The 47,153-nt window shown below is 66.6% G+C and carries 47 protein-coding genes; 21 read left to right on the forward strand and 26 right to left on the reverse strand.

The window, feature by feature from the left end:
• The first annotated feature begins 186 nt into the window (after positions 1–186).
• The 7 genes from BCY78_RS21010 to BCY78_RS21040 all read left to right on the forward strand — a co-directional run bounded on the left by BCY78_RS21010 (position 187) and on the right by BCY78_RS21040 (position 7,281).
• Positions 187–606, forward strand: a complete 420-nt coding sequence (locus BCY78_RS21010; protein WP_068305733.1) for a GNAT family N-acetyltransferase — start codon at positions 187–189, stop codon at positions 604–606.
• A gap of 170 nt (positions 607–776) precedes the next feature.
• A complete protein-coding gene (locus BCY78_RS21015) occupies positions 777–1,772 on the forward strand; it encodes a BMP family protein (RefSeq protein ID WP_068305735.1) in 996 nt (331 codons plus the stop codon).
• A 15-nt stretch (positions 1,773–1,787) separates the two neighbouring features.
• The gene (locus BCY78_RS21020; protein ID WP_068305737.1) at positions 1,788–3,374 is read left to right on the forward strand and encodes an ABC transporter ATP-binding protein; all 1,587 of its coding nucleotides are present in this window, start codon (positions 1,788–1,790) and stop codon (positions 3,372–3,374) included.
• Positions 3,371–4,468 carry an ABC transporter permease gene (locus BCY78_RS21025; protein WP_225297682.1) on the forward strand — a complete coding sequence of 366 codons (1,098 nt, stop codon included), beginning with the start codon at positions 3,371–3,373 and terminating at the stop codon, positions 4,466–4,468. Before BCY78_RS21020 ends, BCY78_RS21025 begins: the two co-directional genes overlap by 4 nt.
• Position 4,469: 1 nt before the next feature.
• Positions 4,470–5,435, forward strand: a complete 966-nt coding sequence (locus BCY78_RS21030; RefSeq protein ID WP_068305741.1) for an ABC transporter permease — start codon at positions 4,470–4,472, stop codon at positions 5,433–5,435.
• A gap of 120 nt (positions 5,436–5,555) precedes the next feature.
• Positions 5,556–6,476: a sulfite exporter TauE/SafE family protein gene (locus BCY78_RS21035; protein WP_068305743.1), complete on the forward strand. Its 921-nt coding sequence runs from the start codon at positions 5,556–5,558 to the stop codon at positions 6,474–6,476.
• A gap of 1 nt (position 6,477) precedes the next feature.
• Complete coding sequence (locus BCY78_RS21040) at positions 6,478–7,281, forward strand: TIGR02186 family protein (protein WP_068305744.1); 804 nt, start codon at positions 6,478–6,480, stop codon at positions 7,279–7,281.
• Between the two features lie 84 nt (positions 7,282–7,365).
• On the opposite strand, the gene BCY78_RS21045 is transcribed toward BCY78_RS21040, so the two are convergent.
• The 4 genes from BCY78_RS21045 to thpR all read right to left on the reverse strand — a co-directional run bounded on the left by BCY78_RS21045 (position 7,366) and on the right by thpR (position 9,148).
• Positions 7,366–7,509: an entericidin A/B family lipoprotein gene (locus tag BCY78_RS21045; protein ID WP_068305746.1), complete on the reverse strand. Its 144-nt coding sequence runs from the start codon at positions 7,507–7,509 to the stop codon at positions 7,366–7,368.
• A 67-nt stretch (positions 7,510–7,576) separates the two neighbouring features.
• A complete protein-coding gene (locus BCY78_RS21050; RefSeq protein WP_068305748.1) occupies positions 7,577–8,311 on the reverse strand; it encodes an SDR family oxidoreductase in 735 nt (244 codons plus the stop codon).
• Positions 8,312–8,313: 2 nt separating this feature from the next.
• Positions 8,314–8,550, reverse strand: a complete 237-nt coding sequence (locus tag BCY78_RS21055) for an Lrp/AsnC family transcriptional regulator (protein WP_068305750.1) — start codon at positions 8,548–8,550, stop codon at positions 8,314–8,316.
• A 55-nt stretch (positions 8,551–8,605) separates the two neighbouring features.
• Complete coding sequence (gene thpR, locus BCY78_RS21060) at positions 8,606–9,148, reverse strand: RNA 2',3'-cyclic phosphodiesterase (RefSeq protein WP_068305752.1); 543 nt, start codon at positions 9,146–9,148, stop codon at positions 8,606–8,608.
• Between the two features lie 111 nt (positions 9,149–9,259).
• Between thpR and BCY78_RS21065 the strand changes: the two genes are divergently transcribed.
• A complete protein-coding gene (locus BCY78_RS21065; protein WP_068305754.1) occupies positions 9,260–9,634 on the forward strand; it encodes a DUF6455 family protein in 375 nt (124 codons plus the stop codon).
• A 55-nt stretch (positions 9,635–9,689) separates the two neighbouring features.
• On the opposite strand, the gene BCY78_RS21070 is transcribed toward BCY78_RS21065, so the two are convergent.
• The 3 genes from BCY78_RS21070 to BCY78_RS21080 all read right to left on the reverse strand — a co-directional run bounded on the left by BCY78_RS21070 (position 9,690) and on the right by BCY78_RS21080 (position 13,525).
• A complete protein-coding gene (locus BCY78_RS21070; protein WP_068305755.1) occupies positions 9,690–11,324 on the reverse strand; it encodes a BCCT family transporter in 1,635 nt (544 codons plus the stop codon).
• A 49-nt stretch (positions 11,325–11,373) separates the two neighbouring features.
• Positions 11,374–11,790, reverse strand: a complete 417-nt coding sequence (locus BCY78_RS21075) for a universal stress protein (protein WP_068305757.1) — start codon at positions 11,788–11,790, stop codon at positions 11,374–11,376.
• Positions 11,791–11,983: 193 nt separating this feature from the next.
• Positions 11,984–13,525 (reverse strand): ATP-dependent RecD-like DNA helicase, encoded by a 1,542-nt coding sequence (locus BCY78_RS21080; protein WP_068305759.1) that lies wholly within the window; start codon positions 13,523–13,525, stop codon positions 11,984–11,986.
• A gap of 171 nt (positions 13,526–13,696) precedes the next feature.
• Here BCY78_RS21080 and BCY78_RS21085 point away from each other — a divergent pair, with 171 nt between their 5' ends.
• Together BCY78_RS21085 and BCY78_RS21090 are read left to right on the forward strand one after the other, a co-directional pair.
• Entirely contained in the window at positions 13,697–14,458 is a 762-nt protein-coding gene (locus BCY78_RS21085; protein ID WP_068305760.1) for a mannosyl-3-phosphoglycerate phosphatase, read from the forward strand.
• On the forward strand, positions 14,451–15,677 hold the full coding sequence (locus BCY78_RS21090) for a glycosyl transferase (RefSeq protein WP_068305762.1): 1,227 nt from the start codon (positions 14,451–14,453) through the stop codon (positions 15,675–15,677). Before BCY78_RS21085 ends, BCY78_RS21090 begins: the two co-directional genes overlap by 8 nt.
• On the opposite strand, the gene BCY78_RS21095 is transcribed toward BCY78_RS21090, so the two are convergent.
• The 7 genes from BCY78_RS21095 to argH all read right to left on the reverse strand — a co-directional run bounded on the left by BCY78_RS21095 (position 15,674) and on the right by argH (position 25,182).
• Entirely contained in the window at positions 15,674–17,383 is a 1,710-nt protein-coding gene (locus BCY78_RS21095) for a sugar phosphorylase (protein WP_233499459.1), read from the reverse strand. The genes BCY78_RS21090 and BCY78_RS21095 overlap by 4 nt on opposite strands.
• A gap of 433 nt (positions 17,384–17,816) precedes the next feature.
• Positions 17,817–19,007, reverse strand: a complete 1,191-nt coding sequence (locus BCY78_RS21100) for a UbiH/UbiF family hydroxylase (RefSeq protein WP_068305764.1) — start codon at positions 19,005–19,007, stop codon at positions 17,817–17,819.
• 86 nt (positions 19,008–19,093) lie between these two features.
• Entirely contained in the window at positions 19,094–19,348 is a 255-nt protein-coding gene (locus BCY78_RS21105; protein WP_068305766.1) for a hypothetical protein, read from the reverse strand.
• Positions 19,349–19,559: 211 nt separating this feature from the next.
• Positions 19,560–22,052 carry a DUF4175 domain-containing protein gene (locus tag BCY78_RS21110; RefSeq protein ID WP_068305768.1) on the reverse strand — a complete coding sequence of 831 codons (2,493 nt, stop codon included), beginning with the start codon at positions 22,050–22,052 and terminating at the stop codon, positions 19,560–19,562.
• Positions 22,053–22,064: 12 nt separating this feature from the next.
• Positions 22,065–23,330: a diaminopimelate decarboxylase gene (gene lysA, locus BCY78_RS21115; protein ID WP_068305770.1), complete on the reverse strand. Its 1,266-nt coding sequence runs from the start codon at positions 23,328–23,330 to the stop codon at positions 22,065–22,067.
• A gap of 36 nt (positions 23,331–23,366) precedes the next feature.
• Positions 23,367–23,678, reverse strand: coding sequence for a DUF2834 domain-containing protein (locus tag BCY78_RS21120; RefSeq protein ID WP_068305772.1), 312 nt, complete (start codon positions 23,676–23,678; stop codon positions 23,367–23,369).
• A 115-nt stretch (positions 23,679–23,793) separates the two neighbouring features.
• A complete protein-coding gene (gene argH / locus BCY78_RS21125) occupies positions 23,794–25,182 on the reverse strand; it encodes an argininosuccinate lyase (protein ID WP_068305774.1) in 1,389 nt (462 codons plus the stop codon).
• A gap of 199 nt (positions 25,183–25,381) precedes the next feature.
• On the opposite strand from argH, the gene BCY78_RS21130 reads away from it, so the two are divergent.
• The 4 genes from BCY78_RS21130 to BCY78_RS21145 all read left to right on the forward strand — a co-directional run bounded on the left by BCY78_RS21130 (position 25,382) and on the right by BCY78_RS21145 (position 29,472).
• Positions 25,382–26,215, forward strand: coding sequence for an EAL domain-containing protein (locus BCY78_RS21130; protein WP_225297707.1), 834 nt, complete (start codon positions 25,382–25,384; stop codon positions 26,213–26,215).
• 226 nt (positions 26,216–26,441) lie between these two features.
• The gene (locus BCY78_RS21135; protein ID WP_068305778.1) at positions 26,442–27,614 is read left to right on the forward strand and encodes an acetyl-CoA C-acetyltransferase; all 1,173 of its coding nucleotides are present in this window, start codon (positions 26,442–26,444) and stop codon (positions 27,612–27,614) included.
• Positions 27,615–27,718: 104 nt separating this feature from the next.
• The gene (gene phbB / locus BCY78_RS21140) at positions 27,719–28,441 is read left to right on the forward strand and encodes an acetoacetyl-CoA reductase (RefSeq protein WP_068305780.1); all 723 of its coding nucleotides are present in this window, start codon (positions 27,719–27,721) and stop codon (positions 28,439–28,441) included.
• A gap of 125 nt (positions 28,442–28,566) precedes the next feature.
• Positions 28,567–29,472 (forward strand): DMT family transporter, encoded by a 906-nt coding sequence (locus BCY78_RS21145; protein WP_068305782.1) that lies wholly within the window; start codon positions 28,567–28,569, stop codon positions 29,470–29,472.
• Here the strand turns inward: BCY78_RS21145 and BCY78_RS21150 are convergent.
• The 3 genes from BCY78_RS21150 to BCY78_RS21160 form a co-directional block, all read right to left on the reverse strand.
• Positions 29,450–29,617: a YdcH family protein gene (locus tag BCY78_RS21150; protein ID WP_068305783.1), complete on the reverse strand. Its 168-nt coding sequence runs from the start codon at positions 29,615–29,617 to the stop codon at positions 29,450–29,452. The genes BCY78_RS21145 and BCY78_RS21150 overlap by 23 nt on opposite strands.
• Before the next feature lie 126 nt (positions 29,618–29,743).
• Positions 29,744–30,490, reverse strand: a complete 747-nt coding sequence (locus tag BCY78_RS21155; protein ID WP_068305785.1) for a tRNA1(Val) (adenine(37)-N6)-methyltransferase — start codon at positions 30,488–30,490, stop codon at positions 29,744–29,746.
• Complete coding sequence (locus tag BCY78_RS21160; RefSeq protein ID WP_068305787.1) at positions 30,483–30,686, reverse strand: DUF2007 domain-containing protein; 204 nt, start codon at positions 30,684–30,686, stop codon at positions 30,483–30,485. The genes BCY78_RS21155 and BCY78_RS21160 overlap by 8 nt, the downstream gene beginning before the upstream one ends.
• A 53-nt stretch (positions 30,687–30,739) precedes the next feature.
• Here BCY78_RS21160 and BCY78_RS21165 point away from each other — a divergent pair, with 53 nt between their 5' ends.
• On the forward strand, positions 30,740–31,735 hold the full coding sequence (locus BCY78_RS21165) for a polyprenyl synthetase family protein (protein WP_068305789.1): 996 nt from the start codon (positions 30,740–30,742) through the stop codon (positions 31,733–31,735).
• A gap of 7 nt (positions 31,736–31,742) precedes the next feature.
• Here the strand turns inward: BCY78_RS21165 and BCY78_RS21170 are convergent, their stop codons facing one another.
• From BCY78_RS21170 to BCY78_RS21180, 3 genes are all read right to left on the reverse strand, one after another.
• The gene (locus BCY78_RS21170) at positions 31,743–32,594 is read right to left on the reverse strand and encodes a 4-(cytidine 5'-diphospho)-2-C-methyl-D-erythritol kinase (protein WP_233499460.1); all 852 of its coding nucleotides are present in this window, start codon (positions 32,592–32,594) and stop codon (positions 31,743–31,745) included.
• Positions 32,591–34,321 carry a tetratricopeptide repeat protein gene (locus BCY78_RS21175; RefSeq protein WP_083195211.1) on the reverse strand — a complete coding sequence of 577 codons (1,731 nt, stop codon included), beginning with the start codon at positions 34,319–34,321 and terminating at the stop codon, positions 32,591–32,593. The genes BCY78_RS21170 and BCY78_RS21175 overlap by 4 nt, the downstream gene beginning before the upstream one ends.
• Positions 34,322–34,439: 118 nt before the next feature.
• A complete protein-coding gene (locus BCY78_RS21180) occupies positions 34,440–36,083 on the reverse strand; it encodes an electron transfer flavoprotein-ubiquinone oxidoreductase (protein WP_068305791.1) in 1,644 nt (547 codons plus the stop codon).
• A 324-nt stretch (positions 36,084–36,407) separates the two neighbouring features.
• Between BCY78_RS21180 and greA the strand changes: the two genes are divergently transcribed.
• Genes greA through BCY78_RS21200 form a run of 4 tightly spaced genes read left to right on the forward strand, consistent with a single transcriptional unit; the run spans position 36,408 to position 39,013 of the window.
• Positions 36,408–36,878, forward strand: coding sequence for a transcription elongation factor GreA (gene greA, locus BCY78_RS21185; RefSeq protein WP_068305793.1), 471 nt, complete (start codon positions 36,408–36,410; stop codon positions 36,876–36,878).
• A gap of 9 nt (positions 36,879–36,887) precedes the next feature.
• The gene (locus BCY78_RS21190) at positions 36,888–37,946 is read left to right on the forward strand and encodes a hypothetical protein (protein ID WP_233499461.1); all 1,059 of its coding nucleotides are present in this window, start codon (positions 36,888–36,890) and stop codon (positions 37,944–37,946) included.
• Positions 37,947–37,958: 12 nt separating this feature from the next.
• On the forward strand, positions 37,959–38,684 hold the full coding sequence (locus BCY78_RS21195) for an AzlC family ABC transporter permease (protein WP_068305795.1): 726 nt from the start codon (positions 37,959–37,961) through the stop codon (positions 38,682–38,684).
• Positions 38,685–38,686: 2 nt separating this feature from the next.
• Positions 38,687–39,013, forward strand: a complete 327-nt coding sequence (locus BCY78_RS21200; RefSeq protein WP_199523186.1) for an AzlD domain-containing protein — start codon at positions 38,687–38,689, stop codon at positions 39,011–39,013.
• A gap of 46 nt (positions 39,014–39,059) precedes the next feature.
• On the opposite strand, the gene BCY78_RS21205 is transcribed toward BCY78_RS21200, so the two are convergent.
• The 5 genes from BCY78_RS21205 to BCY78_RS21220 form a co-directional block, all read right to left on the reverse strand.
• The gene (locus BCY78_RS21205) at positions 39,060–39,662 is read right to left on the reverse strand and encodes a hypothetical protein (protein WP_068305799.1); all 603 of its coding nucleotides are present in this window, start codon (positions 39,660–39,662) and stop codon (positions 39,060–39,062) included.
• Between the two features lie 127 nt (positions 39,663–39,789).
• Positions 39,790–39,921, reverse strand: coding sequence for an aa3-type cytochrome c oxidase subunit IV (locus BCY78_RS24860; RefSeq protein ID WP_083195212.1), 132 nt, complete (start codon positions 39,919–39,921; stop codon positions 39,790–39,792).
• 57 nt (positions 39,922–39,978) lie between these two features.
• On the reverse strand, positions 39,979–40,590 hold the full coding sequence (locus BCY78_RS21210; protein ID WP_068305800.1) for a hypothetical protein: 612 nt from the start codon (positions 40,588–40,590) through the stop codon (positions 39,979–39,981).
• Positions 40,566–41,624, reverse strand: coding sequence for an MBL fold metallo-hydrolase (locus tag BCY78_RS21215; protein ID WP_068305802.1), 1,059 nt, complete (start codon positions 41,622–41,624; stop codon positions 40,566–40,568). The genes BCY78_RS21210 and BCY78_RS21215 overlap by 25 nt, the downstream gene beginning before the upstream one ends.
• A complete protein-coding gene (locus tag BCY78_RS21220) occupies positions 41,621–43,330 on the reverse strand; it encodes an acyl-CoA dehydrogenase (RefSeq protein ID WP_068305804.1) in 1,710 nt (569 codons plus the stop codon). Before BCY78_RS21220 ends, BCY78_RS21215 begins: the two co-directional genes overlap by 4 nt.
• A 127-nt stretch (positions 43,331–43,457) precedes the next feature.
• Between BCY78_RS21220 and BCY78_RS21225 the strand changes: the two genes are divergently transcribed.
• Together BCY78_RS21225 and BCY78_RS21230 are read left to right on the forward strand one after the other, a co-directional pair.
• Positions 43,458–44,399 carry an L-threonylcarbamoyladenylate synthase gene (locus BCY78_RS21225; protein WP_068305805.1) on the forward strand — a complete coding sequence of 314 codons (942 nt, stop codon included), beginning with the start codon at positions 43,458–43,460 and terminating at the stop codon, positions 44,397–44,399.
• 204 nt (positions 44,400–44,603) lie between these two features.
• Entirely contained in the window at positions 44,604–46,115 is a 1,512-nt protein-coding gene (locus BCY78_RS21230; protein ID WP_068305807.1) for a malonyl-CoA synthase, read from the forward strand.
• Between the two features lie 134 nt (positions 46,116–46,249).
• Here the strand turns inward: BCY78_RS21230 and pyrF are convergent, their stop codons facing one another.
• Positions 46,250–46,954, reverse strand: coding sequence for an orotidine-5'-phosphate decarboxylase (gene pyrF / locus BCY78_RS21235; RefSeq protein WP_068305809.1), 705 nt, complete (start codon positions 46,952–46,954; stop codon positions 46,250–46,252).
• Positions 46,955–47,153: the final 199 nt, after the last annotated feature.

A 47,153-nucleotide genomic window follows, 5' to 3' on the forward strand; every position in this document is an offset into this window, starting at 1 on the left:
CTCCCGCCCTCCTCGACTGACCCCGCAATCTTCGTTCCGAAAATATCCCGGGGGTGAGCCCGCAGGGCGAGGGGGCAGAGCCCCCTTCTTGTCGGTCGCCCGAGGCCTGCATGCCGCAGGCATGCCGGACGAGGGAGAAACCCCTCCCCTCTTTACCGCCGACGCGCCGGACGCTACGCCCCTCCCATGACCCCCGACGCGCTGTCCGCCCTGCATCACCGCTGCTTCGTCACACCCCCGCCTTGGGGCGCGGACAGCTTCGCGGATCTGCTCGCCTCACCTTTCACCTTCCTCGAAGCCGACGCGCAGGGCCGCGCCTTCGCTCTCGGGCGGGTCATTGCAGGCGAGGCGGAACTCCTCACCCTCGCCACCGCCCCGGACCTTCGCAGGCAAGGCCTCGCGCGCCAGCTCATGGCCCGGTTCGACTTGGCGGCACAGGCGCGTGGCGCGACGGAAGCCTTCCTCGAAGTGGCCGAGGACAATGCCGCCGCGCGGGCGCTCTATGCCGCCTGCGGCTGGGAGCAGAAGGGCCGCCGCCCCGGATATTACGTCGCGCCAACCGGGGAAAAGGTCGCCGCATTGATCCTTTGCAAGTCCATCGCCTGAGAATTAACCTGCATGGGGCCAGACGAATCCCTCGACTTGTCCGTTTGGTAAAATTCGCTTGACGGGTTCTGCGCCGACGGCCCTACTTGCCGGGCAGGGGCCCTTCGGGGTTTGCCGCATGACAGGCCGCTTTGACGGCCGCTGACGACCCAACTGGGAGAAAAAAGCAAATGAAACTCACCCGCAGCTACCTCGGCGCGACCGCCGTGCTCGCGCTGACCGCCGGCGCTGCCTTCGCCGAGCCCGCGCTGATCTACGACATGGGCGGCAAGTTCGACCGCTCGTTCAACGAGATGGCCTTCACCGGCGCGACCCGCTGGGCCGAGGAAACCGGTGGCGAGTTCCGCGACATCGAGCTGCAGTCGGAAGCCCAGCGCGAGCAGGCGATCCGCCGCTTCGCCGAGGCCGGCTACAACCCGGTCGTGATGACCGGCTTCTCGATGGCCACGCCGCTGGAAGTCGTCGCCGCCGACTACCCGGACACCACCTTCGTGATCATCGACGGCGTCGTCGACCTGCCGAACGTGCGCTCGGTGCTGTTCGCCGAGCATGAGGGCTCGTACCTCGTCGGCATGGCCGCCGCGATGGCGACCGAATCGAACACCGTCTCCTTCGTCGGCGGCATGGACGTTCCGCTGATCCGCGCCTTCGCCTGCGGCTATGCCCAAGGCGCCCACGCGGCCAACCCGGACGTCAACGTCATCGTCAACTACACCGGCACCACCCCTGCCGCGTGGAACGACCCGGTGCGTGGTTCGGAAATCACCGCCGCCCAGATCAGCCAGGGTTCGGACGTGGTCTTCGCGGCCGCCGGCGGCACCGGCGTGGGCGTTCTGCAGCGCGCGACCGACGACGGCATCCTGTCGATCGGCGTCGACTCGAACCAGAACTACCTGCACCCGGGCAGCGTCCTGACCTCGATGCTCAAGCGCGTCGACAACGCCGTCTTCGACGCCTTCACCCAAGGCGCCGAAATGGAAACCGGCATCCAGATCATGAACCTCGCCTCGGGTGGCGTGGGCTGGGCCGTTGACGAAAACAACGAGCCGCTGATCACCGAAGAGATGACCGCAGCCATCGCCGAAGCCGAAGCCGGCATCGCGTCGGGCAGCCTGAGCGTGCATGACTACCGCTCGGACGACACCTGCCCGTACTCGGTCGAGTAAGTAGGCGGAACGGGAATGGTCGCTGACGTGACCAACGGGGGGGCGGCCGAGACTTCGGCCGCCCCTGCCATCGAGCTTCGCGGGATATCGAAGGCATTCGGCCCGGTCCAGGCGAACAAGGACATCAACATCCGGGTGCGCAAGGGCACCATCCACGGCATCATCGGCGAGAACGGCGCAGGCAAGTCCACGCTGATGTCGATCCTCTACGGGTTCTACAAGGCCGACTCGGGCGAGATCCTGATCGACGGCAAACCCACGCAGATCACCGATTCTCTGGCCGCGATCCGCGCCGGCATCGGCATGGTCTTCCAGCATTTCAAGCTGGTCGAGAATTTCACGGTGCTCGAGAACGTCATCCTCGGGGCCGAGGGCGGGGCACTGCTCCAGCCCTCGAAGTCGCGCGCGCGCAAGCTGCTGACCCAGCTCGCGGCCGATTACGAGCTCAGCGTCGAACCCGATGCGCTGATCGAGGATCTCTCGGTCGGCCACCAGCAACGGGTCGAGATCCTCAAGGCGCTGTATCGCGAGGCCAATATCCTCATCCTTGACGAGCCGACGGGCGTTCTGACCCCGGCCGAGGCCGATCACCTGTTCCGCATCCTCGAAGGGCTGAAGGAGCAGGGCAAGACGATCATCCTGATCACCCACAAGCTGCGCGAGATCATGGAGATCACCGACGAAGTCTCGGTCATGCGCCGGGGCGAGATGGTCGCCACGGTCACCACCGCCGAGACCTCGCCGGCCGAGCTGGCCGAGCTGATGGTCGGCCGCAAGGTGTTGCTGGACGTGCAGAAAACCCCGGCGCAGCCCGGCGAGGTGGTGCTGTCGGCCAAGGGCCTGACCGTCACCGACCGCCACGGCGTCGAGCGTCTGCGCGGCATTGACCTTGATATCCGTCGCGGCGAGATCGTCGGCATTGCCGGCGTCGCAGGCAATGGCCAGTCCGAGCTTCTGGAAGTCATCGCCGGGATGATCCCCGGCAAGGGCAGCCTGACCATGCTGGGCGAAGAGCTGGACCTCAGCCTCAAGCGCGACAACGCCCGCACGCGGCGCGAGGACAGCATCGCCCATGTGCATGAGGACCGCCACCGCTGCGGGTTGATCCTCGATTTCATGGCCTGGGAGAACGTGGCCTTCGGCTATCACACCGCGCCGGAGTATCAGAAGAACGCGCTTCTGATGGACAATGCCGCGATCCTCGAGGATGCGAAGGGCAAGATCGAGCGTTTCGACGTCCGCCCGCCCAACCCGATGCTGACCGCCGAGAGCTTCTCGGGCGGGAACCAGCAGAAGATCGTTCTGGCCCGCGAGATCGAGCGCAACCCGGACCTGTTGCTGGTCGGCCAGCCGACCCGTGGCGTGGACATCGGCGCCATCGAGTTCATCCACAAGCGCCTCATCGAGCTGCGCGATCAGGGCAAGGCGATCCTGCTGGTATCCGTGGAGCTGGACGAGATCCTCTCGCTGTCCGACCGGATCGTCGTGATGTTCGACGGCCGCATCATGGGCGAGCGTGATCCCGATCAGACCAACGCGCAGGAGCTGGGCCTGTTGATGGCCGGCGTCACCGACAATGGCGCCAAGGGGGATGCCGCATGAGTTCGCGAAACATGCCCAAATGGGCCGACGTGCTGTTGGTCCCGCTGATTTCTTTGCTGATCGCCTTTGCGCTGTCGGCGCTGGTCATCCTCGCCATCGGCGAAGATCCGGTCAGGGCCATGGCGATCATGATCAAAGGCTCGCTCGGGTCGACCTATGGCTGGGGCTACACGCTTTACTACACCACCAACTTCCTGCTGACGGGCCTTGCCGTCGCCATCGCCTTCCAGGCCAAGCTGTTCAACATTGGCGGCGAGGGTCAGGCGACCATCGGCGGCCTCGGCGTGGCCCTCGTCTGCCTGTTCATCCCCTGGCCGAATTGGTGGATGGCGATCATCGCCGCGATCCTCGCCTCGGCCCTGTTCGGGGCGCTCTGGGCGGCTATTCCCGCCTTCCTGCAGGCCAAGCGTGGCAGCCACATCGTCATCACGACGATCATGTTCAACTTCATCGCCGCCTCGGTGATGAACTACCTGCTAAGCCACGTCCTGCGCCCGCAAGGGGCTATGGACCCGGCCACCGCGCGCTTCGACAACGTGCTGCGCCTGCCCCGGCTGCATGACATCCTTGCCCCGATCGGCATCGATTTCTCGCGCTCGGGTCCGGCCAACGTGATGCTCTTTGTCGCGATTGCGCTGTGTATCCTCGGGTATGTGCTGATGTGGCGCACGCGCCTTGGCTACGAGATCCGGGCCTTCGGCCAATCCGAGGCCGCGACGCATTACGCCGGCATCTCCAGCGTGAAGATCATCATGATCGCCATGCTGATCTCCGGCGCGCTGTCGGGCATCATGGCCGTGAACTCGGTCATGGGGGGCCCGCAGCGTCTGGTGATGAACGCGGTCGAGGGTGCGGGCTTCATCGGCATCGCCGTGGCGTTGATGGGCCGATCGCATCCCATCGGCATCATGGCGCCGGCACTGCTGTTCGGCTTCCTGTACCAAGGCGGGTCCGAGCTGGCGATCGAAACCACCATCCCGCGCGAGATGATCGTCGTCATTCAGGCGCTGGTCATCATGTTCACCGGCGCCCTGGACAACATGGTGCGACAACCGCTGGAAGCCTTCTTCCTGCGCAGAAGCGGGAGGGGTTGAGATGGATATCGCAACCATCGTCCAGATCCTGGAATCCACCCTGCGACTGGCGACGCCCTTGCTGTTCGCCTGCCTTGCCGGCCTGTTCTCGGAACGCGCGGGGATCGTCGACATCGGCCTTGAGGGCAAGCTGCTGATTGCTGCCTTCTTCTCGGCCGCCATCGCCTATGTCTCGGGCTCGGCATGGCTGGGCCTGCTGGCGGGCGTCGCGGCCTCGGTGATCTTCTCGCTGATCCACGGCGTGGCTTCGATTACCTTCCGCGGCAACCAGCTGATCTCGGGCGTGGCGATCAACTTCCTCGCCTCGGGGATGACCGTCGTCATCGCCCAAAGCTGGTTCCACCAAGGCGGGCGCACCCCGGCCCTGACCGGCGACGCAAGGTTCGAGCGGCTCACCCTGCCCTTCGCCGAGGCTCTGCGCGACGTGCCGCTGATCGGGCATGTGTACAGCCAGATCCTCTCGGGGAACTCGATCCTCGTGTATATCGGGCTGCTGTGCGTGCCGCTCAGCTGGTGGGTCCTCTATCGCTCGCGCTTCGGCCTCAGGCTGCGCGCGGTGGGCGAGAACCCGGCGGCTGTCGATACCGCGGGCATCTCGGTGGTGCGGCTGCGTTTCTGGGCGATCATCATCGCGGGCGTGCTGTGCGGCATCGGCGGGGCCTATCTGTCGACCTCGCTGGCGGCAGGCTTCGTGCGCGAGATGTCGGCAGGTCGCGGCTATATCGCGCTGGCGGCACTGATCTTCGCCAAGTGGCGGCCGTGGCAGGGCCTTGGTGCGGTGCTGCTGTTCGGCGCGCTGGAGGCCATCGCCAACCGCTGGCCGAACCTGGACCTGGGCATCATCACCCTGCCCAACCAGTTCATGACCGCCCTGCCCTATATCCTGACCGTGGTCATCCTCGCCGGTTTCGTCGGCAAGGCGATCCCGCCGCGCGCGGGTGGCGAACCCTACGTCAAGGAACGCTGATCCGATCGCCCGGCCCCGACCCTGTCGCGCGGCCGGGCGATCAGAAAAATGTAATCCTCGACGCACAAATTTCATGGAAAAGCCCCTGTAAAGCGCGGGGGCTTTGTCCTATGCAAAGCCATGTTGGTCTATCTTCCCATCGCCGAGGTTTCCACGAACCTGTTCGTCCTTCTGGGCGTCGGGGCCAGCGTGGGCATGTTGTCTGGCATGTTCGGCGTGGGCGGGGGCTTCCTCATCACGCCCTTGCTGTTCTTCATCGGCATCCCGCCCGCCGTCGCGGTGGCGACCGGGGCAAACCAGGTGGTGGCCTCATCGATCTCGGGCGTGCTGGCCCATCTGCGGCGCAAGACCGTCGATCTGAAGATGGGCACGGTGTTGTTGATCGGCGGCCTCATAGGCTCGTCCATCGGGATCGTGCTGTTCCGATGGCTCAGCGCCATGGGCCAGATCGATCTGGCCGTGCAGCTGTCCTATGTGCTGTTCCTCGGCGTCGTCGGCGCACTGATGCTGCAAGAAAGCCTGCGCGCCTGGTACCGCAGCTCCAAATCGGGGGCGAAGCGGCGCAAGCTGCACCAGCACACCTGGGTACATGCCCTGCCCTTCAAGATGAAATTCCGGGTGTCGGGCCTCTATATCTCGGTGATCCCGCCCTTGCTGGTCGGCGCCTCGGTCGGCGTCCTGTCGGCGGTAATGGGCGTCGGTGGCGGCTTCATCATGGTCCCGGCGATGATCTACCTGCTGGGCATGCCCACCAAGGTCGTCGTGGGCACCTCGTTGTTCCAGATCATCTTCACCACGGCCTACACCACGATCATGCATGCCGTGACCGGACATTCGGTCGACATCATGCTGGCGACCTTCCTGATCCTCGGCGGCGTCATCGGCGCGCAGCTGGGCACGCAGATCGGCCTGCGGCTGAAGGCCGAACAACTGCGCATCCTGCTGGCCCTGCTGGTGCTGGCCGTTTGCGTCAAGGTCGCACTGGACCTGCTGATCATGCCGGACGAGCTGTACTCGATCCGCGTCGCCGGGATGCACTGAGATGCGCGCGCTGGCCGTCCTTCTGCTGACCCTCGCCGCGCTGCCGCTGATGGCCGCGCGCGGCACGGCGAGCGAGATCGTCGGCGCCCTGAGCCAGAACCGCGTGTCGCTGACCGCCAATTTCTCGGGGTCCGAGATCCTGATCTTCGGCGCTATCCGCCGCACGGCCGAGGAACTGGCCGCCGAGGAGAACGCCGAGGCTTCCGGCGGCGAGGATTACGACGTCATCATCGTCATCGAGGGCCCGCGTCAACGCGTCGACATCTGGCGCATGGACCGGGTGGCCGGCATCTGGATGAACGTCGAGAGCCAGAGCATGGCCTCCGTGCCGTCGTTCTATGCCATCGCCACCACCGCGCCGCTGGCGGACATCCTGTCGCTGGAGGCGGACGGCCAATACCACATCTCCCCGCGTGAGGCGATCCGGGCCGAACAGGTGGGCGATGGCTCGCCTCAGGCGCTGTTGTTCTCGGAGGCGCTGCTGCGGATCCGCGAGGATGCCGCGCAATATCTGTCGCTGGAGCGGTTCGTCCATGTCGACCAGGGCGTGTTGTTCCGCACGAATGTCCGGCTGCCGGCCAACCTGACCGAAGGCGCCTATACCACCCGCATGTACCTCGTGCAGGGCGGAGAGGTCGTCAGCCAGTACCGCACGGCGATTTTCGTGCGCAAGGACGGGCTGGAGCGCTGGCTGCACGAGCTGGCCTATGACCAGCCGTTCCTCTACGGCCTTCTGGCCCTCGCCATCGCCGTGCTGGCGGGCTGGGGTGCCTCGGCCCTGTTCCGGCTGATCCGCAACTCGTGACATCGCCCTATGAAAACGCCCCCGGCACAGGTGGCGCGGGGGCGGCTTTCGTCTGACGGCGAGGGCCAGTCGTTACATGTTGCGTTACATGCTGGCCTGCGTCTGGCGGGCCGATTGGCTGACGGCGCTGCCAGCGGTTTGCAGATCGCGGCCGGCGCCGGCGATGGTCTCGCAGGCGGACAGGGTGGTCACCGCGGCCAGCAGCAGAACGACGAGTTTCGGTTTCATGTCGGGGTCTCCGGGAATTCTGTGGGAAGACAACGCGCGAACCGGGGTTCCGGTTCCACGCCGAATGTCAGCCACGCCCCAGCCACGGCATGTTGGTTGCCATGATCGACAGGAAGGGAATGTTGGTGCCCTTAGGCTGGTTCGCCATGTGCCAGACGGCGGCGGCAACCTCGGGCAGGTCCATCATCGGCTCAGGTTTGATCGAACCATCAGCCTGCGGCACGCCCTTGCCGATCTGGGCGGCCAGTTCGGTGCGGGCATTGCCGATGTCGATCTGCCCGGCGGCGATGTCGAAGGGCCGGCCATCCAGCGCCAGCGTCTTCGTCAGGCCGGTGACCGCATGCTTCGTCGCGGTATAGGCCACCGAGCCCGGCCGCGGCGCATGGGCGCTGACCGATCCGTTGTTGAGGATGCGGCCCCCCATCGGCGCCTGCCCCCGCATCTGCCGGAAGGCGGCGCGGGCACAGAGGAACATGCCGGTCAGGTTCACATCGACCATGCCGCGCCAATCGGCCACGCTGAGCTCGTCGATGAGCGAGCCCTTCAGCATCTTCCCGGCGTTGTTGAACAGCACATCGATCCGCCCGAACCGCGCCACCACGGCGGCGAAGGCGGCCTCGACCTGCGCCTCATCCGTCACATCGCAAGGGATGGGCAGCGCGTTCGGGTGGGTGCCGGCGACCTCGGCCAGAGTATCGGCCGACCGGGCCAGCAGCGCCACGTCCCAACCCTCGGACAGGAACTTCAGCGCGGTGGCCTTGCCGATGCCGGTGCTGGCCCCGGTGATGACGATGACCGGCACGCTCAGAACGCCTTGAAGGTCATCGTGGTCAGGGTGCGGGCGATGCCGGGCACGTCGAACAGATGCTCGGACAGGTAGCGGCCCACATCTTCTTCTTCGGGGATGTAGACCTTGGCGATCAGGTCCCAATCGCCCGAGGTCGAGAACAGCTCGGACACGATCTCGCGGTCATAGATGGCGCTGGCGACCTCGTAGGTCTTGCCGGGGGTGCAGCGGAACTGGACGAAGACGCAATGCATCGGGGGGCCTCCTGTGTTGGCGCGCAGGTTAGCAGGGGCCGGGCCGGGTGCAAGGTCAACTCGCCAGCGGGTAGCGCGCCAGCACATCATAGAGCGGCGCCTCCTCGCGCAGGGTCGAGCGGTAGAGCACCATCTCCTCGGCCAGCCACGGCTCCGAGGTCAGGGCGCCGATCCCCTCCATCGCCGCGGCCAGCGTTTGCGGCTGGGCCTCGCCCCTGCGGAAACGGCCGAGGGTGATATGCGGCACGAACTTGCGCGCCTTGATCTCGATATCCAGCGCGCGGGCGGCCTGCGTGACCTTCTTCTGGTCGGACAGCAGCCGTGCATCCCCGGCGATCCGGGCGTGGAGGGCATCCGGCTCGTCGCCGCCGAAAACCCCAAGGCCGTCGAGGCGCAGCAACGGCGGGTGAAGGCTCAGGTCTTCCAGCGTGAAATGAAGCTCTTCCAGCACGGGCTCCGGCACCTTGCCGAGGAAGGCCAGCGTGATGTGGAAATTCTCACGCGGGACCGGGCGCGGCAGGCGCAGCCGCGATTGCACGCCGCTCAGGCGGTGGATGATGTCCTCGGGGACCGGGAGGGCGAGAAAGGCGCGGATCATCGCCAAGGGCTAGCCCCCGCCTTGCGCCAGATCAAGGCGAAGGCGACCGCGGCGGTGCACAAGGGCGCGAGCCAAAGCCGGAGAGGCCACACGACAAAGGGGGAATTCGGAATGAAGATGGAGCGCTTCCTGCACCTGTTCCGCGTCAGCCGCGACCTGCACGAGATCGAGGCGATGAGCGCGCGCGAGCTTGCCGACCTAGGCGTCACCCGCGCCGAGGCGATGGAGCTGGCCGCCCTGCCCGATGATGTCCCCCAGCGCGTGACCGAGATGGCCCGGGTCTTCGGCCTCGACCCGTCCGAGGTGATGCAGGATCGCCGGGTCTGGCACGAGCTTTTGCAAAACTGCCACCATTGCCACGACCTCGGCACCTGCCACCGCTTCATGGCCCGCGAGGAGAAGGACGAGCCGGTGGACACCACCACGCTGACCTTCTGCCCCAACCGCCGCACCTTCGACGCGCTGAACGCCTCGCTGGCCGGATGAGAAAAGGGGCGGCCGGTCGCCCGGTCGCCCCCTTCCGATTTGTGGTGACGCGCGGTTATTGGCGCGGCTCGTCCATCAGGCCCTTGATCAGCGCATAGCAGGCGATCAGCAGCACGATGGCGAAGGGGAAGCCCGTCGACACGGCCATGGCCTGCAAGGCGCCCAGCCCGCCGCCGATCAGCAGCGCGATGGCCACCAGACCTTCGAACGTCGCCCAGAACACGCGCTGTGCGACCGGCGCATCGACCTTGCCACCCGCCGTGATCGTGTCGATCACCAAGGAGCCCGAGTCCGACGAGGTCACGAAGAACACGATCACCAGCACGATCGACAGCAACGAGGCGATCCAGGTCCAGGGCAGCTGCGTCAGCATCTCGAACAGCTTCAGCTCCAGCGCCGCATCCTGCGCTCCGGTGAAGCCCTGATGGATCAGCTGATCCAGCGCGGTGCCGCCCAGCACGGTCATCCACAGGATCGACACGGCGGTCGGGATGATCAGCACGCAGGTGACGAATTCGCGCACCGTGCGGCCCCGGCTGACGCGGGCGATGAACATGCCCACGAACGGCGACCAGGAGATCCACCAAGCCCAGTAGAACGCGGTCCAGCCCTGCGAGAAGTTGGTGTCTTCACGCCCGAAGGGGTTGGACAGCGGCACCAGCTCGGTTGCATAGGCGCCGATGTTCTCGGCCAGATCGCCGAACAGGGTGGTGGTCGGACCGGCGAACAGGATGAACAGCACCAGAACGGCGGCCATGATGAGGTTCACCTCGGACAGCACCTTCACGCCACCGTCGAGGCCGCGCAGCACCGACACCAGCGCGGCGCCGGTGATCAGCGCGATCAGCACGATCTGCGAGGTGGTGCCGATCTCGATCCCGAACAGGTAGTTCAGACCCGCATTCGCCTGTTGCGCGCCGACCCCGAGCGAGGTGGCGAGGCCGAACAGCGTGGCGAAGACGGCGAGGATGTCGATGACATGGCCCGGCCAACCCCAGACGCGCTCGCCGAAGATCGGGTAGAACATCGAGCGCACGGTCAGCGGCAGACCCTTGTTATAGGCGAACAGCGCCAGCGACAGCGCAACCACGGCATAGATCGCCCAAGGGTGCAGGCCCCAGTGGAAGATCGTCGCGGCCATGCCCAGCGCATGGGCAGCGGCCTCGTCCCCCTCGGCGCCGCCCAGCGGGGCCCAGTCGGTGCGCATCCCGTTCTCACCCACGGCGATGCCGCCGAACGAGGTCGAGTAATGCGAGATCGGCTCGCTGACGCCATAGAACATCAGGCCGATGCCCATGCCGGCGGCGAAGAGCATCGCGAACCAGCCGGCATAGCCGTAGTCCGGCGTCGCGTCGCGGCCGCCGATGCGGACCTTGCCCAAGGGCGTGACGATCAGCGCAAGGCAGACCAGTACGAAGATGTTCCCGGCCAGCAGGAAGAACCAGTCGAAGGTCGAGGTCAGGAAATCGCGCAGGCTGGTGAAGACCGGCCCAATCGAGTTCTGGAACGCCAGCGTAATGATGACGAAGGCCACGACCGACAGGCCGGAAATGGCGAAGACCGGGTTGTGGATGTCCAGACCGAAGGGTTGGACGTTGTTCTGGCCGATCTCGTAATCGGTCTCGATGATGTTTGCGGGGCCCTCGGGGGCCGGTATGGCTTCGCCGTCCGATGAAGATGAATCGGTCATGCGGTCCCTCCTGTTATGATTGTTGTGTTGGTCAGGTCGTCAGGTCGTGTCAGCGCACGAGGAAGACCGACACACCGCTGTGCGATGCGAGGTCGCTGCCGTGGTGCGATCCCCAGAAGCGATCGGCGATGCCCGGTTTGTGCGTGCCCATCACCACGAGGTCCGCGCCGGTCTCCTCGATGGCCTTGAGCAGGGTCTTGTCCATGTCGATGGCCGGGTCGTGCGCGGTGTAGGATTTGGCCGAGTTGGTCTTGCCGGGCGCTGCGGGACGCGAGGCCGCGAAAGCGTCGAGCTTCTGCGCGAATTCCGTCGGATTATGCGCGATGGCCGTGGGGGTTTCCGCCGTTACCGAGACATAGACGATCTCGGCGCCGAAGGTGCGGGCAAGGTCTTCGCTGGTGGTCAGGGCCTTGTCGAGTTGATCAAGGTGCGACAGGTCCACCGGGACCATGATCCTTGAAAACATGCGTTCCCTCCTTGTGTCGTTTCTTGTGTCCTTCTGCGGCGATTCGCCGCGGCTTTGCCGGGACAACACGCCCGGATGACCACGGGTAACGTGGCCGTTACCGTCACAAAGAGCCAAAAGCGACATGATTGCCCCGAAACAGGCAGGTAATGCGCATGTTTTCGGGGTCAATGCCGTCGCGTCAGTTGCGGTGTCAATCAGCCTCGGTCTGGGCCTGCAGCGTCAGGGGCGCGGGCGTCCCGGCCAGATCGTCGATCCTCAGCGGCCCGCCCGGACGCGCCAGCCGGTTGCGCACCACCCACAACAGGCGATGCTCGGCGCGGGTGATCGCGACATAGGCCAGCCGCTTCCACAGGGGCAGTCCGGCCTCGTTCCGACCCGCACGGGCGGCGGCATAGAGGTCGGGCGCGAAGACCTGCACATCGCGCCATTGGCTACCCTGCGCCTTGTGGATTGTCACTGCCGCGCCATGCAGGAAGGCTGCGCCCATCGTCGCGGCGAAGGGGATGAAGGGCTCTTCTTCGCCCTCCTTCTCGATCTTGACGATGGAGGCCGCCGAGACCTGCGGCTCCTCAGCCCCCATCACATGCAGGCGCGAGAAACCGGGCCGTTTGCCGGGCCCGAGATAGACGCATTGCGCGCCCTTGATCAGCCCGCGCGCCTCAAGGTCGATGCGGCGCTTACGGTGCTTCAGAGGCAGTTCCAACCCGTCGCAAATGAGCGGCTCACCCGGCAGCAGTTCCGTCTCTGGCGCATCATGCGCGGCGCGGAAGGCATGGATCAGCCGGATCCGCGTCGCATTGCGCCACACGAGCACCGGCGAGCGCGCCATCAGGTCGCTCTCCACCCGTTGTGCCCAGACCACGCGCTCGTCGCGCAAGGAGGCCTCCTCGATCATCCGTTCGAATTGCTCGAAGCCAAGGTCGGGATCGGCCAAGGCATGGGCAAGGTCGAGGATCGGATTGTCATCCGCCTGCCGATGGATGCGGTGCAATTCCAGCTGCTGCTTCTTCGGCAGGGTCTCGAACACCATCTCGCCCGACTGGCCGACCGGCGCCAGCTGCGCCGGGTCACCAAACAGCACGAGGGTCTGGAAGATCTCCTTCAGGTCGTCGAATTGCCGTTGGTCCAGCATCGAGCTTTCGTCGATGAAGCCCACATCCAGCGGCTCTTCGCGCCGTTTCCAGCCCTTGATGAAATCGGAGCCACGCAGACCCGCCGCGGCCAGCGCACCGGGGATCGACTTCACGCTGTCATAGAAGGCCTTGGCGCGATCCAGCGCGGCATCGGTCAGCTCTTCCAGCTCGGGCCGGTCGCCCGAGCCCTCCAGCCATTCCGCGATCTTCTCGTATTCCGGGTCATACAGCGGCGTGTAGAGGATGCGGTGAATGGTCGTTGCCGGCACGCCCCGGTTGCGCAGGACCGAGGCCGCCTTGTTCGTCGGCGCGAGGATCGCCAGCGTACGCCGTTCCTTGCGCCGCTTGCCCTCGTAATCGCCGCTGACCGTCTCGACCCCGGCCGCCGTCAGCGCCTTGGTGAGCTGCGCCAGCAGCATCGTCTTGCCCGACCCGGCCTTGCCCAGCACGGCCATGACCTGCCCGTCGGCCTCAGTGTCGGGCGGCTCCAGCGCTTCGTCGACGATGTCGATCCCCGCCTTCTCCAGCAGGTCGGCCAGCGCATCCCAGGCGGCGGCCTGATCGTCGGAGAAGGTCAGTGTAGCGGGGGCATCGTTCATGCGCGCGACCTTATGCCAAGCGCTGCAGGGAAGGAAGCAGGGCCGCGCATCCGGGCCGAGGGGCGCCGCGATTAAAATTTAGGCACATCCGGGATCAGGCAGGATTTCGAGCGGCTTGCGGCTGCCCCTCCCGCCCCCGGGCGCTAAGTTGTAGCGCAAACAGGAGGCATCGTGCGGCTGCTGATATTCACCGATCTCGACGGGACGCTGCTGGACCACGAGAGCTATGACTACCGTCCTGCCCTGCCGATGCTGGCGCGGCTGAAAGCGATGGGCGCGGGCGTGGTGCTGGCCTCGTCGAAGACCGGCCCCGAAATCGCCGATTGGCAGGCGCGGCTGGGCCTGACGGACTGGCCCGCCATCGTCGAGAACGGCGCGGCGCTGTTCGACGGGCAGATCGATGACCGCGACTACGGACGCATCCGCGCGGCACTGGCCCGCCTGCAAGCGCCCTATCGCGGCTTTGGTGACATGGGTGTGGACGAGGTCGCGCAGGTCACCGGCCTGTCGCCTGAGGCCGCCGCGCTCGCCTGCCAGCGCGCTCATACCGAGCCCGGGCTGTGGCACGGCACCGAGGCCGAATTGCATCACTTCCTCACCGCGCTGGAGGCCGAAGGGATCCATGCAAGGCGCGGCGGTCGCTTCCTGACATTGGGCTTCGGCGGCACCAAGGCCGGGCAGATGGCGCTGCTGACCACGCGCTATCATCCCGAGGTGACCTTGGCCTTGGGGGACGCACCCAATGACGCCGAAATGCTGACCACCGCCGATTGGGGCATCGTGGTGCGCAACAGCCACGGGCCGGGCCTTCCCCCCCTGCCCGGCGAGAACGAAGGCCGGATCCTGCGCACGCGCGCTGAGGGCCCGGAGGGTTGGGTCGAGGGCCTAGAGGCCGTTCTGGCCAAGTTGAAGATCGGAGAGACGGATGGCTGACTTTCACCAGAACGGCAACATCGCCCAGTTCCACAACCTGCGCACCCGCTCGCTGGAAGAGCTGGAATACCGCCTGGAGACCTTTGCCCAGACCCGCAAGATCAGCCTGATCCTGCCGTCCCTCTATTCCGAGCTGGAAGGCCCGGCGCTGCAAAACATCCTCGATGAGCTGTCGAAGGTGAAATACCTGCACCGGGTGATCATCGGCCTCGATGCCGCGAACGAGATCCAGTTCCGCCACGCGCGCGAGTTCTTCGCGCGCCTGCCGATCAACCACGTCGTGCTGTGGAATGACGGCCCGCGGATCAAGGGGCTGATGGAACGGCTGGAGCCGCATGGCCTCGGGCCCATCGAGAAGGGCAAGGGCCGCAATGTCTGGGGCTGCATCGGTTACCTGATCGCCTGTGCGGATTCGGCGGTGATGGCGATCCATGATTGCGACATCGTCACGTATGATCGCGAGATGCTGTCACGGCTGGTCTATCCGGTCGCGCATCCCGCGTTCCCCTACCACCTGTCCAAGGGCTTCTACCCGCGCATCGGCAACGACAAGCTCGGTGGTCGCGTGACCCGTAACCTCGTGAGCCCGCTCCTGATTTCCCTGAAGAAGGTGCTGGGCGACAGTGAATATGTCGATTACCTGCGCGCCTTCCGCTACCCGCTCTCGGGCGAGTTCGCCATGCGCACGGCCACCCTGCCCGATCTGCGCATGCCCTCGGACTGGGGGCTGGAGATCGGCGTTCTGTCCGAGGCGTGGCGCAACCTCGGCCCCCGCGCCGTCTGTCAGGTCGAGATCGCCGATATCTATGACCACAAGCATCAGGACCTCTCTGCCGAGGACGCGCTGACCGGCCTCAACCGCATGTCGCTGGATATCTGCAAGGCGATCTTCCGCAAGCTGGCGGCGGATGGCGTGGTGATGAGCCCCAACATCTTCCGCACGCTGAAGGCCACCTATTACCGCCGCGCGCTGGACATGCTGGAGGTCTATTCCCATGACGCGCAGATGAACGGCCTGAATTTCGACCGCCCGGCCGAGGAACGCTCGATCCAGCTCTTTGCCGAGAACATCATTCAGGCGGGCCAAGTGTTCCTTGAGAACCCGCAGGAGCTGCCTTTCATCCCGAACTGGAACCTCGTCAACGCTGCCGACCCGAATTTCCTGTCGGATTTCCGCAGCGCCGTGGCGCTGGACATGGCCGAAAGCGATCCGGCCTAAACGGTATTGGTGATCCAGCGGCACTGATAGGGGGCGAGCGGGATCACGCCATCGGTCTCGATCGCCTCGCCGGTCAAGAGGTCGTGCCAATGCTCGTCATCAATGAGGTTGAGCGCATAGCTGTCCAGCTCGATTGTCTCGTCCGAGACATTGTGCAGCGCGAAGATCGACTGCTGGCGATCCAGCGACTGCCGCCAGACACCCAGCACCCGGTCGTCCATCTGCAACGTCAGCTGCGTCGCATTGGGATGGAAGCCTGACTGCTTGGCACGGATCTTCAACCGCCGCGTCATCTCGGACAGCACGCGGGCCTGATCGCTGTCGGGATCGTCCAGCTTCTCCTGCAGCGCCGGGTAATGCCAGCGGTGCCGGTTGATCGCCCGGTTCATCCCCCGGCGCGCGGCGGCCTCGTGGTCATTCGGCGTAGCCAGCAGCGAATGGATGTAGAAGGCCGGGATGCCCTCCAGCGACATGACGACGGTCTGCGAGCACAGGAAGCGCTCGATCTTCTTCGCCTCCTCGCCCGCGAAGGTGCGCGACATGGCATCGAAATAGCCGCAGTTGATCTCGTAGACCGATTGGCCGCCCCCCGGCAGCGCCCGCATCGACACAAGCCCCCCAGAGGTCTGCACGGTATTGATGATATGCCCCACCTCGTCGGGCGGCAGGATCCCCTCGACCGGGCGCATGCCGATGCCGTCGTGGCTGGCCGAGAAGTTGAAATAGGCGCAGCCCAGAGGCGCGGGCGGCATCGAGCGCAGCCAGCGCCGGAGGTAGCGCGTATTGCCGGACAGAAGCGCATGGAGCACCAGCGGCGGCAGCGGGAAGTTGTAGACCATGTGGGCCTCGTCCCGCCGGCCGAAATAGGACAGGTTTTCGGCCTTGGGGACGTTGGTCTCGGTGAGCAGGATCACCTTCTCCTGCGCGAAATCCGCCAGCACCCGCATCAGCTTCACGATGGCATGGGTCTGCGGCAGATGGATCGAGGGCGAGCCGATCTTCTTCCAGACAAAGGCCACGGCGTCGAGGCGGATGATCCGCACGCCTTGGTCGATATGGAAGCGCAGGATGCGCAGGATCTCCAGCAGCACCTCAGGATTGTGGAAATCGAGGTCCACCTGATCATGGCTGAAGGTGCACCAGACATGGCGCGGGCCCATCGAGGTGTCGACCTCACGCAGCAGGGGCGTCGTGCGCGGGCGAACCACATCGGACAGATCGTCCGTGGGCAGCGCTTCCTTGAAGAACTTGTCATAGGGCGCGCGCCCCTGCCGGTAGTCATTGAACCAGGTGCCCTGGCTCGAGACATGGTTGAGCACCATGTCCGACATCAGCATGACTTCCTTGCCGATCCGCTGGATATCCGGCCAATCGCCCAAGGCCGCATCGACCTTGTAGTAATCGGTGACCGCGAAGCCGTCGTCCGAGGTATAGGGGAAGAACGGCAGGATATGCACGCCATTGACCGCCCCCTTCAGCCGGGCCTCGACGAAATCCAGAAGCAGGTCCAAGGGCTTGTGGCTGCCATCTAGGATCGAGTTGCCATAGGTAATGACCAGCGCATCCCGCTCGGACCACAGGTTGTTCGACGGCTTTCGCGGACGTTGCCGGCGGGCGCCGCCCTCGGGCCAGAAGGCGGCGATGACCTCGCGGGTGAGGGCCCCCGCGTCGTGTTCAGGGTAGATCTGCGCGATCAGGTTGAACACGCGCGCGCGCAGGCTTGTGGCGGCTTTCTCGGGAATGGGTCTGCTCCGGCTGCTGTTGCCCTGAGTGTACCCCGCGCGCCAAGGCGGTAAAGCCCGCCCGCCCGGCGCCGCGCCCGGCTTCCCGACGTGGCGCGGAAATGAGCGCCTCAGCATGCGTATTTGTGCAGAGTGAAAACACATGCCTTCGCGCCGAGCCCATTCCTCGCATGAGTACTTGAAACAAGGTGAGGCACAGGCGCGAACGCTCAGGACGAATGGTGCGTACCTGTGTCAAACCTTGCCCATCTTCGTTCCGAAAATATCCCGGGGGGGAGGCGAAGCCGAGGGGGCAGAGCCCCCTGCGCCGAGCGAAGCGAGGCCCCCCTATACATCTCTGGTCGCCCGAGACCTGCGTGCCGGAGGCATGCCGGGTGAGGGCGAAACCCCTCCCCTTTCAGCGCATCCCGATCCCGAGTTGCATCAGCCCCTTGCGCACCGGCGCCAGCGAATAGAGCGCGTGCAGGGTCGCGGCGCGGGCGTCGCGCAGGGGTTGGGAGGCCATCATCGAGGCACGGTTCAGCGCATCCACCCCGGCGAGGCGCAGTTTCACCTCGGGCCAGCGGCGGCGCTGGTAGGCCTCAAGCGGGCCGGGCTCGCCCAGGGTCTCGGGTGTCGAGACGGCTATCAGCGCGGTCAGGTCGCCGAGGCTCATGTTCAGCCCCTGCGCGCCGATGGGCGGCACGACATGCGCGGCCTCGGCGATCAGCGCCGTGCGCTGGCCGATGAAGCGTTCGGCGTGTTGGGTGATGATCGGCCAGATCGTCAGGTTGCTCGCCTGTTCCAGCCAGCCGAACAGCCCGCAGGAGCGTTCGTTCATCGCTGCCTCGAACTCCTCGCGCGGCAGGGCGCGGAGGCGTTCGATCTCCGGCCCCGTCTCCATCCAGACCACGGCCGAGCAGGGCTTGCCCTGATGATCCGGCAGCGGCACCAGCGTGAAGGGCCCGCCCGAGCGGTGGACCTCCGTCGAGACATTCTGGTGCGGCTCGGGATGGGTGACGGCGAAGGCCAGCGCCTTCTGGCCATAGCGGGTGACATGGGCCGGGATGCCCAGCGCCTTGCGCACCGGCGAATGGCGGCCATCGGCGCCCACGACCAGACGCGCGGCGATCTGGCTGTCGTCGGACAGGGTCACCAGCGCCTCGCGTTCGCGGGTGAACAGCCGCTTTGTCCCAGTGCCGGGGCGAAAATCGACATTCGGCAGCTCGGCCAACCGTGCCACGAATTCGCGGCGCAAAAGCCAGTTCGGCAGGTTCCAGCCAAAAGGCTGGGCCGAGACATCGGCCGCGTTGAAATCATGGGTGATGCGGGCGACGGGCTCGGGCCCGCCGGCATCGACGATGCGCATCACCTGCAACGGCATCGCATGGGGCTCGAGCCGCGCCCAGAGCCCGGCCTCGGTCAGCACCGGGATCGAGGGCTGCAGAAAGGCCGTGGTGCGCAGGTCGGCGCCGGGCGCGTCGCCCGTGGTCACCGGCGGCGCGGGATCGACGCAGATCACCGAATAGCCGGCTGAGCCAAAGGCCGCCGCCGCCGCAAGGCCCGCGACCCCACCGCCCGAGACCAGAACATCCACCGATTGCCGCATGGCTCTCTCCTTCGCTTGGGGCAGAGATAGCGCAGTGCGGGGGGAAGTTTAAGGCGTCAGGCGGTCGCGCCCGGATTCAAGGGCCTTTATCCGCGCGAGATCATCACCAGGATGAACAGCATCACCGGCGAGAAGAACACCGCCGGCAGGAACAGCGCGGGCAGGCCCCAGGTGACAATCGAGATCCCCCAGATCGAGACCAGCGCAACGATCAGGTAAAGCGGGAAATCCGCGTCGCCCTCGGTCCATTCGCGGGCGATGCCGCCGATGATCGGCAGCGAGTAGACGAAGGGTTTGCGGGTCCGACGCGAGGCGGTGAAGGCGATATCGGCAGCGGCCATGGGAAACTCCGGTCTTGGGACAACGCGCGGCAGGCGCGCAGCCGGCAGCGAAAGAGGCGCGCCGGCTATTGGTTTTCGCAGGGTATTTCTTTTTCCGTGATATGCCTTTTCGCAGGCCGCGCGCCCATCCGGCACCTTGCCGCAGTGCGGCATTGCGCCACCTGCGCCCGTTTGGCGCAGTGGGTTCTGTGACGGAAACGCCGTCGAGGGATCAGTACGGATCGATCAGACGGCCGAGATAATCGCGTTCGTCTTCCGGCCGTTCGCGTTCGGCCTGACGGCGACGGATCTCGTCGAGCAACTCGCGGGCGCGGGCGCGCGGGTCTTCTCCCGGCAGACCCGGCCCGACGCCGCCCTGCTCGGTCGAGCCCAGCTCACGCCCCAGCGGATCACGGCCCGTGCCCTGCCCTTCGGCCTGCTGGTCGCTTTCGCCGTCGGTCGCCGCACGTTCCCGCTGATCGGCGTCCAGCGCGTCGCGGAAGTTGCGCATGCCTTCGCGCAGGGCTTCCAGCGCCTCGGCCTGACGCTCCAGCGCGCCCCGCATGTCGCCCTCCTCCAGCGCACGGGCGGCGTCGTTCATCGCCCGGTCGGCCTCTTCGAGCGATTGCAGACCCTGTTCGCCCTCGTTCGTGCCCTCGCCCGGCAATTCGCCCAGCTGCTGCGCCCGGAGCTGTTCGCGCAGCTGGCGCTGGCGCTCGGCCAGCTCGCGCATGGCCTCCTGCTGGTCCTTGCCCGGCTCGCCCTGCTGGCTTTGGTCGCCCGGCTGGCCATCGGGACCGAACTGGTCCTGCAGCTCCTCGAACGTCTCGTCGGCGAGGCCCTGCTGTTCGCCCAGCGTGTCGCCAAGCCCCTCCATTGCCTGCCCACCGGGCATCGATTCGCCACCCTCGCCCCGCTGCATCTGCAGATTGTCGAGCAGGGCGTTGAGCTGAGCCATCATCTCGGCCGCGTCGTCCATCCGGCCCTCTTCCATGGCCTGCTGGATCGCGTCCATCATCTCCTGGATCTGGCTCTGGGTGACCGATTGGCTTTCCTGCTCGCCCCCACGGTCGCGCTGGTCGCCTTGATCGGTCTCCTCCTCCGGCATCTGCTCGGCGAGCATCTCCATGTAGTCGCGGGTGGCTTCGCGCAGCTCGTCCATCAGCTCCTGGATCTCGGCCGCGTCGGCACCGCGCTCCATGGCTTCAGCCAGCCGGTCGCGGGCGCGTTGCAGACGCTCACGGGCATTGGCCAGCTCGCCTTCCTCGATCAGCAGGGCGAGGTCCCAAAGATCCTGCGCCAACTCATTGCGGGCGGCGCCATCAAAGGTGCCGGCGTCGAGGCGGGTCTCGATGAAAGACACTGCGCCGCGGATCATCGCCGGGGCGCCGCGGAACAGGAAGGCCTCCTGCCCCTCATGCAGCATGGCGCGCATCAGCATCGCCGAACGGCGGGCGTTGTCCCGGTTCCACAGCAGGTCACGGCGCAATTCGATCAGCGCACGGGCCGAGGGTTCGAAGAAGCGACGGCCCGGCAGCACGATCTCGCGCGCAGGGCTGGTGCCGGTCTGACCCGCGGCATCGGTGGCGGTCAGGGCAATCTCGACGGGCATGTTGGCCCAGGGGTGCAGCGACAGATCCTCGCGCAGCGTTTCGCTCACCGTTTCGCGCGCGGCGGTCATCGGCATCGGCAGCGACAGGTGCAGAGGCTCGCGCGGCTCCGGCACGACCGAGAGACCATAGCGGCGATCGATGGCGTCGAGGTCCAGCGTCACCACCGCCTCGCCGGTCTGCACGCCGTAATCGTCGGTGGCGGTGAAGGGCTGCTCGGCAACGCCGCCGCGCCCGCGTCCCATCGGGCCGGTCGGTTCGATCACCGGCGCCGCATCGGGCTGCACGGCGATCTGCCAGCTGCGCCCCGAGGGGCCATCGATCGTCAGCCGCCCGGAATGGCGCGCGTCGAATTCCAACGCCTGCCCGCTGTCATCGGCGGTAACGCCCGCGTCGAGCGATTGCTCCAGCGTCAGCGCGCCGGGTTGGCCGTAGAAGCGCAGCACGATGCGGCTGCCTTGCGGCACTTCGAAGGTCTCGCGCTCGATCTCGTTCAGATAGAGGCCCGGACGGCCCGTGTAGGCGGGCGGGATGATCCAGCCTTCCCAGCTGGGACCGATCGCGGCCCCGGCCGCGCCCGGCATGCCGGCCAGCGGACCTTGCTGCCCCGGCACGGCGAACAACACTGCCATCAGCCCCGCCGTCAGTGCCACGAGGCGCACGCCATAGGGATCGCGCCGGGTGATCTGGGGGTCGGCGGGCTGCGGGCGGGCGGTCGCGGCGAGGCGCTCCATCCGCGCGCGATGCGCCTGCCACAGCGCCTCGGAGGCGGCATCGCCCGAGCCCAGCGCCTGCCGGTCGGTCAGCGCATTCAAGGGGCGGCCGGCAAGGGTGCGGTCCAGCCGTGCGACGGCCTCGGCCCGGGTGGGCCAGCGGAAGTGCCACAGCCCCTCGCCCAGCGCCAGAAGGATGGCGAGGCCGAAGGCGCCCGCGACCCAAAGCGCGGAATCACCGGGCAGACGGGTGTGCAGATCGAAGGCCCAGAGGGCCACGGCCAGAATGGCGAGCGAGACGGCCAGCCACAGGGACTGGATCACCCGCTCCAGCACCATCGCCGCGCGCGTCCAGCGGAGCGCGCGCGCAGCGGGGGCCAGCGGGTCTTTCTCAGCCGCCATTCTGTCGTCTCTCTACAGCCACGCGGGGATGCTATCGCGGGCAATCATCTCGTCATAGGTCGGGCGGGCGCGGATAACGGCGAAATGATCGCCCTGCACCATGACCTCGGGGATCAGCGGCCGCGAGTTGTATTCCGACGACATCACGGCGCCATAGGCGCCAGCCGACCGGAACGCGACCAGATCGCCCGGTGCCATCGGCGGCAAGGCGCGCTGCTTGGCGAAGGTATCGCCGCTTTCGCAGATCGGGCCGACGATGTCGAAAGGCTCGGGCAGGACGCCGGCCTCGGCCTCGATCACCGGGATGATGTCGTGATGCGCGCCATACATGGCCGGGCGGATCAGATCGTTCATCGCCGCGTCGACGATCAGGAATTCCCGCTCTTCCGCGGACTTGCGGTAGATCACCTGCGTGACCAGCATGCCCGCATTGCCCGAGATCAGGCGGCCCGGCTCGATCTCGATCTCGCAGCCCAGATCGCCCAGCACGCGCTTGACCATCGCGCCGTAATCCAGCGGCAGCGGCGGCGCCTCGTTCGAACGGGTGTAGGGAATGCCCAAGCCCCCGCCGAGGTCCAGCCGGTCGATCGTATGGCCATCCGCGCGCAGGGCTTCGACGAGGCCGCGCATCTTGGTATAGGCCGCTTCGAACGGCGCGAGGTCGGTCAGCTGGCTGCCGATATGCATGTCGACGCCGACGACCTTGATCCCCGGCAGCGCGGCGGCGCGGGCGTAGATCTCGCGCGCACGAGAGATCGGCACGCCGAACTTGTCTTCCTTGCGCCCGGTCGAGATCTTCTCATGCGTCTTCGCGTCCACGTCCGGATTCACACGCAGGGTGATCGGCGCCTCGACACCCATCGACGAGGCGACGGCGGACAGCGCCTCCAGCTCGGGTTCGGATTCGACGTTGAACTGGCGAATGCCGCCTTCCAGCGCCATGCGCATCTCTTGCGGGGTCTTGCCCACGCCCGAGAAGACGATCCGTTCGCCCGGGACGCCCGCCGCCTTGGCCCGCAGGTATTCGCCGATGGAAACGACATCCATGCCCGCGCCGAGGTCGCCCAGCAGCTTCAGCACGGCAACGTTGGAGTTCGACTTTACCGCGAAGCACACCAGCGACGGCATCGGCTCCAACGCTTCCTTGAACAGCAGGAAATGGCGCGTCAGGGTCGCGGCCGAGTAGCAATAAAACGGCGTGCCCACAGCGGCGGCAATGTCCGACATCGGCACATCTTCGGCACACAGATGCCCGTCACGATAGAGAAAATGGTCCACAGGGCCCCCGGATGCGCGCGCGGCGCTGTCAGAAATTCAAGAATTCCCCCCGCCATCGCGGAGGTACAGGTAAAGCGGCAGACCACAGCTGACGCCGATACAGAACGTCGCCGGGATTGCCAGAAGGCCACTCCAGCGGCGGGTCCGGGAGACCTCGACCAGAACCCAGAGCGTCAGCACCACGGCCGAGATCGTCAGATCCCAGAACAGGCCCGAGGTCGCAGCATTGGCATGCCAGGCCGCAACCATCCCGGTCAGCGTGAAACCGTGCTCACCGAACCAATCGAGGAACCAGGACATCGGATGCACCGCGCCCCAGATCGCCAGGATCAGCCACAGGAACCTCACCCGGCCGGGTTCCAGACGCTGGAAAGGTCAGGCGAGCCGGGGGCGGAGGGAGGGTCCCCTGCCCCGCAGGCCGTGAGCAGCATTAGGCCCGCAAGCGCGGACCAGAGCGCAAGTTTCATCCCAGGATCTCCTTCCAGCGGGCGGTCTGCTGGCGCACCGCATCGGGCGCCGTCCCGCCATAGGAAACACGCGAGCGCACCGAGTTGTCGACCCCCAGAACGGAATAGACCTCCTGGTTGATGCCCGGATGCGCCGATTGCATCTCGGCTAGGCTCAGGTCCGGCAGGTCGCACCCGTTCTTCTCGGCCAGCGCCACCAGCGAGCCGGTGACATGGTGCGCGTCGCGGAACGGCAGGTTCAGGCTGCGCACCAGCCAGTCGGCCAGATCCGTCGCGGTCGAGAAGCCGGACGAGGCGGCGGCGGCCAGCGACTCGCGGTTGGCGTTCATGTCCTTGACCATGCCTTCCATCGCGGCAAGGCTCAGCATCAGGTTGTCGGCGGCGTCGAAGACCTGTTCCTTGTCCTCCTGCATGTCCTTGGAATAGGTCAGCGGCAGGCCCTTCATCACCATCATCAGCGCGACATTGGCCCCGAAGATCCGGCCGATCTTGGCGCGCAGCAGCTCGGCGGCGTCCGGGTTCTTCTTCTGGGGCATGATCGACGAGCCGGTGGTGAAGCTGTCCGACAGCCGCACGAAGCGGAACTGCGCCGAGGACCAGATCACCAGCTCTTCGGCGAAGCGCGACAGGTGCATGGCGCAGATCGACGCGGCGGCCATGAATTCCAGCGCGAAATCGCGGTCCGCGGTGCTGTCGAGCGAGTTCGCCGTCGGCCGGTCAAAGCCCAAGGCCTTGGCGGTCATGTGGCGGTCGATCGGGAACGAGGTCCCGGCCAGCGCGGCCGCGCCCAGCGGGCATTCGTTCATCCGCGTGCGGGCGTCCTGGAAACGCGACTTGTCGCGGGCCAACATCTCAACATAGGCGAGCATGTGGTGGCCCCAAGTCACCGGCTGCGCGGTCTGCAGATGGGTGAAGCCCGGCATGACCCAATCCGCGCCGGCCTCGGCCTGTTTGAGGAAGGCTTTCATCAGGCTGTCGATGCCCGTGATGGCCGCATCGCATTGATCGCGCACCCAAAGACGGAAATCGACGGCGACCTGATCGTTGCGCGACCGGGCGGTGTGCAGACGGCCGGCGGGCTCGCCGATGATCTCTTTAAGACGGGCCTCCACGTTCATGTGGATGTCTTCCAGCGCGGTCTTGAACTGGAACTGGCCGGCCTCGATCTCGTCCTTGACCTGTTGCAGGCCAGCGTCGATGGCGGCGTGATCGGCCTCGGTGATGATACCGGTCGCGGCCAGCATCGCGGCATGCGCGCGCGAGCCGGCAATGTCCTGCGCATAAATGCGTTTGTCGAAGCCGATCGAGGCGTTGATCGCCTCCATGATGGCATCCACGCCGCCGGCGAAGCGGCCGCCCCACATGCTGTTTGCGCCGTCGCTCATCGTCATCCCCTTTGCCGGTCCTGCACTTGCGGCGCCGGTATACGCCCGAGGGCCCCAAGGCGCAATCGGCGCCGCCGGGCCGGGGTTGGGGCGGGAGGGGCGAAAAGCTGCATACAATTGTCAGTTTCTCGTCCCTCTTCACCTGAGGTTAACGGCTTTTCACGCAAGGTGCCTCAAGAAGTGCGGAAGGATTCGCTCGATGCCTATGGACCCCTCGACCAACCTGCCCGAAGACGGGCTGGACAGCCCGCTCTCCGTCGCCGATCGCATGCGCCAGCAGCAGACGATCGAGATGGTGCGCAAGGCCCTCGACGAAAAGCGCGCGATGTTGGCCTATCAGCCCGTCGTGCAGGCGCGGATGACCAATCGCGCCGCGTTCTATGAGGCCTTCATCCGCATTCTGGATGACAAGGGCCGCGTGATCCCTGCCCGCGATTTCATGGGCGAGGTGGAGACGCATGAACTCGGCCGCCGCATCGACTGCTTGGCGCTGGAGCTGGGCCTGGCCGCGCTGGCCAAGGAGCCGTCGATCCGACTCAGCGTGAACATGTCCGCCCGGTCCATCGGCTATCCGCAATGGCTGGCCGTGCTGGAGCGGGGCCTGCGGGCCGATCCCTCGGTCGCCGAGCGTCTGATCCTGGAGATCACCGAAAGCTCCGCCATGGTGATGCCGGATCTGGTAACCGTGTTCATGGCCGACATGCAGGCGCGCGGCATCTGCTTTGCCCTTGATGACTTCGGCGCGGGCTACACGGCGTTCCGCTACCTGAAGGACTTCTACTTCGACATCATCAAGATCGATGGCCAGTTCATCCGCAACATCGCCAATGATCCGGACAATCAGGTGCTGGCTCAGGCGCTGGTGTCGATCGGCCGGCATTTCGACATGTTCACCGTCGCCGAATCGGTCGAAACCGCCGAGGACGCGCGCTACCTGATCGATATCGGCTTCGACTGCCTTCAGGGCTATTATTACGGCGTCCCCGCGACCGAGGCCCCTTGGCTGACCTCTCGGCTCAGCAAGCTGGCCTAAGCCGAACCCGGCCCCCTTTCCTTCAATGGCGCGCCCCGGATTGAGGGCGCGCTAACGGCTGCGCTAACGCCGGTTGGGGGCGCAAACAGGTCGCGCTAACGACGCAAATACGGGCGATTCGCCTGCGTTTTCCGCACTGCGGCATTGATTTGACCGAGGGCGGGGCGTACACCTTCGTGAAGTTGCGCGGCCCGCGACGGGCCCGCCTTACGCGAGAGGAGCCCCTATGACCAATGTCGTGATCGTATCCGCTGCCCGAACTGCCGTGGGCTCGTTCAATGGCAGCTTCGCGAACACCCCCGCCCACGAACTGGGGGCCGCGGTGATCGAAGCAGTGGTCGCGCGCGCCGGCATCGACAAGGCGGAAGTCGCGGAAACCATCCTCGGCCAAGTGCTGACCGCCGGTCAGGGCCAGAACCCCGCGCGTCAGGCCGCGATCCTCGCCGGTCTCGCCAAGGAAGCCTCGGCTTGGGGTCTCAACCAAGTGTGCGGCTCGGGCCTGCGCGCGGTTGCGCTGGGTGCCCAGCATGTCCAACTGGGCGATGCGAACATCGTCATCGCCGGGGGCCAGGAGAACATGTCGCTCTCGCCGCATGTCCAGCATCTGCGCGCCGGCACCAAGATGGGCGACGTGAAGCTCATCGATTCGATGATCAAGGACGGTCTCTGGGACGCGTTCAACGGCTACCACATGGGTCAGACCGCCGAGAACGTCGCCGAGCAATGGCAGATCTCGCGTGAGCAGCAGGACGAATTCGCCCTCGGCTCGCAGAACAAGGCCGAAGCGGCCCAGAAAGCCGGCAAGTTCGACGATGAGGTGATCCCCTTCACCATCAAGACCCGCAAGGGCGAGATGATCGTCGACAAGGACGAATACATCCGCCACGGCGCGACGTTGGAAAGCATGCAGAAACTGCGCCCGGCCTTCACCAAGGACGGCTCGGTCACCGCGGCCAACGCCTCGGGCATCAACGACGGCGCCGCCGCTGTGATGCTGATGACCGAAGAGGAAGCCGCGCGCCGTGGCCTGACCCCGCTCGCGCGCATCGCCTCCTATTCGACCGCCGGCCTCGACCCGGCGATCATGGGCGTGGGCCCGATCTTCGCGTCGCGCAAGGCGCTGGACAAGGCCGGCTGGAACGCCGCCGATCTGGACCTCGTCGAAGCGAACGAGGCCTTCGCGGCCCAAGCCTGCGCGGTCAACAAGGACATGGGCTGGAACCCCGAGATCGTGAACGTGAACGGCGGCGCCATCGCCATCGGTCACCCGATCGGCGCCTCGGGCGCGCGCATCCTGAACACCCTGCTGTTCGAGATGAAGCGCCGCGACGCGAAGAAGGGTCTGGCCACGCTGTGCATCGGCGGCGGCATGGGCGTCGCCATGTGCCTCGAGCGCTGAAGCGTCCCTGACCTGCGACAGAGCAGCAAGGCGGGCGCAACAATGTTGCGCCCGCCTTTTACTTTCGATAACAGAATTACAAGAGCATTCCGAAGGAGGATTATATGGGACGGGTTGCACTGGTCACCGGTGGCTCGCGCGGCATTGGCGCGGCAATTTCCAAGGCTTTGAAAGACGCGGGTTATACCGTCGCGGCGAACTATGCCGGCAATGATGAGGCCGCGGCTGCTTTCACCGCCGAGACCGGCATCAAGACCTACAAGTGGAACGTCGCGGATTACGACGCCTCCAAGGCCGGGATCGAGGCTGTCGAGGCCGAACTGGGCCCGATTGACGTGGTCGTCGCCAACGCCGGCATCACCCGCGACGCGCCGTTCCACAAGATGACCCCCGATCAGTGGAAGCAGGTGATCGACACCAACCTGACGGGCGTCTTCAACACTGTGCACCCGATCTGGCCGGGCCTGCGCGAGCGCAAGTTCGGCCGCGTGGTCGTCATCAGCTCGATCAACGGGCAGAAGGGCCAGTTCGGTCAGGTGAACTATGCCGCGACCAAGGCGGGCGATCTGGGCATCGTGAAGTCGCTGGCACAGGAAGGCGCGCGCTTCGGCATCACCGCCAACGCCATCTGCCCGGGCTATATCGCCACCGAGATGGTCATGGCCGTGCCGGAGAAGGTGCGCGAATCGATCATCGCGCAGATCCCGACTGGGCGTCTGGGCGAGCCCGAGGAAATCGCGCGCTGCGTGAAGTTCCTCGTCTCGGACGACGCGGGCTTCGTAAACGGCTCGACGATCAGCGCGAACGGCGCGCAATTCTTCGTCTGAGGCGCTTCACGCGAAAGAAGAGGGCAGGTCGGCCACGGGTCGCCCTGCCCTTTTTCCGTCCTGCCTTGCCCCAACCCGGTCGCGCCGTATAGCTGTGGCCGGGTGATCAGCGGGAAGGGCGGGCGATGGATCGGCAAAAGGCAACCTTGGTCGGCTTTTCGGCGGTGGCGCTTTGGGCGTTGCTGGCGCTGTTCACCGTGGCCTCGGACCCGGTCCCGCCGCTTCTGCTGAATGCGCTGACCTTTGGCATCGGCGGCACGGTCGGCATGATCTGGCTGGGCGTGACGGGCGGGTTGGGTCAACTTCGCGCGGTGCCGCTGAAGGCCTATGTTTTTGGCACGCTGGGACTTTTCGGCTACCATCTACTGTATTTCACCGCGCTGCGCATGGCTCCGGCGGCCGAGGCCGGGCTGATCTGCTACCTGTGGCCCCTGTTCATCGTCCTGTTCTCAGGGCTGATGCCGGGCGAGCAGCTGCGCGCCGGCCATGTCGCCGGGGCGGTGCTGGCCTTCTTCGGCGCAGCCCTGATCGTGGCCGGAGGCATCGGCTCGATGTCCGGGGCCATGGCCGGCTATGGCGTGGCCTTCGTCGCGGCGCTGACCTGGGCCGGGTATTCGCTGGGATCGCGCCGGTTGAAGGGCGTGCCCACGGCGGCGGTGGCCGTCAACTGCTTGCTGACGGCGCTTCTGTCGGCGATCAGCCATACGGCGCTGGAGCCTACACTCTGGCCCGTAGACACGCTGGGTTGGCTGGCCGTGATCGGTCTGGGCCTGGGCCCGGTGGGGCTGGCCTTCTACACGTGGGATATCGGAGTGAAGGGCGGGGACATCCAGCTTCTGGGAACGGCATCCTATGCCGCGCCGCTGCTGTCCACGCTGGTCTTGGTTTTGGCGGGGATGGCCAATGCCAGCCTGTCGCTGGCAATGGCCGCCTTGCTGATCACCGGCGGCGCGATCCTTGCCGCGCGCGCCGGATCCAAAGGCGCGTCGCGCGTCAGTCAGTCAGACGTCACACCGTCGCAAGACGGGTGATTTCCTCCTTCAGGCGCAACTTCTGCTTCTTCATTTCGGCGATTGTCATGTCGTCTACGCCGGGTGCTCGCTGTGCCTGTTCGACCTGATCCGAAAGGCTTTGATGGCGGCGGCGCAGTTCCTGAAGATGCGAAGTCAGCGACATTTGTATCCTCCTGTTACGGGTTTCCGTGTCACCAGTGCACCATATCTTCATCGTTTTGTCACACGAAACCCGAAGGAGAATTGCAGCAATTTTGCGCAACCGGCGGGAACGGGCCGAGTGGCCGGATCAACTCCAGTCCAGTGCCGCGCCATCGCGCAGCACTGCCCGCGCGGACAGCGAAAAATCGTCGCGGTCGCCGAGATGCGACTCGCCCTCGTGCATGACCAACGGGGCCAACAGGCGGAACGGGGACTTGCGCCCCTTGCGGGCCTGAACCAGAACCCGGCCGGCCTCGCGCCCCTGTCGCGCGGCGATGGGACGCACCACCAGCCCCGCCTTCCCCCACAGCGCACAGAGGATGTCCGGCAGCCGGTCGGCGAGGTGAATCATCGTCAGATAGCCATCCGGCTTCACCCGTTTCAGCCCCGCCGCGATCCAATCGGAGAGCGGCGTCTCTTCGCGCAGGGCCTGCGCCCGGCCTGCATCGCGCGCGGCGGGTGAGCCGGGGCGGTAATACGGCGGGTTGGCCATCACATGATCGAAGCCGATGCGCAGCGGCGCCGGCAAGCCGGTCAGATCGGCCACGGCCACCTCGGCCCGCAAACTGTTCTCACCAGCATTGCGACGGGCAAGCGCGGCATAGCTTTCCTGCCGCTCGACCCCGTGCAGGGCCAGCCCGGGAACGCGGCGCCCAAGGGCCAGCAGGGCCACGCCGGCGCCGCATCCCAGCTCCAGCACCGATTGGCCGGACAGCGCCGGCACGGCGGCGGCCAGAAGCACCGGATCGGTCGCCGCGCGGTAGCCTTCGCGCGGCTGCCAGATGGCCAGCTTTCCCCCCAGAAAGATGTCGCGCGTCAGCGCTTCGTCACCCATCGACAGCTACACCGTTGTCGCGAAGGATCGCCTTGGCCATGAAGAGATTTTCGTCCCGAACCAGCAGTCTCTGCGGCACGATGGACAGCGCGCTCATATGGACGTCCACGGCAAACGCCTCTATACCTTCGGCCGCAAGAAGGGCCGTTGCAAAGGGAATGACCGTCGGATCGGTCGTGCGCAGCAGTTCTTTCATCACGTCACTAAACGGCAAGCCCCATGGCTTGTCAAAGCAGAGGCAAGCCGCCGATGAATGTCACCGCCGTCAGCCCGCTCGAAGCCCTGTCGCGGGTTCTGACCGATGACATGGCCAGCGTCAACGCGCTGATCCGGGACCGCATGGCCTCGGAGAATGCGCCGCGCATCCCCGAGGTGACCGCGCATCTGATCGAGGCCGGTGGCAAGCGCATCCGTCCGATGATGACCCTCGCCGCCGCGCGGCTGTGCGGTTACACCGGTGAGGACCATGTGAAGCTGGCCGCGACGGTCGAATTCATCCACACCGCGACGCTGCTGCATGACGACGTGGTCGATGAAAGTGCCCAGCGCCGGGGCCGTCCGACCGCGAACCTTTTGTGGGACAACAAGAGCTCGGTGCTGGTCGGCGACTACCTCTTTGCCCGCGCCTTCCAGCTGATGGTCGAGCCCGGCAATCTGCGCGCGCTGACCATCCTGTCGAACGCCGCTGCGGTGATTGCCGAGGGTGAGGTGCTGCAGCTGACCGCCGCGCAGAACATCGCCACGACCGAAAACACCTATATGAAGGTGATCCGTGGCAAGACCGCCGCGTTGTTCTCGGCTGCGACACAGGTGGGTCCGGTGATCGCCGGCTCGCCCGAGGCGCAGGTGCAGGCGATGTTCGATTATGGCGATGCGCTGGGGATCTGCTTCCAGATCGTCGACGATTACCTTGATTACGGCGGGGCCGGCGACGGCATCGGCAAGAACCTCGGCGACGATTTCCGCGAGCGCAAGCTGACCCTGCCGGTGATCCGCGCCATCGCCGCGGCCGATGCCGAGGAGCGCGCCTTCTGGGAGCGCACGATCGGCAAGGGCCAGCAGCAGGACGGCGATCTGCAGCAGGCGATGGCGCTGATGGCCAAGCACGGCACGCTTCAGAGCACGCGTCAGGCCGCGCTGGATTGGGCCGAGCAGGCGAAAGCCGCCTTGGCCCCGGTGCCCGAGCATCCGCTGAAAGGCCTGTTGGCCGATCTGGCGGATTTCGTGGTCGCGCGGGTGAACTGAGCGACGGTCAGTCTTCCGACGGAAAGCTCCGGGTCGGCAGCACGATGCGGCCCGGTGCCTCCAGCGACAGGGCGGCGCGTTGCAGCGCCTCGGCACTGTCGAACACCCCGAAGCAGGTGGCGCCCGAACCGGTCATCCGGGAGAGCAGGCACCCCTCCTGCGCGGCAATCTCATCAAGCAACGCGCGGATCTGAGGCATCTGCGCCATGGCCGGCGGTTGCAGGTCGTTGCGCATCCCCTCCAGCCAGTCGCACAGCGCGGCGGCGTCGGGCCAGCGCGGCAAGACCTCGGGCATCGGCGGATTATCGGGCGTTTGCAGCGCCTTGAACACGGCGGGCGTGGACAGCCCCTGCCCCGGATTAACCAGCAGCAGCCACAGGGCCGGCACGCCCGAGACGGCCTCGATCCGCTCACCCAGCCCCCGCATGCGCGACGGCGACGGGGCCGCCATGCAGACCGGCAGGTCCGCACCCAGCCGCATCAGCGCCTCGATCCCCGGCAAGGACTGGCCCTGAGCCTCGGCCAGCAGGCGGATCGCGGTCGCGGCATCGGACGAGCCGCCGCCCATGCCTGAGGCCACCGGCAAGTTTTTCTCCAATGTGAACGCAGCGCCGTCAGCCCCCATCAGCCGCGCGGCGCGCAGCACGAGGTTGTCGGGCTCCACCGCCAGCGCGGGGGCGCGCGGGCCGGTCAGCTCCAGCGACAATCCGGTGCCCGGCGTCAGCGTCAGCCGATCACCGGCCTCGGCAAAGACCACCAGCGAATCGAGCAAGTGATAGCCGTCGGCGCGGCGCCCCGTGACATGCAGGGTGAGGTTGATCTTGGCCGGTGCCAACCGGCCGACAAGGCCGGTGGTCACTGCGTCGGGCTCTCCGCATCGGGGTGCAGCGGCGGCTCCCCGGCTTCCGAGCGGACGACGTCCAGCCCGACCTCCAGCTTGCGCCGCAGACGCTCCTCGTCGAGGTCATCGGCGGGCGCGAAGGACAAGGCCCGGCGCCATTGGAAACGCGCCTCGCGCAGACGACCCACGGCCCAATAGACGTCCCCGAGGTGGTCGTTCAGGATCGGGTCCACGGCGGCCATCTCGACCGCGCGCTCCATATGCGGCACGGCTTCGTCATAACGGCCGAGGCGGTACAAGGCCCAGGCGAGGCTGTCGAGGATATAGCCGCTGTCGGGATCGCCCGCGACGGCGCGCTCGATCATTTCCATCGCCTCATCCAGCTTCTCGCCCCGCTCGATCAGCGAATAGCCAAGGTAGTTCAGCACGGTCGGCTGATCGGGCACGATGGCCAAAGCGGCCCGGAAATCGGCCTCGGCCCCGTCCCAATTGCCGGCCCGCTCATGCGCCACCGCGCGCGAGAACCACAGCTGCCAATCCGGCTGAAGACCCTGCGCCGTGAGGATCGCCATGGCTTCGGTATAGGCCTGTGCCGCGGCCTCGGCCTGCCCGTCGCGACGCAGGAAGTCGCCCAGAACCGAATGCGCGGCATAGCTTTCGGGATGATCGGCGGCCATCTGCGTCAGATCGGCAAGCGCCTCGTCCATGCGACCGAGGCTTTCCAGCACCTGCGCGCGCCCCATCCGGGCGGCGTTGCCGAACACGTCATCGGCGGGGATGGCCGCATAGGCTTCGGCCGCCATCTGCGGTTGCTCAAGCTGTTCGAAGACCTGACCGATCAGCAACTGGCTGTCCGTCAGGCGCGGGTTCACCAGCACTGCCGCCTGCGCGTAGATCAGCGCCTCGACCGGGTTCTGCGAGCTGTTCATCGCACCCGCCATCACCGAGAAGACCTCGGCCATGCCCTCGGCGGGGGACGAGACGACATCGAACGGCAGGGCCTCACCCGCCTCGAAAGCGGCGCGCATGCGTTCGACCTTGGGGTCGGCATTGCCGAGGAACACGGTGTCGATCAGCGCCAGCGCGTCATCGAAACGGTCCGCCTGCCCCAACAGCTGGGCATAGGCGACAAAGCCGCGGCGGTTCAGACCGGCGGCCACGCTGGCCTCGGGGTCTTCCAGCACCGCGACGGCGCCTTCGATGTCGCCGACCAGCGCCAACGCCATGGCCCGGCAGTAATTGGCAAAGGGCGCCATCCCGTCGAGGGCGGCAACCCGGTCCAGCACGTCCAGCGCCTCGGACATGCGGCCCTCGCCCAGATGGGCCCAGGCCTGCGCCAGCCCGGCAATCAGCGGATGGATCGGCGCGTCGGAGCTGGCGATCTGTTGCGCGCGGGCATAATCGCCCTCGAGAAAGGCTTGCGACAGCAGCACCATCGCCGCCGCCCGGTTCAGCGGATCGAGCGCGTAGAGATCCTCGGCCCGGTCGCGCGCCAAGTCGCTCTGCCCGACCGAGAAGGCGGCTACGACCAGCGCCTCCAGCGTGCCGGGGTTCTGCGGGTCGATGGTATAGAGGCGTGCCAGATACGGGATCGAGGCGGCATAGTCGCTCATCAGGCTGGCCTGACGGGCGGCGAGGAAGGCGCCGGCCTCCCCTTGGGCCTGTCCGCTTTGCGGCGTCAGCGCCAGAACCGAGGTCAGGGCGACAGCCAGAGCGGCCGGGCGGAGGGTCTGGAACAGGGGCAAGGCGTTCTCCCGCGCGTTTGGCGATGCATGCCCCCAAGATGTAGCGGCCCGATTCCCCGAGGGCAATGCAAGGGGCCGGCAGGCGCGGGCATGAATGTTCACGCCCGCGCGATCCGGGTCACATGTTCGGGTAGTTGGGGCCGTCCCCACCCTGCGGCGTGGTCCAGTTGATGTTCTGGCTGGGATCCTTGATGTCGCAGGTCTTGCAGTGGACGCAGTTCTGGAAGTTGATCACGAACTCGGGCTTGCCCTCTTTCTCGACCACTTCGTAGACGCCCGCCGGGCAATAGCGCTGCGCCGGCTCGTTGAACTTCGGCAGGTTGACCTGAATCGGGATCGAAGGGTCCTTGAGCTTCAGGTGGCAGGGCTGGCTTTCCTCGTGGTTCGTAGCCGAGTAGGACACGTTGGTCAGCCGGTCGAAGGACAGGACGCCATCGGGCTTCGGATAGTCGATGACCTTGTAATCCTTGGCCTCGCCCGTCGCCTTCGCATCGTTGATGCGGTGGCGCAGGGTGCCGAACAGCGAGAAGCCCAGCGTGTTGGTCCACATGTCCAGACCGCCCAGCGCCAGCGAGGGGAACAGGCCCCATTTGGACCACATCGGCTTCACGTTGCGGACCTTCTTCAGGTCCTTGCCGATCACGCCGCCACGGACGTTTTCTTCGTAGATCGGCAGCTCGTCGCCCTCGCGGCCGGCCTTGATCGCCTCATAGGCGGCCTCGGCGGCTTCGATGCCCGAATGCATGGCGTTGTGGTTGCCCTTGATGCGCGGCACGTTCACGAGGCCGGCCGAGCAGCCCAACAGCACCGCGCCCGGCACGGTCATCTTCGGGATCGACTGGTAGCCGCCTTCCGAGATCGCGCGAGCGCCATAGGCCACGCGCTTGCCGCCTTTCAGCAGCTCGGCCACGACCGGATGGTGCTTGAAGCGCTGGAATTCCATGTACGGGTACAGGTTCGGGTTCTTGTAGTTCAGGTGAACCACGAAGCCGATCAGGATCTGGTTGTTCTCGAAATGGTAGATGAACGAGCCGCCGCCCGCATTGCCACCGAGCGGCCAGCCCATCGTGTGGGTGACGGTGCCCTCGCGGTGCTTCTCGGGGTCGATCTCCCAGATCTCTTTCATGCCGAGGCCGAATTTCTGCGGGCAATGGCCCTTCGACAGCTCGTATTTCGCGATCAGTTCCTTGGCCAGCGACCCGCGCACGCCCTCGGCGATGAAGACGTATTTGCCGTGCAGCTCCATGCCGACTTCGGTGTTCTCACCGATCGAGCCATCGGGCTCCAGCCCGAAGACGCCGGCGACGACGCCCTTCACGCGGGTGCCCTCGTAGATCAGTTCCGACGCGGCCATGCCCGGGAAGATCTCGACGCCCAGTTCCTCGGCCTGTTCGGCCATCCAGCGGCAGACATTGCCCATCGAAACGATGTAATTGCCGTGGTTGTTCATCAGCGGCGGCATCGGGAAGTTCGGGATGCGCAGCGAACCCGCCTCGCCCAGCATGAGGAAGTTGTCATGCTTCACGGGCACGTTCAGCGGCGCGCCCTTTTCCTTCCAGTCGGGGATCAGGCGGTTCAGGCCCGAGGGGTCCAGCACAGCGCCCGACAGGATATGCGCGCCCACTTCCGAGCCCTTCTCCAGCACCACGACGCTGAGATCCGGATCGAGCTGCTTGAGACGGATCGCCGCCGACAGGCCGGCGGGACCGGCGCCGACGATGACGACGTCATACTCCATCGATTCGCGTTCGATAACGGACATGGTGGCTCCTTAGGTCTTCTGGGCTGCCATTTGGCGCAATTTTGTTTCGTGGTGGATACCGTTCGGCCTTGCTTCGGTCAATGGAAACGGGGCGTCAGGATGCTGCAACGCAACAGATCATGCTTTGCAGCGCGCGCCCAGAGGATCGCGGCGTATTTCGGTGGAAATCCGTCCTCCGAGCGCAGGTTTTCCGCAGGCGGCGCTGCCCGCCGACCAGATTGCGCGGGGCTTGCAATTCGGCGCGGCCTGCTGTCAGGTAGAGAGGAACGAAGCGAGCAGCCCCGGCCCATGGCCGAGGGCGTTTTCATTTGCGTGTGAGAGACTATGGAAAAGATCCCCATGACCCGCCGTGGCTTCGATGCCCTCGATGCGGAGCTGCGCACCCTGAAATCCGTCGAACGTCCGGCCGTGATCCGGGCGATTGCCGAGGCGCGTGAGCATGGCGACCTGTCGGAGAATGCGGAATACCACGCCGCCCGCGAGAAGCAGAGCTTCATCGAGGGTCGCATCAAGGAAGTCGAAGGCCTGATCGGCCGCGCCGAAGTCATCGACCCGACCAAGCTGTCGGGCTCGATCAAGTTCGGCGCCACAGTCACCATCGTCGACGAGGACACCGACGAGGAAAAGACCTACCAAATCGTCGGCGAGGCCGAGGCGGATATCGAGAACAACCTGCTGAACATCAAGTCGCCGCTGGCGCGCGCGCTGATCGGCAAGGACGAAGGCGATTCGGTCGAGGTCCGCACCCCGGGTGGCGAGCGCAGCTACGAGGTCCTCTCGATCGTCTATCGCTGACCTGCGGCCATGTCGCAGGTCCCCGAGCATGACAGACAGCCCGAAGACCGGCCGCAGCCCGCGGCCGCCTCGGGCGATGTCGTGGCGTCGGATGGCCCCGCGAAAGCCGGGGGCCGCGAAGGCCGGCGCGTCGCGGCCGAACTCCTCGCCTTCCTGTTGTCGCTGGCGTGGTTGGGCCTGCTGATCGCCGCCTTCCTCGTGCTGGGCAATCAGGGCATGGCCCTGTCCGACACGCTGGGGCTGGTGGTCGTGGCGCTGGCCGTTTTCCTGCCCGTCGCACTGATCTGGCTGGCCGTTCTGGTGCTGCGAGCGGCGCGGCAGATGCGCGACGAGAGCCTGCGTCTGGAAGCCACCGTCGAAGGCATGCGCCGAGGCTGGATCCGCGAACAGCAGGCCGCCGGTCTGGGCCTCAAGCCCACGGTCGAGGAAAAGCTCGACGAGATCGCCGCCGCTCAGAAGGCCGCCGAGGAACGGGCGGCGATGTTCTCGACCCGCCGCATTCCGCGCCCTGCCCCCTCGACCGACGAGGCGGATGAGGACCTGCCGGACGGCACGCAGCCCGCGCTGGCGCTCGACAATCCTGAGCCTGCGCCGGACCCGTTGCGCCCCGCCGATTTCATCCGTGCGCTGAACTTCCCCGAGACCGAGCATGATACCGAGGGCTTCGCGGCCCTGCGCCGGGCGCTGGACGACCACGGCACCGCGATCCTCGTGCGGGCCGCGCAATCGGTGCTGACCACGCTGTCGCAAGAAGGCATCTACATGGATGACCTGCGCCCCGACCGCGCCCGCCCCGAGGTCTGGCGCGCCTTCGCCCTTGGCGCCCGCGGCCCCGAGGTCGCGGCTCTGGGCGGGGTCCGGGATCGCTCGTCTCTGGCGCTGACCTATGCCCGGATGCGCGCAGACACTGGTTTTCGCGAAGCAGCGCACCATTTCCTGCGTACTTTCGACCGCCGCTTCGCCGTGTTCGAGGCTCAGGCCTCGGACGGCGAGATCGCGCAATTCGCCGAGACCCGCACCGCGCGGGCCTTCATGCTTCTAGGCCGGGTGACCGGCATCTTCGGATAGATTGAGACGACAATGACGGACCATCCCACGCCCCGCCAGTCTTTCTGGCAGGGCGTCCGCGACGGCGGGCCCTTCATCCTGATCGTGGGGCCCTTCGGTCTCGTGTTCGGCGTGGTGGCCACGGAGGCGGGGCTCGACGTCCTGCAGACCATGGCGTTTTCCATCGCCGTCATCGCCGGCGCGGCGCAGCTGACCGCGATCCAGCTGATGACCGAGAACGCGCCCACGGCAATTATCCTGATCACCGCGCTGGCAGTGAACCTGCGTATGGCAATGTATTCGGCCTCGCTGACGCCGCATCTTGGCGCGGCCCCGGTCTGGCAGCGCGCCTTGGTGGCCTATCTCATGGTGGATCAGGCCTATGCGACCTCGATCCTGCGCTACGAGGAAAGGCCGGATTGGCCGGTGCCGGTGAAAGTGGCTTACTACTTCGGGGTCATCGCGCTGATCTGCCCGGTCTGGTATCTGGGCACGCTGGCCGGCGCCGTGCTGGGCAACCAGATCCCCGAGTGGATCCCGCTGGGCGCGGCCGTGCCCATCGCCTTCATCGCCCTCATCGGCCCGATGCTGCGGACGCTGGCGCATGTGGCCGCCGCGCTGACCTCGGTCGTGGGCGCGCTGGTGCTGGCATTCCTGCCCTATAACCTCGGCCTGCTGATCGCCGCCCTTGCCGCCATGGCCGTCGGCGCCGCGGTCGAGGTCTGGCTGGTCCGCACCAACCGTTGGGTGAAGCCATGACGATGTCGAATTCCACCATCTGGCTGATCATCATCGGCCTCGGCATCGGCACTTTCGTGTTGCGCTTCTCGTTCCTCGGGCTGATCGGGCGCAAGCCGATGCCGGAATGGGTGCTGCGCCTGCTGCGCTATACCCCCGTCGCGGTCATCCCCGGCCTCATGGCCCCGGCCGTGTTGCTGCCGAACGAGGGCGAGGCCCTGCCCGATCTGCCAACGCTGGTCGCCGTTCTGGTGACGCTGGCCGTCGGGCTGTGGTCGAAGAAGGCGATCTGGGCGATGGGCGCCGGCGCCGCAGCGCTGGTGGCCATGGTGCTGATCACCGGGCACTGATCGGCCTGAGCGTGAAACGAAGAACGGGGCCTCGCGGCCCCGTTTTTCATTGCGTGTATTGCTGGCGTTCCGTGGGCTCGGCGTCGGAATAGATCCGCTCCTCGCGCACGCCGGGGATGGTGGCGAATTGCTCGGACAGGGCGTTGGGGTAGAACCCGTCCTCGATCCATTCGAACCCGGGCACCTGATGCAGGATCGCGATGATCGACTTGGCGCAGAAACCATCCGGCACCGGCCCCTGCTGTTCCGCCAGCCGCAGGATGTATTCCGCCGTCTCGGGCGAGACCTGCAGGGTCTGGGTCAGCACATGGTGGGTGCGGCGCGCGTGGTAATAGGTGTAACGATAGAGCTGCGCCTCGTCGAAGCCATAATGGACATCGTGACGCTCGGGCGCGGCCGGATGGGTCCAGGTGCCGGCCGGGTCGAACAGCACGCGCTGGCTGGGGGCATTGATCATCAGCGCCGAATGCTCGCCGCGAGCGCGGTTGTCATTGGTGATGACGTTGAACAGCACGATCTCGTAGGGCGCGCCGGCCTGATAGCGCGCGGCCTGCACGGCTTCCTCCGGGGCCCAAACGACGGGCTTGGTGGAACAGGCGGCCAGCACGAGTAGCGACAGGACGGCCAGAAGGCGGGTCAGCAGAGGCATGGGATCTCCTGCGGATCGGCCCGCTTGATCAGCCGGTGAGGGCGGGCGCATGAAAAACCGGGCGTCTCAGGCGCCCGGTTACAGGCTGTGCGTGACAGCCGGGTGTCGCCCGGCCGACGCCGCGCGATCAGGCGTTGGCCAGAGCCATGAAGATCAGGATGCCGATCGAGATCGCGGCGCCCCAGATCGTGAACTTGATGAAGCCGTTGAAGGTCTTCTCTTGCGTGGTGATGTCCATTTTGCCGTGCTCATGCGCCATGGCTCTGTCTCCCGTAATGCGCGTTTTTCCAGTCCTTAGCCGATGGCGGAAAGGCTGTCACCCGCCTTGTGCCGATGCGGCCTCGAGCCGCAGGTAACTGACGCCCGGTCGCAACACGAGCGCGCGCAGCAGATCCGCCGTGATCCAGCCCGGTTCGATCTCGTCAAACTCCGGCAGCGAGGCCAACAGCGTGCTGACCGTCGTCGCGCATTGCAGGGGCAGAACCGGCCCGACAGCCAGCGCCCTCTCGGCCGCCAGCGCGGCGGTGGCGGCGGGGACAGGGATGTCGACTACATGGGTAGTCCAGCTGTCGGGCAAATAGCCGATCCCGTCGCGGGTCAGATAGGCCTGCTCCAATTCGGGCGTGATGCGGCGCAGAACCTGCCCGTCGCGGGTGCATTGCAGATGCCCCGGCTCCCATTCCCCGGCCGGATCGAGGATCATCGTCTCGCCCGCCGTCCGGATCACGAGGCCCGTATGGAAAGGCAGATCGGGTTGCTGGATCTCGAAAATCACCACGCGCAGGGCGGGCGGGGTCGTCACCGGCGCACCGAAGGGTTCGGGCAGTTCGCCATGGGTCACGCGGGCGCAGGCCCCGAGGGCCAGCGCGCCCAGAACAAGGGCGCGCCGGGTCAGTCTGGGGGTCAGGCCGTCGCCTGCCACAACCATGCCCCACGGTCGTCGCGCTGACGCGTGACGCGGCCATGCTTGAGCAGGTTGTTGAGATGCGCCACGGCCTCGACCAGCGCCATCCCGGCCGAGGGGCCGGTGATCTCGCGCTTGAACAGCGGCAGGAAGCACTGCGCGGCGGTCTTGGGCTCGGTCAGATAGGCCTCCAAGCGGTCGAGCGCGCCGATATGGTTCTCCACCATCATGCGCAGACGCAGGGGCAGGCCGGTGAACGGCAGCTTGTGGCCGGGCAGAACGTAGTGACGCTCTTCGGCGAAGGTGGCGAGCCGGTTGCAGCTGTCGATCCATTCGCCGACCGGATCGGCCTCGGGCTCGGTCGCGTAGACGCCGAGGTTGGCGCTGATCCCCGGCAACAGCTGGTCGCCGCCGATCACCAGATCATCGTCGAGGCTCCAGAACGTCGCGTGTTCCGGCGCATGGCCATTGCCGCAGCGCACGACCCAGTTCCGGCCGCCGATGCGGATCGTGTCGTTCTCGGCCACGCGGGTATAGCCCAGCGGCATCGGGTCGACGACATCGGCGAAGTTGAAGGGCCGCTCGGTCAGCCGGCGCTCGATCTCGGCCTCATCCACCCCCGCGCCGCGCCAATAAGCGACGGTCTCGGGCACCGGCTTGTCATGCGCATCCAGCATCAGCATCCGCGCGAACAGCCAAGAGGTGCGGGTGGTCACCAGCTCGACGCCGTGCACCGACTGGAACCAGCCGGCAAGGCCGACGTGGTCGGGGTGATGATGCGTGACGATCAACCGGCGCACCGGCTTGCCGGCCAGCGGACCCGCCATCAGGGCCGTCCATGCCGCCTTGGTCTTGGCATCCGAGAAGCCGGTATCGACCAGCGTCCAGCTATCGCCGTCGTCGAGGGCGAAGACATTGACGTGATCGAGCGCCATCGGCAGCGGCAGCCGCATCCACAGGACGCCCGGCGCGACCTCGATGGCCGCGCCCATCTCGGGCGGGTTTTCATGCGGGAAGCGGATGCCCGGATCGGCCGGGCGCGATTGGGAAGAGGTCATGCGGAAAGGAGGTCCTCGGCGCTGAGATCATAGAGCTGCGCCGCACCGGCCTTGGCCTGCACGAGCAGCGAGGAATGCTCGGGCAGAATACGCTCCATGAAGACACGCGCAAGGCGGGCCCGCGCCCCCTCGGGATCGGCCATCGCCGCCTTCAGGTGGTAATGCGCGCCCAAGACGCGGGCGAAGGCGCGCAGATAGGCGACGGCACCGGCGAAGCGGTCGTTCATCTCCTGGCCGACCAGCCATTCGGTCGTCTCGCGCAGGGTTTCCGAGGCCTCCCAGACGGATTCGGCCAGTGCCGGAAGCGAGCCGCGCGCGGCCTCGGCATTGTCCTGAACCTCTTGCAGCAGGCGGAAGGCGGCCTCGCCTCCGTCCATCATCTTGCGCGCGACGAGGTCCATGGCCTGAATGCCGTTGGTGCCCTCGTAGATCGGCGTGATGCGGGCGTCGCGGAAGTACTGGGCCGCGCCCGTCTCCTCAATGAAGCCCATGCCGCCATGGACCTGCACGCCCATCGAACTGACCTCGCAGCCGATATCGGTGCCATGCGCCTTGGCAATGGGGGTCAGCAGGGCTGCGCGGGCCTTCCAGCTGTCCTTGCCGGTGGCCTTGCCCATGTCGATGGCCAGACCGCAATCCAGCGCGATGGCACGGGCGGCGAAGACCTCGGCCTTCATCACCGCCAGCATCCGGCGCACATCGGCATGGTCGATGATCGTGCCCTCACCGAGCGGCGTCTTGCCCTGCTTGCGCTCCTGCGCATAGGCCAGCGCGTGCTGATAAGCGGCTTCGGCCACGCCGATGCCCTGCGCGCCGACGCCGAGACGGGCGTTGTTCATCATGGTGAACATCGCGGCCATCCCGCCATTGGGCTTGCCGACCATCCAGCCCGTCGCGCCCTCGAAGGCCATGACGCAGGTGGGCGAGCCGTGGATGCCGAGCTTGTGCTCCAGCGACACGACGCGCAGCTCGTTGCGTGCGCCGGGGTTGCCGTCGGCATCCGGGATCAATTTCGGCACCATGAACAGGCTGATGCCCTTGGTGCCCGGCGCCGCATCCGGCAGGCGGGCGAGGACGAGGTGGCAGACATTCTCGGCCACATCATGATCGCCCCAGGTGATGAAGATCTTCTGCCCGGTGATGGAATAGCTGCCGTCGCCGTTATCCTCGGCCTTGGTGCGCAGGGCCCCCACATCCGAGCCGGCTTGCGGTTCGGTCAGGTTCATCGTGCCGGTCCATTCGCCCGAAATGAGCTTAGGCAGGTAGAGATCCTTCAGTACGTCCGAGGCATGGTGCTCCAGCGCCTCGATCTGGCCCTGGCTGAGCAGCGGGCAGAGTTGCAGGGCGAGGTTCGCGCCCGACATCATCTCGTTCATCGCGGTGTTCAGCGTCTGCGGCAGGCCCATGCCGCCGTGTTCGGGCGTTGCCGCGATGCCCAGCCAGCCGCCCTCGGCAATCGCCTTGTAGCCGTCCTTGAAGCCGGGCGAGGTGCGCACGACGCCGTTCTCCAGCTTCGCGGGCGTCAAGTCACCGTTGCGGTTGAGCGGCGCCAGCACGCCGTCGCAGAGCTTGCCCAGCTCGCCGAGGATCGCCTCGGTCACGTCGGCGCCGGCCTCGGCGAAGGTCTCGGTTTCGGCCAGCCGGTCATAGCCCAGCACGTTGTCGAGCAGGAAACGGATATCGGCGACGGGCGAGGTATAGGGCATCTTTTCCTCCTGGCGAATGCAGCCGGGGGGCATGCGGCGCGGCTTGGCAAGCCGGTCTCCCCCCTGTATTGCCGCCAATATAGCGATCCCGCCCCCGGCAGAAACACAGACGCAGCGTCACCGGATCATGCCCGAAACCCGCCTCCTCGCCCCCGATGCCCCCGGCCTCACCGAGGCCTGCGCCCTTCTGCGCGCGGGCGGGCTGGTATCTATGCCGACCGAGACGGTCTACGGGCTGGCAGGTGACGCGACGAACGACCGCGCCGTGGCGGGGATCTTCGAGGCCAAGGGCCGACCCCGCTTCAACCCGCTGATCGCCCATTTCGCAGACCGGTCCCGGGTCGAGGATTTCGCCGTCCTGACGCCCTTGGCCCGGCGCTTGGCCGACGCCTTTTGGCCCGGCCCGATGACATTGGTCCTGCCGCTGAAGGGCGGTTTATCGCCCTTGGTCACGGCAGGGTTGGAGACGGTGGCCGTGCGCCTCCCCGCCCATCCTGTCGCCCGCGCGCTGCTGGCCGAGTTCGGCGGACCCTTGGCGGCGCCCTCGGCCAATCCCTCGGGCCGGATCAGCCCGGTGACTGCGGCGCATGTGCTGGATGGGCTCTCGGGCCGGATCGACGCGGTGATCGACGGCGGCGCCTGCGCGGTGGGGTTGGAATCGACGATCCTCGATGCGACGGGCGAGGTGCCGGTCCTGTTGCGCGCGGGCGGGCTGTCGGTCGAGGCTGTCGAAGCCTTGGGCCTGACGGTCGCGGCACATGACGGCAGCAAGATCACGGCCCCCGGCCAACTCGCCTCGCACTACGCCCCGCGTGGCCGGGTGCGGCTGGACGTGACAGCGCCGGAGCCCGGCGAGGTCTGGGTCGGCTTCGGCCCCTGCCCCGGCGCAGCGCTGACGCTGTCCGAGGCCGGCGACACCACCGAAGCTGCCGCCCGCCTGTTCCACGCCCTGCACGAAGCGGACGCCCTCGCAGGCCCCGGCGGCCGCATCGCCTTCGCCCCCGTGCCCGAGACAGGCCTCGGCCGCGCAGTGAAAGACCGCCTGCGCCGGGCCGCCGCGCCGAGATAGGGCTCCCGCCCGTCGTCTTCGGATCAAAGATCCTCGTCTCCCGTTGGGCCAAGCGGGGGCTGCCGCCCCCGCGCCCCCGCTTCAAGGGGGAGCACGCTCCCCCTTGAAAATCCCCCGTGAGTATTTGGGGCAAAGTGAAAGGCAGGGGGTGGGGCTGGACCGCCCATCCCGAGCGCGCTACGCCTTTGGCAGGAGGATCCCTGCATGCCCAATCCGCTCTATGACGCGCTCTTCGCCCCGCTCGCCACGCGCGAGACGCCCTTCCTGACGCTGCCAGACACCAGCACCATCGCCGGCGCCGACTTCCACGCCATGTGCGCGCGGGTCGCGGGCGCGCTGCAAGTGCTGGGGTTGGAGCCGGGCGACCGCATGGCGGTGCAGGTCGAGAAGAGCGCCTCGGCGCTGGCGCTCTATGGCGGCGCGGTCATGGCGGGCGTGGTCTTCCTGCCCTTGAACACCGCCTATACGCCCGACGAGGTCGCCTATTTCCTCGGCGACGCAGGCGCCAAGCTGCTGCTCGCCGATGGCGCCAAGGCCGAGGCTTTGGCCCCCGTGACCGAGCGCTGCGGCACCGAGTTGATGACGCTGAACGCCGACGGCTCAGGGAGCTTCGCGCAGGCAACCGAAGCCGCACCGGAAGCAGAAGCCGTCGACCGCGCGCCCGGGGACCTAGCCGCCCTGCTCTACACCTCGGGCACCACGGGGCGCTCCAAGGGCGCGATGTTGAGCCAGCGCAACCTTCTGTCCAACGCCGAGGTGCTGGTCCGCGAATGGCGCTTCACCGAGGCGGATGTCCTCCTCCACGCGCTGCCGATCTTCCACACCCATGGCCTCTTCGTCGCCACGAACACGCTGCTTCTGGCCGGCGGCTCGATGATCCTTTTGCCGAAGCTCGACGTGCCCGCGCTGATCCGCTGGCTGCCCAAGGCCACCAGCCTGATGGGCGTGCCGACCTTCTACACAAGGCTCCTCGACGATACCCGCTTCACCCGTGACCTCGTCGGCCATATTAGGCTCTTCATCTCGGGCTCGGCGCCGCTGCTGGCCGAGACCCATACCGCCTTTGAGGAACGGACCGGCCACCGCATCCTCGAGCGCTACGGCATGACCGAGACCAACATGAACACCTCGAACCCCTATGAGGGCGAGCGGCGCGCCGGCACGGTGGGCTTCCCGCTGCCGGGCGTCACGCTGAAGATCACCGACCCGGACAGCGGCGCGCCCCTGCCCCAAGGCGAAATCGGGCTGATTGAGGTGAAGGGCGAAAACGTCTTCCAAGGCTATTGGCAGATGCCCGAGAAGACCGCGCAGGAACTCCGCGAGGACGGCTTCTTCATCACCGGCGACCTGGGGCGCGTTGATGAAGACGGCTATGTCACCATCGTTGGCCGTCAGAAGGACCTGATCATCGCCGGCGGCTACAACATCTACCCGAAGGAAATCGAGCTGGAACTCGACGAAGCCCCCGGCGTCCTGGAAAGCGCGGTGATCGGCGTGCCGCATCCGGATCTCGGCGAGGGCGTGCTGGGCGTCCTCGTGCCCACCCCGGGCGCGACGCCCGACCCCGAGGCGATCCTCGCCGACCTCACCAAGCGCCTCGCCCGCTTCAAGGTTCCGCGCGCGCTGGTCGTCCTGCCCGAACTTCCCCGCAACACGATGGGCAAGGTGCAGAAGAACCTGCTGCGCGACCAGTTCAAGGACTGGTTCAAAGGCTGAGACGCCAGCCAAGGCGCCCTTTCATCTTTGCTCCAGAAATATCCCGGGGGGTCCGGGGGGCAGAGCCCCCCGGCTGGTCGCCCAAGACCTGCGTGGCGAAGCCATGCCGGTCGAGGGCGAAACCCCTCGCCGCCTCAGGCCCCGGCCAGCTCCGCCACGATCCCGCGCGCCGCCGCCACCGGGTCCGCCGCCGCCCAGACCGGACGCCCGACGACGATGTGATCCGCGCCGTTACGCACCGCGTCCGCGGGCGTGGCGATGCGCTTCTGGTCATTGGCCGCCGTACCCGCCGGACGCACGCCCGGCGTGACGATCAGCCGGCCCGCAGAATTCCCCAAAGCCCGGATCCGCGCGGCTTCATGCGGCGAGGCGATCACCCCGTCCGCGCCCGCCTCGAAGGCCCGCTCGGCGCGCTCAGTGACGATGTCCGCCATCTCGCCCGGCACGATCATCGAGGCATCCAGATCCGCGCGGTCCATCGCCGTCAGGATCGTCACCGCGAGGATCTTCAGGTTCGACCCCGCCGCGCCTTCCTTGGCCGCGCGCACGACATGCGGATCGCCGTGCACGGTCAGAAAGTCGAGATTGTACTGGGCAATGCCCCGAACAGCCGCTTCGACCGTCGCGGGAATGTCGAAAAACTTCATGTCGAGGAAGATGCGCTTGCCATGTTCCTGCTTCAGCTCGTTGGCCAGGGCCAGCCCGCCACCCGTCAGCATCCCCAGACCGATCTTGTAGAAGCTCACCGCGTCGCCGATGCGGCTGGTCAGCTCCAGCCCGGTGACGACGTTCGGGACATCGAGGGCAACGATCAGGCGGTCGTCGGCGGGCAGGCTCATGGCGTCTCTCCGGTCTGGCTGGGATTTGCGGCCTAATACGCCCAATGCGCCAGCGCAGCAAGCTTGCACCTCACCCGGCGACAGGTCAGCATCCGGGCATGAGTTGCAACCGCATCGACGCCACCCGCCCCGATTCGCCGCGCCTTGCCGGGCCGGGCCCCCTCCCCATCGGCTGCCTCTTCTCCACATTATCTGCTCA

Origin of the sequence: Pararhodobacter sp. CCB-MM2, assembly GCF_001691415.1 — a bacterium.
Taxonomy (GTDB): domain Bacteria; phylum Pseudomonadota; class Alphaproteobacteria; order Rhodobacterales; family Rhodobacteraceae; genus Pararhodobacter.

Bases quoted from the DNA above. Each gene is read 5' to 3' on its own strand.
- BCY78_RS21110 (WP_068305768.1), bottom strand. From the start codon at position 22,052: ATGGCGGCTGAGAAAGACCCGCTGGCCCCCGCTGCGCGCGCGCTCCGC.
- BCY78_RS21190 (WP_233499461.1), top strand. From the start codon at position 36,888: ATGTCGCAGGTCCCCGAGCATGACAGACAGCCCGAAGACCGGCCGCAG.
- BCY78_RS21015 (WP_068305735.1), top strand. From the start codon at position 777: ATGAAACTCACCCGCAGCTACCTCGGCGCGACCGCCGTGCTCGCGCTG.
- BCY78_RS21025 (WP_225297682.1), top strand. From the start codon at position 3,371: ATGAGTTCGCGAAACATGCCCAAATGGGCCGACGTGCTGTTGGTCCCG.
- BCY78_RS21210 (WP_068305800.1), bottom strand. From the start codon at position 40,590: ATGGTTGTGGCAGGCGACGGCCTGACCCCCAGACTGACCCGGCGCGCC.
- BCY78_RS21195 (WP_068305795.1), top strand. From the start codon at position 37,959: ATGACGGACCATCCCACGCCCCGCCAGTCTTTCTGGCAGGGCGTCCGC.
- BCY78_RS21090 (WP_068305762.1), top strand. From the start codon at position 14,451: ATGGCTGACTTTCACCAGAACGGCAACATCGCCCAGTTCCACAACCTG.
- BCY78_RS21045 (WP_068305746.1), bottom strand. From the start codon at position 7,509: ATGAAACCGAAACTCGTCGTTCTGCTGCTGGCCGCGGTGACCACCCTG.
- BCY78_RS21075 (WP_068305757.1), bottom strand. From the start codon at position 11,790: ATGTTTTCAAGGATCATGGTCCCGGTGGACCTGTCGCACCTTGATCAA.
- BCY78_RS21030 (WP_068305741.1), top strand. From the start codon at position 4,470: ATGGATATCGCAACCATCGTCCAGATCCTGGAATCCACCCTGCGACTG.
- BCY78_RS21035 (WP_068305743.1), top strand. From the start codon at position 5,556: ATGTTGGTCTATCTTCCCATCGCCGAGGTTTCCACGAACCTGTTCGTC.
- BCY78_RS21100 (WP_068305764.1), bottom strand. From the start codon at position 19,007: ATGCGGCAATCGGTGGATGTTCTGGTCTCGGGCGGTGGGGTCGCGGGC.
- BCY78_RS21080 (WP_068305759.1), bottom strand. From the start codon at position 13,525: ATGAACGATGCCCCCGCTACACTGACCTTCTCCGACGATCAGGCCGCC.
- BCY78_RS21165 (WP_068305789.1), top strand. From the start codon at position 30,740: ATGAATGTCACCGCCGTCAGCCCGCTCGAAGCCCTGTCGCGGGTTCTG.
- BCY78_RS21230 (WP_068305807.1), top strand. From the start codon at position 44,604: ATGCCCAATCCGCTCTATGACGCGCTCTTCGCCCCGCTCGCCACGCGC.
- BCY78_RS21225 (WP_068305805.1), top strand. From the start codon at position 43,458: ATGCCCGAAACCCGCCTCCTCGCCCCCGATGCCCCCGGCCTCACCGAG.
- pyrF (WP_068305809.1), bottom strand. From the start codon at position 46,954: ATGAGCCTGCCCGCCGACGACCGCCTGATCGTTGCCCTCGATGTCCCG.
- BCY78_RS21010 (WP_068305733.1), top strand. From the start codon at position 187: ATGACCCCCGACGCGCTGTCCGCCCTGCATCACCGCTGCTTCGTCACA.
- BCY78_RS21150 (WP_068305783.1), bottom strand. From the start codon at position 29,617: ATGTCGCTGACTTCGCATCTTCAGGAACTGCGCCGCCGCCATCAAAGC.
- BCY78_RS21130 (WP_225297707.1), top strand. From the start codon at position 25,382: ATGCCTATGGACCCCTCGACCAACCTGCCCGAAGACGGGCTGGACAGC.
- BCY78_RS24860 (WP_083195212.1), bottom strand. From the start codon at position 39,921: ATGGCGCATGAGCACGGCAAAATGGACATCACCACGCAAGAGAAGACC.
- greA (WP_068305793.1), top strand. From the start codon at position 36,408: ATGGAAAAGATCCCCATGACCCGCCGTGGCTTCGATGCCCTCGATGCG.
- phbB (WP_068305780.1), top strand. From the start codon at position 27,719: ATGGGACGGGTTGCACTGGTCACCGGTGGCTCGCGCGGCATTGGCGCG.
- BCY78_RS21040 (WP_068305744.1), top strand. From the start codon at position 6,478: ATGCGCGCGCTGGCCGTCCTTCTGCTGACCCTCGCCGCGCTGCCGCTG.
- BCY78_RS21145 (WP_068305782.1), top strand. From the start codon at position 28,567: ATGGATCGGCAAAAGGCAACCTTGGTCGGCTTTTCGGCGGTGGCGCTT.
- BCY78_RS21105 (WP_068305766.1), bottom strand. From the start codon at position 19,348: ATGGCCGCTGCCGATATCGCCTTCACCGCCTCGCGTCGGACCCGCAAA.
- BCY78_RS21055 (WP_068305750.1), bottom strand. From the start codon at position 8,550: ATGCATTGCGTCTTCGTCCAGTTCCGCTGCACCCCCGGCAAGACCTAC.
- BCY78_RS21200 (WP_199523186.1), top strand. From the start codon at position 38,687: ATGTCGAATTCCACCATCTGGCTGATCATCATCGGCCTCGGCATCGGC.
- BCY78_RS21065 (WP_068305754.1), top strand. From the start codon at position 9,260: ATGAAGATGGAGCGCTTCCTGCACCTGTTCCGCGTCAGCCGCGACCTG.
- BCY78_RS21205 (WP_068305799.1), bottom strand. From the start codon at position 39,662: ATGCCTCTGCTGACCCGCCTTCTGGCCGTCCTGTCGCTACTCGTGCTG.
- BCY78_RS21135 (WP_068305778.1), top strand. From the start codon at position 26,442: ATGACCAATGTCGTGATCGTATCCGCTGCCCGAACTGCCGTGGGCTCG.
- BCY78_RS21070 (WP_068305755.1), bottom strand. From the start codon at position 11,324: ATGACCGATTCATCTTCATCGGACGGCGAAGCCATACCGGCCCCCGAG.
- BCY78_RS21220 (WP_068305804.1), bottom strand. From the start codon at position 43,330: ATGCCCTATACCTCGCCCGTCGCCGATATCCGTTTCCTGCTCGACAAC.
- BCY78_RS21160 (WP_068305787.1), bottom strand. From the start codon at position 30,686: ATGAAAGAACTGCTGCGCACGACCGATCCGACGGTCATTCCCTTTGCA.
- argH (WP_068305774.1), bottom strand. From the start codon at position 25,182: ATGAGCGACGGCGCAAACAGCATGTGGGGCGGCCGCTTCGCCGGCGGC.
- BCY78_RS21215 (WP_068305802.1), bottom strand. From the start codon at position 41,624: ATGACCTCTTCCCAATCGCGCCCGGCCGATCCGGGCATCCGCTTCCCG.
- thpR (WP_068305752.1), bottom strand. From the start codon at position 9,148: ATGATCCGCGCCTTTCTCGCCCTCCCGGTCCCCGAGGACATCATCCAC.
- BCY78_RS21180 (WP_068305791.1), bottom strand. From the start codon at position 36,083: ATGTCCGTTATCGAACGCGAATCGATGGAGTATGACGTCGTCATCGTC.
- BCY78_RS21155 (WP_068305785.1), bottom strand. From the start codon at position 30,490: ATGGGTGACGAAGCGCTGACGCGCGACATCTTTCTGGGGGGAAAGCTG.
- BCY78_RS21020 (WP_068305737.1), top strand. From the start codon at position 1,788: ATGGTCGCTGACGTGACCAACGGGGGGGCGGCCGAGACTTCGGCCGCC.